The following is a 57531-nucleotide window of genomic DNA, read 5'->3' on the forward strand; positions in this document are numbered from 1 at the left end:
CCGTCCAGATCCGTCGCACACTCGCCCAAGCCAACCCCGACGCCTACCTCCCCGACCTGGCAATGTCGCTCAACAACCTCGCTGTCCAGCTCGCGGAGATCGGACGGCTAGACGAGGCCCTGAGGCTCTACGCGGAGGTCATCGACTCGTGGCACGGAGAGCCGTGGGCCGCCGCTGAGCTCTCCTACCGGCGAGCCGTGTTCGTCCTGGAATACAGCGGGGCAGTCGAAGGGGCCAAGGCGTTGTGCGTACTGTTGGCTTCGCCCGCCGGGCTCGATGGGCAGACCGTCTTCCGCGTCCGCCAGCTCCTGCGACGCGTGGTCGAGTCCGACCCCGCGCAGCGCGGGACAGTGCTGCGCCTGTGCGGGGAAGGGAGCGGGTCCGCTGAAGCATCGACGTGGCTGAATGTCAGCGAAGCGGCCCTCAAACTGACAGCGGACTGGATCGACACGAAGACCTGGGCCGACTCCCGCGACTTCTTGACGGGCCACACCGCTCTGCTCGATGCCACGTCCGTCCTGGCCTTGCGGGAGTGGGCGCTGTTGGGCGGTGCCGCGGCCTGGCACGCGAAGCTGCTGAATCAGATGGTGGCCGGAGTGCCGGTTGACGTGGTGTATCGGCCGCTGCTGCTGACCGAGACCCTGACCGCGTGGATCCAGGCGAGCTCCGGGGACGGAGGTTGGGCGGGTTCGGCCGCGTTCCTGGCCGCGCGTGCCGACGACCTCCTCGCTCCCGACGCGGACGGGGCGCTGGCCGGCATGGGCGAGGGGCCCCAGGGTGAGAGCCGAGTCATCACCGTGCACCGCGCGATCCTGGCGATGGCCGCCGGCGACGGCATCGAGGCCGTCTACGGCCTGTTGGAGGACCGGCAGGCACTGCACGCCCGTGTACAGCAGGCCCTGGAGGCTGCGGACGGGCAAGCGCTCGGATGGCTCGCGCTGATCGAGGAGGGCGTCTTCGACGCCTCCTGGACGGCAACGGTGCACTGGCTGGCCGCCCGCGCCCTGGACGAGGCCCCGACCGGGGCAGTGGTGCGTGCGGCCCGGCGGGCAGCGGCACCACATCCAGCAGACGTCCTGGCCGCCGCGGCGCAGGAGGCCGCACCCACCCAGGAGGAGCGCAATAGGGCCGTGGCCGAACTAGCGTCCCTGTTGTCCGCCCGGCCCTCACGGGCCGCCGCACTGAGCGCCGTCCTGCAGGCGGTCCTGGCCGCCACTGTCCCGGCGCCCGAAGGGTGAACGGCCCCCCGCCGGCGAACGTGCTGATGTTGTCCGCGGTCGGCACCCGACTCGGTGGCCCCGACACCGGTGAGGAGCAGCGCCAGGTCGCTCAGGTCGTGCGCTCGGCCCGCTACCGCGACGGGCTGGCGGTGCACACCGCCCAGGCGGTGCGCGGCGAGGACATCCTGGAGCATCTGCTGGAGCGGGCCCCGACGGTGGTCCATTTCTCCGGCCACGCGACCGACGATGGTCTACGGGTCCTGACCACGGACGGCGGTGACGCCCCACTGGTCACCGCAGGGCTCGGCGACTTGTTGGCGGCGGCCGGCAAGGGCGTGCGGCTCGTGCTGCTCAATGCCTGCGCCACCAACGGCGCGGCCGAGGAGTTGGCGCGGACCGCCGGGTGTGCGATCGGCTATCCCGGGCGGGTGCAGGACGTGATGGCCATCACCTTCGCCCGCGAGTTCTACCGGTGCGTCGGTGCGGGTCTGGCGGTGGGACCCGCCCATAGCGCGGCGGTGGCGGTGACCGTGATGTACGGGGCGGGGGCGGGAGAGCGCGCGGTCCTGCACCACGCGCCGGGGGTCGATCCCGAGACCTGGCACCTCTTGCACCCCGCCCACATGGTCCCGCTGCCCGGCGCGGGGAACGTGCCGGATCCGACCGCTTTCCTCGCCCAGCGCGCCGGAGCGAAGCCCTTCATCGCCCTGGTGACCGGCACGACGAACTCCGAGGCCCGCCTGCGCTCCACCCTCGCCTCCACCGGCGACCTGGAGGTCCAGTGGATTCGGATCGACGACGACACGAGCACGGACCGGCGGGACTGACCCGGCCGCCCGGCCCCGCACCTCATCCGTGGAACCGCTCCCCAACCGGCCGCGGCGTGCGGCAGGATGAGCCCGCCGGTAGGCCAGGGACGGGAGGGGGCCCGGGGTGTGGGAGAAGATCGTGGGGGACGGCCGCTGGGCGCTGGAGCTGGTCTGCGCCTGTTACCTGGGGATCGTGTACATCACCAGTAGGGGGCTCATCGCGGCCCCCCGCTACCGGCTGCTCCAAGGCCGCATCCGGGACTGCCGGGCCCGGGCGTCGGTCCTGGCCGCCGCGGACACCGTCGACCCCGTCACGACGGCGGCCCTGGCTGCCGTGACCGGGCGGCTGGACGACCTGGAGAAGAGCGGCCTGGTGGTGTGGCGGCTGCTGCCCACCTCATGGGTGATCGCGATCCCGCTGTCCAAACTGGCCGCTGCCTGGCGGATGCTGCACAGCGCCGAGCGCCAGCTCCTGCGCCTGGAGACGCCCGAGGAGATCACCGCGCAGGTCCGGTCGGTACGCCTTCGGCTCGCGGCCTCCCCTCATCCCGGTGACCCGGAGCTCGCCGCCGAACTGGCCGCGCAGCCCGCCACCGGGCCCGAGGCCGGCGCCCTCCTGTTCGCCACCGTCGAGCACCTCCACGACCGGGAGGACACCGAAGCCGAACGGGAGTACGAGCAGCAGCGCATCGCCCTGTGGCTGGCCACGACCGGGATCGGCGCGGTGCTGCTGATCGGCGCCGTCATGGACCACCGGCTGACGATGGTCTTCGGGGCACTGGGCGGCTTCCTGTCCCCGCTCGTCGGGGTCATGCGCGCTCAGCGCCCCTCCTCCTGGGGGGTGCTGGTCCTGGCCCCGGTCGGCGGCGCCCTCGCCTCGGTCGGCGGCCTGCTGCTGGTCCGCATGCTCGCCGACCCGGAGCTCAACCTCCTGGGTCACGTGTTCCTCGACAACTCGTGGAACGCGCCCGCGGCGCCGATCGCCCTGGCCATCTCCCTGCTGTTCGGGTTCTCCGGCACCCTGTTCTCCCGGCTCGCCCTGACCGCCACCGGACAGCTCGTGGCCGCCCCGGGCGCCGGCACGCAGAGCGGCACCGGCGGGCGCCCCCTGTAGGGAGTGTCTGACGGATGTGCGTGGCGTCGCGGCGCCCGGCACGCACTCTCGCCGCACCGACCGAAAGCCCGAGTACGTCCAGTACACGGACTTCCGGTCGCCGCGCCGAGAGCACGCACCGGACACCGCTCCTTCCCCACGCACATCCGTCAGACACCCCCTAGCCGGCATCCGCCACGGGTCCTGGACAATGGCACCGACGATCGCCCTACGGAACGAACGAAGGATCCATGACGCTCCACGAAGGCCAGCGGGTGAAACTCGCGGCGGACACCAGACTCACCGACTGGGTCGCGGTGACGGGCGAGTCCCCGGAATCGCCCGGGACCGTCATCGGATCGCTGTCCCTGGCGGCGGGCGTCGAGGGGACCGTCGAGCAGGTGGTCGTCCACGACCGGCAGGGCCCGGAGGCGGCCGAGTACCTGCGGCTCTCCTCGCTCCTGGAGGACTTCGGCCCGCAGATGCCCCCGGCGAGCCGGCAGCAGTTGGTGGAGAAGGTCGCCGCCCTGGAGCCCCATTGGGTCGCCTATCAGGAGCAGCGGCTGCGCGCGACGGTCCGCGTCCGTCTCGACAACGGCTTCGTCCTCGACGACTCGCCCGAGGACGCCTTCATTCCTGCCTAGGCGGTCCCCCCGGTGCGCCGCAGGTAGAGGTGGGCGAGGAGCGCGAGCCACGCGGTGGCGAAGAGCCAGCCGCCGAGCACGTCGGTGAACCAATGCACCCCGAGGTAGACGCGGCTGAGGCCGACCCCCGCGCCCCACAGGCCGATGAGCACCACGGCGGTGCGGGGCACCCGGGAGCCGCGCAGGAACAGCGCGGCGACCAGCAGCCCGGCGGTCATCGCGGCCGTGCTGGTGTGGCCGGAGGGGAAGGACCACCCCGAGGCGTGCGCGGCCCAGTCACCGACCGCGGGGCGCGGGCGGGCGACCAGCGCCATGACCGCGTAGCGCACCACCTGCCCCGCACCGAGGCACAGCAGCAGCGCCGCGGCAGTGCGGGCCCCGCGCCGGGTGGTGCGCCCCGCGTACCAGCCGGCCACGAGCAGCAGGACGTACGGGACGAACCCGGTGCCGGTGTCGGTGAGCACGCGGGCCAGGGTCGCCGCGGAGGCCGGGCGGTGCGTCACGGACCAGCGGTGCAGGCCCGCGTCGGCGGGCAACAGGTGGTCCGGGGCGCGCACGACCCACAGCGCCAGCAGCGCGAGGAGCGACGCGGCGACCAGGGCCAGCCACCCGGCGCGGCGGGCGGCGATGGTACGGGTCATGCGGCGGCCAGCAGTGGACGCAGCGGGCCGCGCTTCAGCCGGTCGGCCAGTGCGCCCTGGTGGCGTCGCACCGTACGGGCCGCCGCGGCGGCGACCGCGGCGCCGACGAGGCAGCCGGCCAGCACGTCGTGCGGGTAGTGCACGCCCACCCACACCCGGGAGGCGGCCATCAGCGCCGCCGCGACCAGGGCCACGGCGCCGAGCCGGCGCGAGACGAAGAGCAGGGCGACGGCGGCCGCCGCCGCGAGGGCGGCGTGGTTGCTGGGGAAGGACCAGTCGCCGGGGGCGGGACACGCCTCCAGCGTCACGGCGGCGAGGGTCCGGCAGGGCCGGTCCTCGCGCACGGCGAGTTTCAGCAGGGCATCGACGCCGAAGGCCAGGAGGGTGATCGGCGCGGCCGCGAGGGCGGTGACCGCCGCGGGGGCGCCCGCGCGACGGGCCCGCCACCAGCCGACGACCATCAGCACCGCGAACAGCGCCAGCCCGTAGGCCGACCAGGCCGAGACGAGGGTGTCGAGCCAGCCGGGGGCCCGGTGGGCGAGCCCGGTCACGTCGACGTACGCGGGGCCGTCGACGCCCGAACCGTCGTACGCCAGGGCGTGCGCGGGGACGTACGGGGGCAGTTGGGCGAAGGCAGGGAGGTGCGCGGTGGTCATCCAGTGGATCCGTTCCGGTGCTTGACGGCCCGCCGGGAGCGGAGCAGTTCGATCGCCAGGGGAAGCAGGGACAGGGCGACGATGGCGGCGACGATCGGCAACAGGTACCGGTCGACGTCGGGGACGGAGGAGCCGAGCCCGTAGCCGGCGAGCACCAGGCCCAGCGTCCACACCAGCCCGCCGGCGACCTGCCAGAGGGTGAAGCGCGGGCCGGGACCATCAGGGCTCCGGCGAGCGGGTTCAGGACGGTGCGCACCACGGGTACGAAACGGGCCAGCACGATCGCCTTGGCGTGGCCGTACCGCTCCAGCAACCGCTCGGCCCGTTCGGCCCCCTCGTGCAGCCGCGGGGACCGGCTGCGGGCGAGGAGGGTCGCGCCCGCCCGGCGCCCGATCAGGTAGCCGCACTGGGCGCCGGCCAGCGCGCCGGCCACGGCGGCTACCAGGACCAGCGGGAGCGAGAGCGTCGTGACCGCTCCGGCCGGACCCGCGCACAGCAGGCCGGCGGTGAAGAGCAGGGAGTCCCCGGGCAGGAAGAAGCCGATCAGCAGCCCGGTCTCGGCGAACATCACGACCCCGATGCCCACCACGCCGAAGGCGGCCAGGAGCGCGTGCGCGTCGAGCAGGTTGACCGCCAGGTCGGTCGCGGCGGTCACGGAAGCAGCCATGGGCGGGCCTCTCGGGTGGTCGGGCGGCGGTCAGCGACATGGCGGTGGTGGTGCTGGTGCGGCGCCCCACCGACGAGCCGATCGACTACAATCGCGTAGACGGTCTACTGCACTGTAGACGATGGTCGGGCCGAGAACCGTGCAACGGCGCGCCGGGCGCCCGCGCGGCGCGGCCGCCCGCAGCCGCACAATGGGCCCGACGACCGGAACGGCCGGCAGGAGGCGCGCGGAACGTGAACGACCCCGCACTGGAGGCAGCGGCCCGGCCCGAGGGCTGGGCGGAGCGCGTGGTGGCCCGGCTGGCGGCCGTGGACGCGCTGGAACAGGACCTGATCGGCGCGGTCCACGGACAGCCGGACCTGATCGCGGAGACCGGTGCGCGCCGCGCCCGGGCCCTGCACGCGGCCGCCATGGGTCTGGGCCCCGCGGGGTGCGCCGCCGCCGCGGGCGTTTCGGAGGCCCTGCTGATCCGCTGGAGGCGGGACCCCGCCTTCGACGCGGCCCTGGTGGCGGCCACCGCCCTGGCCGCCTCCCTGCCGGTGGCACCGCACGGACGACTCAACGGCTTCGCCCTCGGCATCCTGCTGCGGTCCCTCGCCCGGGAGGCGCACCTCGGCACCGCCGCCCGCGCCGCGGGCCTCACCCGGGACCAGCTCACCCGGATCCGGCGGAGCAACGCCGCCGTCAACGACCTCGTCGAGGCCGCGCTCCGCGGGGCGCGGGTCCGTTACACCGAGAAGCGGGGCCGCAAGCGCCCGTACGGCTACCGCCTGGTCCACCGCGCCGGGACCGCACCGCCCGAAGGGCCGGGCACCGGCGGCGGGACCGGGACCGACGGAGGCTGAGGGCCGGACGGGCCGACCGGCCGGGCGCCACCCCAAGTGGCCCGCACACACGCGCTAGTGTGCGTCCGTGAGCCATTACGTCGTCGTAGGATTCGGGCCCGCCGGGGCCGCCACCGCCCGACTGCTGGCCGAGCGGGGGCACTCGGTGCGCGTCGTCACCCGCTCGGGCCGCAGCCCCGAACCCGGCATCGAGCACGTCGCGTTGGACGCGGCGGACGGCGAGCAACTGATCGCGGCGGCGCGGGGCGCGGCCGCGGTCTTCAGCTGCGCCGCCCCGCCCTACCACCGCTGGACGAGCGCGTGGCCCCCGCTGGCCGCAGCCCTGTGCGCGACCGCCGAGGCGACCGGGGCCGTCCTGGTCATGCTGGGCAACCTCTACGGCTACGGTCCGGTCGACGGCCCCCTCACCGAGGAGCTGCCGCTCGCGGCGACCGGCCCCAAGGGCCGCGTGCGGGTGGCCGTTTGGGAGCGGGCGCTGGCGCTCCACGAGCAGGGTCGGATCAAGGCGGTCGAGGTCCGGGCCTCGGACTTCTTCGGCCCCGGCGTGACCGACGGCGGGCACCTGGCCGCCCGGGTCGTGCCGCGCGTGCTGCGCGGCAAGCCGGTCTCCGCCCTCGGGGACCCGGACGCCCCGCACAGCTGGAGCTACCTCCCGGACGTGGCCGGGGCCCTGGTCGAGGTCGCGGGCGACGAGCGGGCGTGGGGACGCGCCTGGCACGTCCCCACGGAGCCGCCGCGGTCCACCCGCGAGATGGTCGACCTCCTCGCCGCCCGGGCGGCGACGGGACCGGTCGCCGTGCGCCCGCTCCCGTCCGCCGTACTCGGCGTCGCCTCGCTCCTCTCGCCGCTGATCCGCGAACTGAAGGAGGTCCGCTACCAGTTCGACCGGCCGTTCGTCATCGACGCGCGGGCCTACGAAGCGCGCTTCGCGCAGCGCGCCACCCCCCTCGACGAGCAGGTCGGGGCGACGCTGGACTGGTGGCGCGCACGCCTGGAGGCGTGAGCGCCCACCCGTGTCCCCGCGCTCAGGGGCGGATCCCGTCGCAGCCGATCCTCAGGTGCCGGGGACCGCGGAGCACCGCGTTCTGCCGGTACGGCGGCGGGTCCTCCAGGAGCCGGGGGTTCTCCAACCGCCGGGCCAGCTCGCTCAGCGCGAGCTGCGCCTCCAGGCGCGCCAGCGGGGCGCCGAAGCAGCTGTGGATGCCACTGCCGAGGCCCAGGTGCTGGATGTCCTTGCGGTACGGGTCGAAGCGGTCCGGGTGCTCGAAGCGGGCCGGGTCCCGGTTGCCGGAGGCCAGGATGAGCCACATCGAGGAGCCCTTGGGGATGGTGACCCCGCGGACCTCGATGTCGACGAGGGGCGTGCGTTGGGGCAGCAACTGCACGGGCGGTTCGAACCGCAGCAGCTCCTCGACGAGCGGCACCGCCAGCCCCGGCTCCTTGCGGAGCTGCGCCAGGACGTCCGGATTGCGCAGCAGCGTCAGCATCCCGTTGGTGATCAGGTTGACCGTGGTCTCGTGCCCGGCGATGAGCAGCAGGGCGGCCGTGCTGAGCAGCTCCATGGTGGACAGGGTCTCGTCCGGGCCGTTTCCGACGGCCAGTTGGGAGAGCATGTCGTCGCCCGGGTTCTTGCGCCGCTCCTCGATCAACCCGGCGAGGTACATGCCGAGTTCCATCCGGGAGTCGTGGGTGCTGCGCTGGCGCTCCACCGGGTCGGAGTCCGGGTCGGGGTCCAGGCTCGCCGCCAGGGTGTCGGCCCACACGTGGAAGCGGGCCTCGTCCTCGCGGGGCACGCCCAGCAGTTGGCAGATCATCGTGACGGGGAACGGGTAGGCGAACTGGTCGACCAGGTCGATCTCCCCGGGGTCGCCGAGGTTGTCGATGAGCCCGGTGACGATCCCCCGCAGCCCGTCGCGCATCCCGTCGACGCGGTGCGGGGAGTGCGGCGGCCCGAAGGGCCTGTTGGTCATCCGGCGCAGCCGGTCGTGTTCCGGCGGGTCCAGTTTCAGGAAGCTCGGTGGCAGCGCGGTCTCCTCCTCTCCCCCGCCCTCGGCCAGCGGGTCGCCGGCCATGGCGGTCAGGTTGCGGGAGTCGGAGCTGAGCCGCGGGTCGTGCAGCAGGCTCTGGATGTCGTGGTAGGTGCTGATGACGTACGGCCCGGTCCCGTCGTGGAACACGGGAGTCTTGCGCAGCTCCTCGTACAGCGGGTACGGGTTGGCGCGGTTGGCGTAGTCCAGGATCTGGCTCAGGATGCCGTCGTTCATGGCGGGTCCTCCGTGGGCGTGCGGGTCAGTGCCCGGCGGGGGTGAAGGTGATCCGGCGGTCGGCCGGGGAGTACCCGCTGAGGGTGATGGTCGGGCCGTGCGTGGGCACGGAGGGGTCGGGGAAGTCCGCGGGGATCGGCTTCTGGCCCTCCGGGCGGCGGTCCACGGTGGTGAACGGGAGCGGGAAGGGGGCGGTCGCCTCGATCTGCTGCTCGTAGAACTGGAGCCAGCGCGAGTTGTCGAAGGTGACCGCTCCGATCACCCGGCCCTGGTAGCCGTAGACGCCGGTGAAGCGGCGCTCGGCGCGCGAGCCCTGGGCGATCATGATCTCGGTGCCCATGGAGGGCACCCCGACGGATTTGATGTTCACCCCGAACTGGGAGGACCAGAACGCGGGCACCCACAGGTGCGGGCGGCGCTCGGTGCTCTCGCTCAGCATGTTGTGGGCGGCGGTCTCGGCCTGGGCCACGGCGTTGCCCCAGTGCTCCAGGGACAGGAACTGGTAGCCGAAGAGCGCGTGCGGGGAGCGGGCCACGTCGCCCGCCACGTAGATGTCGTCGGTGACGATGCCCCGGATGTCGAAGGCCCGGCAGCCCGCGTCGCAGGCGATGCCGCGCGGGCCCGCCCCGAGCCCGGAGCCGGTCAGCCACTCGGTGTTGCGCTGGGCGCCGAGCGAGACGACCACGACGTCGCACTCCAGGGTGGTGCCGTCGGAGAAGTGCGCCGCCCGGACGCGGCCGGTCGAGTCGCCCTCCAGGCCCGTGACCATGACGCCGGTGCGCAGGTCCACGCCGTTCTCGCGCTGCATTTCGGCGGCGACGGCGCCGATCACGCCGCCCAGGGCGCCGACCAGGGGGCCGTTCCCGCGTTCGGCGACGGTCACCTCCAGGCCGCGTTCGCGGCAGGCGGAGGCGATCTCGGAGCCGGTGAACCCGGCGCCGATGACCAGGACCCGGCTCGGTCCGGCGGCGAGCGCCCGGGCCAGGGCCGCTCCGTCATCGCGGGTGCGCAGGGTGAAGACGCCGCCCAGTTCGCGCTCGGCCTCGTTCGGCCAGGGCCGGGCGCGCACCCCGGTGGCGATCAGCAGGCGGTCGTAGGGCACCTCGTCGCCGTCCGCCAGTCTGACCGTACGGGCGGCCATGTCGAGGCCGTCGGCCGGTACGCCCAGGCGCCACTCGGCGCCGAGGTCGCGGCGCCGGGGCAGCAGGGTGCGGTCCGCGTCGGCCCGGCCCAGCAGCACCCCCTTGGACAGGGGCGGGCGGTCGTACGGCTCGTGGGGCTCGTCGCCGATCAGGGTCAGCGAACCGGCGAAGCCCTTCTCCCGCATGGTTTCCGCGGCCCGCAGGCCGGCCAGCGAGGCACCGACGATGACGATCCGGCCGGACCGCTTGAGCTGTTCGAGGGCGCTGTCAGCCATCGGAGACCTCCCCGGATCCGGTGGCCGCGCCGGCGCCGGTCGCGGCCAGGTCGAGTTCGTCCACGAGGATCGCTTGTACGGGGCACGCGGCGGCGGCCTGGAGCACGCGCTCGCGCTGGGCCGCCCGGGCCTGTGGGTCGTAGAGCAGCCCTTCGTCCCCGTGCATCGCGAAGACGTCGGGGGCTAGGAAGGCGCACTGCGCGTATCCCTGGCACCGGTTGAGATCGACGACGAGCCTCAGCAAGGTGTGGTCCTTTCGGTGACCCCCGCGGCTTCCCCGGACCAGCCTGCGGGCCGGTTCGGGGCGGGGCCCGTCCAACGCCTCCGTCGGAGTGAATCGCCGCGGGTGACGCCGGGCGGGGGCGGGACGCGCCACGGGTCAGGCCGCGGGGTCGGAGGCGAGGTCGGGCGCGGGGCCGGGCGCCCGCGGGCCCGCCAGGCCCGACTTCAGGACGTACAGGCTGATCGTCAGGGCCCAGGCCGGGAACACCAGCTCGGACCACGGAACCGAGGAACCGACCACCAGCAGCACCAGACCGGCGAGGGTCCCGAGGAGGACCAGCGGTCGCGGGAAGACCCCGAGCCTGCGTCCGATGGTCGAGGTCGCGAGGACGAAGACGGCGGCCATCCGCATCGCGTAGGTGGTGAGCAGGGTGTAGGAGAAGTGGCGGCCGAAATCCTGGGGCTGGTCGGCGTCGAGCACCGTGCCGGCGGCCGCGGCGGCGCCGAAGAGGCAGGCGACGAAGACCAGGCCGCTGCCGAGGAAGACGGTGGAGACGAAGCGGTCCTCGGCGTCACCGCCGTGCGCCCGCAGCGCCCCCATGAACCAGAGGAAGGCGATGCCCGCGAAAGGTACGAGTTCCACGGCGGCCGTCACCGCGTCCCGCTGGCCGGAGGTGATCGCGATGCGGGCCGCGCCGCCCCCTTCGGGCAGGGCGATCCGGGCCAGCACGATGGCTCCCGCGAGCAGGATCGCGAAGAGCACCCCCGCCAGTCCGGCCATCCGCGGGGTGCTCAGGCTCTGCCCCGAGGGCGTCGTCGGTCGTCCTGCCGGTCTGCCTGCCGGTCGTCCTTGTCTCATGCCTCCAGCAAGCCGGGGGCCGTGCGGGGCCGCCAGCGGGGCCGGCCCACCCGGGTGACGCGGCGTCACGCCGTCCGGGTGGGCCGGCGCGGCCCGCCGTCAGGTGCCGACGTAGGCCGCGAGGTGCTCGCCGGTGAGGGTACTGCGGGCAGCGACGAGGTCGGCGGGGGTGCCCTCGAAGACGATCCGGCCGCCGTCGTGGCCGGCGCCCGGACCGAGGTCGATGATCCAGTCGGCGTGCGCCATGACGGCCTGGTGGTGCTCGACGACGATGACCGACTTGCCGGAGTCCACCAGCCGGTCCAGCAGGCCGAGCAGTTGCTCGACGTCGGCGAGATGGAGGCCCGCGGTCGGCTCGTCGAGGACGTAGACCCCGCCCTTCTCCGCCATGTGCGTCGCCAGCTTGAGCCGCTGACGCTCACCGCCGGACAGCGTGGTCAGCGGCTGACCGAGGCTGAGGTAACCGAGCCCGACGTCGGCGAGCCGGACCAGGACGGCGTGCGCGGCCGGTGTGCGCGCCTCGCCGTCGCCGAAGAACTCCCGCGCCTCGGTCACCGACATCGCGAGCACCTCGCTGATGTCGCGGCCGCCGAGGTGGTAGTCGAGGACGGACGCGTCGAACCGCTTGCCCTCGCAGTCCTCGCAGACGCTGGCGACCCCGGCCATCATCGCCAGGTCGGTGTAGATCACTCCGGCGCCGTTGCAGGCGGGGCACGCGCCCTCGGAGTTGGCGCTGAACAACGCCGGCTTCACCCCGTTGGCCTTGGCGAAGGCCTTGCGGATCGGGTCGAGCAGGCCCGTGTACGTCGCCGGGTTGCTGCGCCGCGAGCCGCGGATCGCGCCCTGGTCGACGTGGACCACCGCGGCGCCGCGCGGGATCGAACCGTGGACGAGGGAGCTCTTGCCGGAACCCGCCACGCCGGTGACGACGGTCAGCACCCCGAGCGGGACGTCGACGTCGACGCCCTTGAGGTTGTGCGTGCGCGCGCCGCGGATCTCCAGGGTCCCGGTGCGCTCGCGCACCGCGGCCTTGACCGCGGCCCGGTCGTCGAAGTGGCGGCCGGTGACGGTAGTGCCCGCCCGCAGGCCCTCGACGGTGCCCTCGAAGCAGACGGTGCCGCCGCCCGCACCGGCGCCGGGGCCGAGGTCGACGACGTGGTCGGCGATCGCGATGGTCTCCGGCTTGTGCTCCACGACGAGCACGGTGTTGCCCTTGTCCCGCAGCCGCAGGAGCAGGTCGTTCATCCGCTGGATGTCGTGGGGGTGCAGGCCCGTGGTGGGCTCGTCGAAGACGTAGGTGACGTCGGTGAGGGGGGACCCGAGGTGGCGGACCATCTTGACGCGCTGCGCCTCGCCCCCCGAGAGCGTGCCCGACGGCCGGTCGAGGGAGAGGTAGCCCAGCCCGATCTCCGTGAAGGAGTCCAGGGTCTGGCGCAGCGTGGCGAGCAGCGGCGCCACCGAGGGTTCGTCGAGGCCGTGCACCCATGCGGCGAGGTCGCTGATCTGGAGGGCGCAGGCGTCGGCGATGCTGATCTTCTTGATCTTCGACGAGCGGGCCTCGGCGCTGAGCCGGGTGCCGTCGCACTCGGGACAGGTGGTGAAGGTGACCGCGCGGTCCACGAACTCGCGGATGTGCGGCTGCATCGCCTCGCGGTCCTTGGACAGCATCGACTTCTGGATCTTGGGGATCAGTCCCTCGTAGGTGAGGTTGACGCCCTCGACCTTCACCTTGGTCGGCTCCCGGTAGAGGAAGTCCTGCATCTCCTTCTTCGTGAACTTCGCGATCGGCTTGTGCGGGTCGAGGAGGCCCGACTCGGCGTAGACGCGCACGGTCCAGAAGCTGTCCGACTTCCAGCCGGGGATGGTGAACGCCCCTTCGGCGAGGGACTTCGAGTCGTCGTAGAGCTGGGTCAGGTCGATGTCGGAGACCGCGCCCCGGCCCTCGCAGCGCACGCACATGCCGCCCGTGCGCTGGAAGGTGGCCTTCACCGTCTTCTTCGCGCCGCGCTCGACGGTGATGGCGCCGCTGGCCCGGACGGAGGGGACGTTGAAGGCGTACGCGCCGGGCGGGCCGATGTGCGGCGTGCCGAGGCGGCTGAAGAGGATGCGCAGCATGGCGTTCGCGTCGGTGGCGGTGCCGACCGTGGAGCGGGGGTCGGCGCCCATCCGCTGCTGGTCGACGATGATCGCGGTCGTCAGCCCGTGCAGGACGTCGACCTCCGGGCGGGCCGTCGTGGGCATGAAGCCCTGGACGAAGGCGCTGTAGGTCTCGTTGATCAGCCGCTGCGACTCCGCGGCGATCGTGCCGAAGACCAGCGAGCTCTTGCCCGAGCCGGAGACCCCCGTGAAGACCGTCAGGCGGCGCTTGGGGATCTCGACGCTGATGTCCTTGAGGTTGTTCACGCGCGCGCCGTGCACGCGGATCAGGTCGTGGCTGTCGGCGCCGTGCGGCGCAGGCGACTGCGCGTCCGTCCTCGTGCGCTTGCTCATCGTCTCTCCATGTCTGCTGCTCTGCTGCTCTGCTGCTCTGCTGCGTCGGCGCGGTCGCGGCGCCGGTCCGCTCCCCCTGCCGTACCCGGTTCCCCCTGTCTACCCGATCGGCCGCCCGCCCGCCCCGATCGGCGGGCGCCGGCCGGGGCGGGGGCGCCCGTTCACGGGGCCCGGGTCAGCGCCCCCGCGCCTGGCTGAAGCGCAGCATGTTCCCGGCCGGGTCGCGGAAGGCGCAATCGCGGACGCCGTACGGTTGGTCGATCGGCTCCTGCACCACCTCGCCGCCGGCGGCGCGGATCCGCTCGAAGACGGCGTCGCAGTCGTCGGTGCGGAAGACGACCCCGCGCAGCAGGCCCTTGGCCAGCAGGTCGGCCACCGCCTCGCGGTCGGCGGCCGAGGCGTTCGGGTGCGCGAGCGGCGGTTCGAGGACGATGTCCACGTCGGGCTGTGACGGCGCGCCGACCGTCACCCACCGCATCCCGTGCGCCGCGACGTCGCCCCGCACCTCCAGGCCGAGCACGTCCCGGTAGAAGGCGATCGCCGCGTCGTGGTCGTCGACGGCGATGAAGGCTTGCGAAAGGTTGATGTCCATGGCCTCCACGCTAGGTACTCGGGATCCGCTCCGGCTTCTCCGTTCCTGACCGATCGGAACGCCTCGCGGCGAAGAGGGCGTGGAGCAGGACGGCCGCCAGCGTGCCCGCGACCACGCCGGAGCCGAGGACGGTACGGACCCAGCCCGGGAAGGCCCCGTACAGGTTCGGGGCGAGCACCGGGAGGAGGCCCACGGCGAGGGCGAGGGCGGCGACCATCGACCGGCTCCCCTCGGCCAGGTCGGCGCGCGCGAGCATCTGGACGCCCATGACGGCGATCACCGCGTAGACGACGAGGGCGGAACCTCCCACCACCGCCGGCGGCAGGCCCGCGACCGCGCGGGAGAGCGGGGAGAGCAGGCCCAGGGCGACGAGGAGGCCGCCGGCCGCGGCGGTGACGAACCGGCTGCGGACGCCGGTCAGCCGGCCGATGCCGATGTTCTCCGAGCTGGTCACCATCAGGGATGTACCGAGCACGCCGGCGAAGAGCGAGGTCAGTGCGTCGGCGCGGGCGATCTTCGGGACGTCGCGGCCCGGGTCGGCCGCGCGGCCGACCGTCTCGCTGTTGAGGACGCTCTGGCCGGTGATCTCGGCCAGGGTGGTGAGGCTGAACAGGAGCAGGGGCAGGGCCGCGAGGAGGTCGAACCGTGGCGTCCCGTAGGGGAAGGGGTGGGGCAGGGCGAAGCCGCTGCCCGCGGCCGGGGCGAAGGTCCCGAGTCCCGTCGCCACCGCGATCAGGGTCCCGGCGGCCATGCCGATGAGGACCGCGCTCTGGCGCCAGACGCCGCGCAGGAGGAGGTACGCGGCCAGGGTCGCCGCCACCGTGACGCCCGCCAGGACCACGGCCCGCGGCGGCGGGTTCCCGGTCGGCCCGGTGATGAGCTGGGCGGCGACGCGGATCATGGCGATCCCGATCAGCAGCACGGTGACCCCCATGACCAGGGGCGGGAAGAGCCGCACGATGCGGGCGTACAGCGGGACCACCGCCAGGAGCAGCGCGGCGGCCAGGAGCACCGAGCCGGAGGCGACGGCCGGGCCGTGGTCCTTGGCGGTCTGGATGAACAGCGCGGTGGCGGCGCCGCCGGGGAGCATGACGAACGGCAGCCGCGCCCCGAACTTCCAGATGCCGAGGGACTGGAGCAGCGATCCGGCGCCGGACAGCACGAGCACCGCGCTGAGCAGGGCGGCGCTCTGCGCGCCGGTCAGCCGCAGGGCGCCCGCGGTGAGGAAGACGGTGGAGACGGGCGCGGCGGCCATGGCGAGGACGTGCTGGACGGCGAGCGGGGCGAGGCGCCGCAGGGGTATCCGCTCGTCGACGGGGTCGGGCGTCGTCGCGGAGGCCGGTGGGGCCGCCGGGGGCGCGCCGTGGTTCGCCGTGGGCACGGTGGGGGACGCGGCGGGCGTGGGCGTCGTACTCATGATCCGGACTCCAGCCAGGGCAGTTCGTCGGCCGCGTAGCGGTAGGCGCGGAAGACCGCGTTCGGCTCGGCGGGGAAGAGGGCGCGGACCTCGGACTCCTCGTATCCGCCGAACTGCGGGACGACGAACTCCCAGACCAGCACGCCCTCGGCGGTGACCTCGAAGAGGCGCCCGGCCGGCGAGTCGGTGATCAGCGTGTTGCCGTTGGGGAGGCGTTGCGCGGCGCCCATGAAGGGGGCGAAGAAGGACTCCTTGGCGGGGTCGTGGTACTCCCACACCACCTTCCCGGAGCCGCGGTCGATCTCGATCACCCGCGAGTAGGGGACGTCGTGCCCCGGGCGGAACACCCCGTTGTCGAAGACCAGCAGGTTGCCGTCGGCCAGTTCGGTGGGTTGGTGCTGCTGGGATACGGTGCCCGGCTCGGTGCGCCACAGGACCTCGCCGGTCTCCTGGCTGATGATCACGACGGCGGACGCGCTGCGGAGGCTGGCGAGGACGTTGCCGTCCGCGAGCGGGACCACGGAGTTGATCAGCGGCCAGTGCTCCCTGGCGTAGTCGGGGTGCAGCGGGTACGCGTCGCGGTCCAGGTGTTCGGCCGCGCGCCAGGACCACACCTCGTTGCCCGCGGCGTCGACCTGCTTGATCGTGTCGGCCCACACGGTGCCGTCCGCTTCGGAACCGGCGGCGCCGCCGCGGACGGCGGCCGCCTCGCGGCCGGTCAGGGGTTCGAGGGCGGTGTAGAGGATCCCGCCGTCGTCCAGGTGGTGGGCGTCGTGGTGCTGGAGCGGGTCGCGGTGTTCGCGCAGCACCGTCCCGTCGGGTGCGTGGACGCCCATGACGCCGCCGCGGTACTTGTGCCACATCGGGAAGAGGGCGTCCTCGTCGGGCAGGACCCCGTTGTAGGCGAGGAGACCGCCGGGCAGGATCCGGGCGTGGCGGCCGGGGCGGTGCGGCAGTTTCCAGGTGTGCACGGTCTCGCCGCGCAGGTTCACCAGGTACACCTCGCCGCCGCCGGTCAGCGGTGCGTAGAGGGTGTGGCCCTCGAACGCCGCGTCGGGATCCAGGGCGATGAGACCGGTGCCGCGGCGGCGGCGCTGGTTCTGGTCGACGGTGGGCACGACTACCCCTCCTCAAACTTTCTTTGATGAACTCGAACGAGTTCGAAGGTAGGGGCCCGTTGTGTCAGCTGTGTGACGGGCGTACGAAACATCGCCCGGCCGCACGTAAGGTGACCCGGGGAGGACGCGATCATGACGGAGAAACCCGCCGCGGGCGGTGCGGCGAGCCCTGGACTCGGTGGCGCCGTGCGCCGCCGCCGGCGGGCCCTCGACCTCACGCTGGCCGCGGTCGCGGAGCGCAGCGGCCTGTCCGTGCCCTTCCTCAGCCAGATCGAGAACGAGCGCGCCCGGCCCAGCATGCGCTCGCTCCAGCGGATCGCGGACGGCCTGCGCACCACCGCCGTGGAGCTCCTCGCCGCCGCCGACGCCGCGGACCGCTCCGTGGACGTGGTCCGGGCCCGGGAGGACGCGGGCCTGGCCTCCGACGGCGGGGTCCGCCCCCTGGTCCGCGGTCACCACCAGATGCACGCCCTGGAGTTCACGGGCGCACAGCGGGCCGACCGCGAATTCACGCACCGGGGCGACGAGTTGATGTACGTCGCGGACGGCGCGGCCGAGGTCGAGGCCGAGGGGCGCACGTACCGCCTCGGCCGGGGCGACACCCTCTACCTCACCGGCGGGGTGCGTCACCGCTGGCGCGCGACCAGCGCGGACACCCGCGTCCTGCTGGTCTCCGTCTCGGACCGCTCCCCCACCGACTGAGCCGCCGGGACCGCCGGGACCGACGACGTACGGTCCCGGCGGCGGCGCCCTCAGGTGGCCGGGGTCGCAGGGGTGGTCGGGGTCGCCGGGGTCACCGGGGTCGCCGGGGTCGCCCCCGCGGCGCGCCACAGCGTCGTACCGCCCTGGAGCAGGACCACGTCGCCCGTGGGGCGGACGAGGAGGCGGGCGCCCGGGTGACCGGCGGTCTTGGAGGACCAGCTCACCGCCCCGGCCTCGGTGCGCACGCTCAGCTCCCCGTCGGCGGAGAAGTGCGCCTCGGCGCCCGCTCCGGAGGTGCCCGCGCTCCACAGGGTCCGGTCGTCGCCGCCCCGCAGGACGAGGTCCCCGTTGGACTCCAGGGCCAGCCGGGCGGCGCCCGCGTCCAGGACGTCGCCGGGGCGCAGCACGGTGCCGGGGTGGACCTCGATGGCGGTGTCGAGCCGGCCCGCGGCGAGGGCGCGCAGGGTGGGCAGTGACGGGGTGAAGGCGTACACCGTGCCCTCGGTGCGGACGTACCGGCGGAAGGTGAGGGTGGTGGCGCGGCCACCGCTCGCCGAGGGGCACTCGAAGGTCGCCGCGGAGCCGGATCCGATGACCGGGTCGGCGCCGGGGAGCGGATGGCGGGCCGGGGGGAAGTCCGCGTTGTTGACCCAGCGCTTCGCGATGAACTCGAACTGCTCGACGAGGTCGGCCTGGTGGCTGATGAAGAGCAGTCCGCGCGGGGCGTCGTCGGGGGATCCGGCCCCGGCGACGGAGCCCCCAGGACCGACTCCGGGGCCGAGCGGCGGGCCGAAGGGGATGCCGCGCCGGATGATGCGGCGGTTGTCCAGGACGGAGGCGGCCAGCGGCGGCCGGCCGGGGGCCGTGGTGAGGCCGGCGCGGGGGTTGCTCTTGCGGATGTGGGAGAACAGGGGCGTGGTCCAGCCCTGCGGGTCCTCGCGGAAGTCGAGCATTCCGTCGATGTCCTCGCCGGGCAGCGGCACGCGTTCGGCGGCCGGGCAGGTGGCGACCGGCGCGCCGCCGGGCCAACGGCCGACCATCCGGGAAGCGAGCCAGGCCGTGGTCGCGTCGGCGGGCGCCGCTCCGGACCGCTTCAGCTCCGCCAGGCACTCCGCGGCCTGCTCCCACCAGCCCGCGACGTCCTGCGCGAGGCGCCGCACGACGGTGAACGAGCCACCGGTGGCCCATGCGGGCAGCCCGGCGGGGCGGGCGCCGACGCGTTCCTGCCCGACCACGAACTCGCCGGCCGGGACCAGTCGGGAGCCGGGCTTGCCGCGCACGCCCGTGCCGTTGACGGGGTCGGGCGCGTCGAAGCCGCGTACTCCGGGCTGGCTGATGGCGTCGAGGAAGCCGAAGTGCTCGTGTCCGCGCAGCGCGCCGGGCAGGGTGGCGCCGTCCTGGCGGAAGACGACCTCGGCGTCGGCGCGGTCGAGCGCGCGGCCGTGCCGGCCGACGGCGTCGGCCAGGCTCTTGGGATCGTCCGCGGCCAGGGTGAGGACGGCGTGCACCTCCTCGCCCCCGGCCCCGAAGAGCCACGCTTCGGGGGCGCTGTCCCCGGTGTCCCCCAGCTCCTCCGCGCGGCCGGCGGCGCCCTCGCGGAAGGCCTCGGCGGTGCTGCCCGCGAGGACGGCGGGGAAGGGGTCCTTCTCCGCGAGCGCGCTCAGGCCGGGGTACGTGAGGCTCACGCCGACCCAGGAGGCCGACATCGCGGCCGGGTCGACCCCGTTGCGCAGGTGGCGCGCGGCGCTGAAGTCGCTGTTGAAGCGGGTGACCTTGTCCGTGGTGGACAGCTGGGGAACGAGCTTGCCGAGCCAGTTCCGGCCCTTGGCGGGCGCGTGGAAGTGGATGAGCAGCAGGCAGACGTGGTCCTTGCGGAAGCCCGCGAGGACGTCGCCCTGGGTGGTGGTGTCGGCCCGCAGGGGCAGGTCGGGCGCCGCGGCCCGGGGGGCCGCCGGGATGCCCGGCGCGGCCGGGGGCGCGGCCGTCGCCGGTGCGGGACAGACGCCCACGGCGAGCACGGCCGCGGCACCGGCCCCGGCCCGTACGACGTGGCGGCGGGAGGGGTGGTGCGGGGAGGGCGGGCTCTGCAAGGTGTCCTCCGGGCGGGAAGGGTGGGTGCACCGCCGGATGACGCCGGGGAGGCGGGCCGGGCGGCCGATGATCATCACCCTGGCGGATCGGAGGGGCGCGCGCGAGGCGGGCACACCGATGGGGTGACGGAGTGTCGGCTGACGGTCCGCCAGTCGGGGGAGGCGCGGGCCCGCGGCCCACGCGAACGGCCCCCGGTACGGGACCGGGGGCCGCTCCGCTCGATCGGGCGGGCGGGCGGGCGGGCGGGGGTCGCCGTACGGGGACCCCCGCCCGCGCCCGGCTCAGCGCCGGTGCATGGTGTGCAGCGCTTCCAGCAGCACCTTGGGGTCGTGGCCGCCCTTGTACACCGGCGGCGGCCGCCGGTCGAGGTGCAGCAGCTCCGCCACCGCGGTCCAGGCGGTGCGCACCGAGTACTCGACGGTGAACACCACGTCGTCGGGGACCTCGGCGTACTGCCCGATGAAGGCCAGGTTGGTGGAGCCCTCGGGGACGACCTGCGGCCGGTCACCGGCCTTGCGGACCAGGAACTGGCTGGTGATGTAGGGCATCAGCGCGGGCCGCACGACCGAGGATTCGAGGATCTGCTCGCTCTGCGCGAGGCGCAGGTGCCCGAGCACCTCGGACAGGATCTCCCGGCCCGTGCAGGCGGCCATCGTCTTGTGCACGTGGTCGCCGGGCTTGTCCGGGAAGAGGGCGTAGCCCCACCAGACGTAGGTGTCGTCGGGCTGCTCGTGGAAGTGCGGCTGGTGGTTGAGCACGATGGTCAGCAGCCAGCCCGAGTCCTTGAAGGTGATCAGCCCGCCCTTGCCGGCCTCGCTGCCGGAGAACTCCTCCATGGCCTTGAAGAACGTCGGGTCCTTGGTGGTGACGGTGAACGACCCCCAGGTGGAGTCCGCGACGGAGGTGTCGAAGACCGAGGGGTCGCCCAGGTGGGGACGTTTGGCCGCGAGGGTGTGCCACAGCCGCCACGAGGCGTCCGGCGCGGAGGTGTCCAGCACGGCGGGGGTGTCGGTGGTGCCCAGGGTCGAGTTCGCGGTCATCGAGCCGTTGGTGACCAGGACGAGGTCCTCGGGCGCGAGCGCGATCCGCTCGACGGCGCCGCCGGCCGGCGCGAGGACCAGGGCGGTGGCGGTGATGCCGTCGCCGTCGGCCAGCTCGACGTCGGTGACGGTGGTGTCCATGGTGAAGCGGACGCCCTTGGTCCGCAGCCAGGCCTGGAGCGGGCGCACGATCGAGTCGTACTGGTTGAAGCGGGTGCGGTAGATGCCCGACATGGTGTCGAAGGTCTTGAAGAGGTGGACGAATCGGTTGAGGTAGCGCCGGAACTCGATCGCCGAGTGCCAGGGCTCGAAGGCGAAGGTCGTGCACCACATGTACCAGAAGTTCGTGGTGAAGAACTCCGGTGCGAAGCAGTCGGAGATGCGCTTGCCGTCGAGGCGCGACTCGGGGGTGCCCACGCAGGCGACCAGGTCGAGCCGGTCGCGCTCGGAGAAGCCCATGGAACGGGTGGCGACCGGTCGACCGGTGGCGTCGACCAGGCGCGCCTTGTCGTTCCACGCGAAGTCCTCGTGGAAGGCGAAGGTGTCCTCGGTGACGGAGGTGTCGGGTGCGTCGAGCGAGGGGATGGAGGCGAGCAGGTCGTAGGTGCACTCGAAGTGCAGCTCGAACATCCGTCCGCCGCGCATGGTGTAGCCGGTGTCCGGGTCGCCCGCCGCGTCGAGGCTCCCGCCGGTACGTCCCTGGGCCTCCAGGATCGTGATGTCCGCGCCCTCGAAGCCGCCCTCCCTGATCAGCAGCGCCGCCGCTGACAGGGAAGCGATCCCCGCACCCACCAGATAGGCCTTGGCCACGACGTGTCTCCGCTCGCCCGGCCGCGCGGGCCCCGGTCGGCCGCGCGGTCTCCCTGCCAACCCAACAGTCCCCGGGGCGCCCCGCAACCCGGGTGGGCCGTTGGGCAGGCCCGCCCGACCCACGCGGCCGACCGGCGGCGCGCACCCCCGCGGTGCGCCGCCCCGCGTCGTCAGCGGGAGCCCGGGCCGTCGTCCGCGGGAGCCCGCCCCGTCAGCAGGAGCCCGAGTCGGCCGGGGGCTTGAAGACGGCGTCCAGCACCCGGTCCGCGGAGACGTCGGCCAGCGTCCAGTCCAGCGTGGAGTCCGTCTTCGGGAACTGCAGCTGGGACGGCAACTCCCGGGCCGTCACCTCGTCCCCCAGGTACGAGACCGACAGCGTGCCGCCGCACTTCTCGGTGCCCGGGGGCTTGCTGCCCTCGGCGAAGCCGTCGCCCGGGCCGGCCGAGACGGTGAGGGTTGCGAGGGGCGTGTAGGTGAAGGCGAAGCCCCCCGTCGAGGATCCCGGCGTCGCCTTGGCGAGGTGCACCCGGAAGTGGCTGAGCCGCACCCGGATCGGCTCGCACGGGCGCTGGGCGTCCTTCAGCCGCAGGTACACCCCGGTGTCGACCATGAAGAGCGCCGAGTACGAGGAGGTCGTGCGGTCGCTGGCCCGCAGGGCCTTGATGTAGGCGCCCAGGCCCGCCGCGTCCAGGGAGGCGATGGGCGTGCACGGTCGGGACGCCACGCCGGTGGGCACCGGCAGGGTGCCGGGGGCGGGACCGGAGGGAGAGGGCGAGGGAGTGGGCGGAGCGGACGCGGAGGGCGACGCCGAGGCCGACGCGGAGGCGGACGGGGTGGCACGGTCCGGTCCCAGGCCCAGGCCCAGTCCCGCGCCCGAATCGGAGCCCGAGCCGGAGCACGCCGTGAGGGCGAGCAGCGGAGCGGTCAGGAGCGGAACGGCGAACGCGCGTAATCGGGGCATGCGGACTCCTCGTCGGGCGCGGTGTCGGGTCGGGGCACCGGTGCGTCATCGGGACCGCACGCGGTACGACACCGGGTGGGTCACCAGGTACGTCGTCGAATGGCGGCCGGGACCGTCCGGCCCCCACTCCGGCGTTCCCGGCCCCCTCGATGCTGACAGCGGCGCCCGCGTCGCGGCATCCGTAGGACCGCCTACGTATCCCCGGCCCCGAATGCGGGTAGCGGACAGCGGTGCGGGTAACGGACACCGGGGGGTGGGGCCATGACGCACGGGACCGTGTTGCTCGGCCGGGGGGCCGAGCTGGACCGGCTGGACCGGGTGCTCGACGGGCGCGCCGGCGTGCCGACCGTCGTCGACCTCGTCGGCGCGGCCGGGATCGGCAAGAGCCGGCTGCTCACCGAGGTCTGCGCGCGGGCCCGCGACCGCGGCCTGACCGTGCTGCGCGGCCGGGCCACCGAATACGAACAGCACATTCCCTTCCGCCTGTTCACCGACGCCTTCGCCGATCTGGATCCGGAGTCGCTGCGCGCGGTGGCGGCCGAGGCCGAGCCGGTGGGGCCCGTCCTGTACGGGGTCTCCGCGACCGCGGAACACGGGCCGGACGCGGGCGTGGGCGTGGGCTCAGGCCCCGGTACGGGCTGGGGCAGTGACCACGAGCCGGGACCGGGTTCCGGCCCGAGCGCGCTCGCGGCGGCGGGAGCGACGGCGGAGGGGGGCGCGGAACGTACGGGTCCGGGTGCTCGGGCCCGGGACCGGCGGGACACCTCGGCCCCGGCGGACCGGTTCTCCCTGCACCGCGCGGTGGCCCGGCTGCTCGGCGCCCTCGGCGGCGAGCACGGCGGCGGACGCGGCCTCCTCATCGCCCTCGACGACCTCCACTGGGCCGACCCGGCCTCCCTGGAGCTGCTGGACCACCTCGTGCGGCACCCGCTGCGCGCCCCCGTCACGATCGTCGTGGCCCGGCGCGACCGCCAGACCTCGCCCTCCCTCGCCGCCGCGCTCACCCGGGGCGCCGACACCGGCGCCGTACTGCGGCTGGACCTCGGCCCCCTCGACGAGCGCGTCTGCGTGGAGCACCTCGCACCGGGGCTGCCGCCGGCCCGCGCCGCCCGGCTGTACGCCGCGAGCGAGGGCAACCCGCTCTACTTCCTGGCCCTGCTCCAGCAGCAGCCCGGCCCGGCGCTGCCCACCGGCGACCTCAGCGCGCTGCTCCTCGACGAACTCACCCCGCTCACCGCCGCCCAGCGCCGCACGGCCGAGGCCGTCGCCGTGCTCGGGGACCGCGCCACGCCCGCGCTGCTGGCGGTCGTCGCCGAAGCTCCGGACGCCGCCGTGCTCGACGCGGACCTGGCCGTACTGGCCCGGCGGGACCTGCTGCGCCCCGCGCCCGGCGGCAGCTGGTCGCTGCGCCACCCGGTGCTGCGGACCGTGGTCCACGAGCACACCGAGCACCGGCGGCGCACGGGGATGCACCGGCGGGCCGCCGCCGCCCTGGCCCGGGCCGGCACCTCGGCCGCCGCGCGGGCCCCGCACGTCGAGCGGGCCCTGACCGGGTGGGACCCGGAGCTGGCCGCGGTCCTGCTGGAGGCGGCGGGGCAGTCGGAGACCACCGCCCCGGCCAGCTGCGCCCACTGGCTGGAGGTGGTGCTGCGGGTGCTGCCGGACGCCCCCGGCCACACGGAGCGCCGGCTGGACCTGCTGTTGCGGCGGGCGCGGGCGCTGAGCGTCTGCGGCGAACTGCGCGAGAGCCGCGACCTGTTGCGGGAGCTGATCGCGCAGACGTCCGCCGGCGAGGACGACCGGGTGCGGGCCGATGCCGTGACCCTGTGCGCCTCGATGGAGCGACACCTCGGCCACTACGGGGCCGCGGTCGCACTGCTGCGGCGCGAGCTGGACCGGCGGCCCGCGCCGCGGCCGGCCGCGATGCTCGCCCTCGGACTCGAACTCAGTTCGTCGACGCCGCACTCCCTGGACTACGCGGAGGTGCGGGGCACCGTGGAGCGGACCTTCCACCTGGCGGAGCGGCTCGGTGACGCCCCGGCCGCCGCGGGCGCGCTGGCGATCTCGGCGCTGGGCGAGGCGTACGGCGGGAACGTGAGCACCGCTTTGGGCTTCATCGACCGCGCCGCCGCCCGCGTGGACGCGCTGGCCGACCACGAACTCGCCGACATGTGCGAGCCGTTGTCCCGGCTGAGCCTGGCGGAGTACTACCTGGAGCGGTTCGAGGACGCGGAGCGGCACGCCGATCGCGGACTGACCGTCGCCCGCCGCAGCGGCCCCCTGCACATCATGGCGCACCTGCTGCTGTGCAAGGCGGCCGTCCACATGAACACCTGCCGGCTCGGCACCGCCCTGGACCAGGCGGACGAGGCGGAGAGCATCGCCCGCGGCATCGGCAGCGACCAACTCCTCGCCCTGGCCCTGGCGAGCAAGGCACAGGTGCTGATCGCGTCCCTGCCGCCGGGCGACCGCACCTCCCTCACCGTCGCCGAGGAGGCGGTCGCCCTCGCCGGACCGTCGACCAGCTGGTGGAGCTCGCTGGTGTGGTACGTGATGAGCTACGCCGCCCTGCACAGCGGTGACCCGGTCCGGGCCCGCGCCGCGATGCTGCGGGTGGGCGGCGGGCCGGAACTGGCGGGCCTCCAACCCTCGATGCGCCCCCTGCTGCTGGAGGCCCTGGTCACCGCCGCGGTCACCACCGGGGACCTGGCCGCCGCCACCGGGTGGGCCGCGCTGGCCGGGCGGGACGCGGAACGCCTCGGGCTGCCCGGCCAGCGGGCCTCGGCCCTGCGCAGCGCCGGCCAGGTACTGGCCGGCCGCGGAGAGCCCGCCGCCGCGGCGCGGCAGTACGCCCGGGCGGCCGAGGAGGCCGCGCGCGCGGGCGCGACCCTCTGGGAGGCCCAGGCGCTGCTGATCGGCGCGTCGTTGACGGCGCAGGCCGGCGATCCCGGCGCGGCGGCGGGCCCGTGGGAGCGGGGCCGCGGGATGGCCGAGGCGGGGGGCTCCCGCCTGCTGACGGGACTCGCGGACCTGTTCCCCCCGGCGCCCGCGGTCCCGCGGCCGCTCGCGACGCTCGCCCCGTCCGCCGCTCCCCCGCCCCGGCCCGCCGACGCCTCCGGCCCCGGACCCCACGCCCACACCGCCTCCCTCTCCGCCCGCCCCGCGCCCGCACCCCCCGCTCCCGCCCTGCCCGGGCTGACCCCGCGCGAGCGGGAGATCGCGGCCCTGGTGACGGAGGGCCTCACCACCCCGGCGATCGCGGCCCGGCTCTACCTGAGCCCGCGCACGGTCGACACCCACCTCTCGCACATCTTCCGCAAGACGGGCGTCGCCAGCCGTTCGGCGCTGGCCGCCCTCGCGGCCCGCACCACCACCTGAGCTGCCAACACCCCTCCCGCCGCCTGGACTTCACTCCCGGGCGGGGAGGTGGGGAACAGCTGGCAACACCTTTACCAATCCCGGATGGCATGTCCCGGTCACGTCTGCCAGGCTTCCGCCTGCGTCCCCCGACCCAAGGGGACGGGCCAGACATCTCACCCCAGCGATCGCGCGAGCGATGCGCGCAGCCCGCGGCTGCCCGCCGGCCCACCCGAGCCGGTCGGGCCGCCACCGAGCAGGCCGTCATCCCGGCCGTCTCAAAGGAGTTCCGAGTGAGAACGACCCCCCACAAGACCCTCGCCGCGACGGCACTCGCCGTCGCGGCGCTGACCGCCGCCACGCTCTCCGGCGGCCCGGCGACGGCCGCACCCCGGCCCGCCCCGGTCGCCGCCGCCTGCACCCCGACCCAGGTCGTCGCCAACGGCGGTTTCGAGAGTGGCACTTCGCCCTGGACCCAGTCGCAGACCGGCATCATCACCAACCGCACCGGGCAGAGCGCCCACGGCGGCACCTCGTTCGCCTGGCTGAACGGCGTCGGCAGCACCCACACCGACACCCTCTCCCAGAGCGTCACGATCCCCTCCGGGTGCAGCACCGCCACCCTCACCTTCTGGCTGCACATCGACACGGCCGAGACGACCACGTCCACGAAGTACGACAAGCTGACGGCGAAGATCGGCACCACGACGCTGGCGACGTACTCCAACCTCGACAAGAACACCGGCTACGTGCAGAAGTCGCTGGACGTGTCGGCCTTCGCGGGCCAGACCGTGAGCCTCGCCTTCACCGGCACCGAGGACTCCAGCCTCAAGACCAGCTTCGTGGTCGACGACGTCGCCCTCGACACCTCCGGCGGCACCACCCCGCCCGGGGACTCCACGCGCACCCCGTCCGCGCCCGCCTACACGGTGAACCTCACCAGCAACGCGAGCGGCACCGGCTGGACCGGTCACGAGAGCGCGACCTTCACCAACGCCTCGGCCACCGCGCTCGGCGAGGTGTACCTGCGGCTGTGGGACAACTACCACGGCACCTGCGCCGCCATGCCGATCTCGGTCACCAACGTCACCGGCGGCACCGCGGGCGCCCTCTCGGTCGGCTGCACGGCCCTCCAGATCACCCTGCCCGCCCCGCTGGCCCAGGGCCAGAGCGCCACGATCGGCTTCGACCTGGGCATCACGGTCCCCAGCGGTGCGGACCGGTTCGGCTACGACGGCGCCTTCAGCATGGTCGGCAACGCCCTGCCCGTGCTCGCGGTCAAGGACGGGGTCGGCTGGCACCTGGACCCCTACACCAACAACGGCGAGTCCTTCTACGCGCTGGCCTCCGACTTCAAGGTGACCCTCGACCACCCGAGCAGCCTGCTCGTACCGGCCACGGGCGGCTCCGTCGACACGCCCGGGACCAGCGGCCGGACGGTCACCACCGCGACCGCCACCAAGGTCCGCGAGTTCGCCTGGGCGGCCGGCCCCTTCAGCAAGATCTCCGGCACCTCGGCGGCCGGCACCCCGGTCAACATCTACTCCGTCTCGGGCATCAGCTCGGCCGACGCGCAGTCGATGCTCAGCACCGCCAAGTCCGCCGTGGACGCGCACTCGGCGCGGTTCGGCGCCTACCCGTACGGCGAGTTGGACGCGGTGATCGACAACAACTACTGGTTCGGCGGCATGGAGTACCCCGGCTTCGTCCTCGACCTGGTCAGCACCACGGCGCTGACCCACGAGATCGCCCACCAGTGGTGGTACGGCATCGTCGGCGACGACGAGTACACCAGCCCGTGGCTCGACGAGTCGTTCACCGACTACGCCACCGACCTGGCGCAGAACAAGACCGGCGCGAGCTGCTGGAACAGCGTCTCGTGGTCCGGGACGGCCGAGAAGATCACCAACAACATGGGCTACTGGGACGCCCACTCGTCCCGGTACTCCACCGTGGTCTACGGCTACGGCAAGTGCGCCCTGCACGACCTGCGCCGCGTCCTGGGCGACACCGTCATGGCCAAGCTGCTCAAGGACTACGCCGCGGCCCACTGGTACGGCGTCTCGACCACGGCCGAGTTCAAGGCGGCCGCCCAGGCCGCCACGACCACGGACCTGACCTCCTTCTGGACCCAGCACCGCATCGAAGGCTGATGCCGACCCGCTAGCGGACCACCCGTGCCCCGCCTACCACCAGTAGGCGGGGTACTTCGGTGCCTTGGGTCGTACGCGCGAGGCGGCGTACCCCGCGCCGACCACGAGCACGCTCGCACCCAGCAGCAGGGGCACGAACCGGGTGGGAGCGGGGCTCTGGAGCACGACGATGACGGCGGTCGCACAGGCCGGCGAGTGCGGGGTCCGGGCCACCATCAGCACCGCGAGGGTGATGCCGGCCGCCACCGCGGCGGCCCACGCACTGCCGCCGGCCGCGGCGAGCACCCCGTACCCCACGACGGCGCCCAGCAGGTGTCCGACGACCACGCTGCGCGGCTGGGCCAGCGGGAGGGTCGGCACGCTGTTCACCAGCGCCGCACTCGCGGCCAGCGGCGGTATCAGCACCGGTTCGTGGATCATCGCGCCGATCGCGACCAGCCCGAGCAGCACGGCGGTCGCCGCGCTGGTGATGTGCAGTGCGGCGAGCGGCCCGGGCCGGGCCGGGGGCCGCGCCGCCAGCGGGTGCGGCTGGGCGTGGGGGTGGGGCAGTGCGGTGGGCACGGCGGTGGGGGCGTCGGCACGCATCTGAACGATCTCCGGGAAAACGGCTGGCAGGCCGGGGACGGGCGGGCACGGGGTGGAAACGGTCTGTGCCGCGAGGGCGAGCCTGTGATCGACAGCTGCTGTGACCCGGCACGCTCCCCGGTCGGGGCGGGTGCCGTCCGCCGGCGACTCTATCCGGCGGCCCGCGCGGGGCGGCGCGGAGGGTGTATGACATCCCCTGACCACGTTTCCGACGCACCCCGTTTCCGACGCACCGTTTCCGACGCACCGGGAGACAGACCGCCATGGCGATGCAGCCGCCGCCCCCGACACCACGGCCCGATCCGGCGCCCGTCCCGCCCGGCGGGCCCGCGCGGGTGCTCGCCGAGCTGGCGGCCGTGGTGGCCGCCGCGGGCCCGGAGGCGGGCGGCGTGCTGTGGCGCATGACGCAGACCCCCCGCGGCCTGGACGCCAACATCGTCCGGCTCCGGCCGGGCGCGGTCATCGCGGAGCACACCGATCCGGCGCTCGACGTCCTGCTGATCGTCTTCGAGGGCGACGGCTTCCTCGGCACGCCCGGGGGCCGCACCGCGCTGGGCGCCCGTACGGTGCTCTGGCTCCCCCGGCACGCCCGGCGCTCGCTCGGAGCGGGCCCGGCGGGGATGCTCTACGTGACCGTGCACGTCCGCCGTCCCGGCCTCGCCATCACCTCCGCGCCCGGCCCGGGGGTCTCGGGGAGCACGCGGGGCCTCGGGAGGACCGAAGAAGGCGGAGAAGCGGCTTGTCTGCTGGACCGGGTCTGTGCGGACTGCGGCCGCCTCGCCGGCGAACGGGACGCTCTGTACTGCTCACGTTGCGGAGCGCGCCTGCCCCACTGACCCCGGGCACCCCGGGAGCGCGCCCGCGGCCGGTCAATTCCCGTCCTTCGCGGAGGGAGATGGAGATCTGCCCTCCCACCCGACTAAGGTGGTCGTGAGAGCCCGGATACCGCACCCCCGTCGGTATCCGGGCTTTCGTCGTGCCCGGACCCGGCTCCCGTCGCACCGAACCGTGCGGTCCGGCGGCCGGCGCGCTGCGACCGAAGCCTACCGAGTCCTCCAACACGCCGCTTTCGGACACCTGTTGGCCTGATCCGCTGCGCCGCGCCAGCCGGGGCGTCAACTATAGTTTAGCCCGGTCGAGAGGAAGCAGCGCACCGTGGCACCAGCAGTCGAGGGTCCGGACGACGGGACCGCGGAGAGGTCCCCGACACCCGTTCCGGGTGCGGGAGCGCCGTTCAGCGATCGACTGAACTACCTGTTCGACCGCGTACGTCCGCCTGGTGCGAAGGAGTTCAGCAACGCCCACGTGGCCCGGACCATCTCGTCGTACGGCAAGGAGAGTTGCACCGGTGCCTACGTCGGCATGCTCCGCAAGGGCGAACGGACCCCGACCATCACGCTCGTGCCCCTCTTCGCCCGGTTCTTCGGCGTGGAAGCGGGCTACTTCGTCGAGGACGAGGTCACCAGGAAGGTCACCGACCAGTTCGAACTGCTGCGCAAGCTCAGCGAAGCGGGCGTCAAGGAGATCGCCCTGAGGTCGATCGGCCTGTCCGCCAAGAGCCTCGGCAAGGTACTCGAAGCGATCGAGGTGGTGCGGGAACAGGAAGGGCTGCCCCCGCCCGGTGGGAAGCACGCGCCGTGACGCGCGTCCGCTGCCGGCCGCTGCCCCACCTCCGTCCATCCGTCCGTCCGCCGATCCCGAGAGGAAGCCGCATGTGGCGACGCCGTCGCGACCGTCGATCCGACATCGGAGCCACCGACGCCTTCGCGGCCGAGCGGCGCAGCAGGGCGTACCTCGACGCGTTGCGGCTCCCCGCCGTCTCCAGCGTGTTGGACCTGGTGCCGTTCATGGAGGAGCGGTTGGAGCGTTCGATCCGGCTCGTGCCCTTCACTCCTGACGCCTCGGACCCGGACGCCCTCGACGCCTCGGCCCCCTGCGGGCTCTGGCTGGCCACCGAGTCCACGGACTACGTCTTCTACGACACCGGCATCAGCAGGCCGCACGCCGAGATCATCGTCGCCCACGAGTTCGCGCACATGCTCAGACAGCACCGCGGCAAGGCGTCCTTCTCCACGGGGACCCTGGGCGGTCTGATCACCGACATCGATCCGAGCACCGTCCAGCTCGTCCTCGGCCGCACCCGCTACGACAACCCGGAAGAGTTCGAAGCCGAGATGCTCGGTTCGCTGCTGCAGGAGCACGTGAGCACGCCCCGCCGCGGCGACCAGGACACCGACCCCATAGCCCGTACGCTGCTGCGCTGACCCGGATACGAGCCCGTGAAAGACATACTGCACCCTTTGTGCCTGCTGATCGCCGGGACGGGATTCCTCTTCCTCCTGCGCGACCTCGGCAAGAGCCGCCGCGATCCCGCGCTGGTCGCCCTGGCGTTCACCTACGGCTTCTCCGCCCTCAGTTACGCCATCTCCCTCACCTGGGTGTGGGTGCGCATCGACGGCACGCTCGGCGTCACCAACATCGCCGTACCGCTCGCGCAGAGCTGCGTGGTCCTCGTCCTCGCGCTCCAGGGCACGGTGTTGGCCCACTGGTCCAAGCCGCTCGCCGAGGCCCGGCGCCGCGGTCGCCTGCTGCTCACCGCGGCCGCCGTGGTCATCGTCTGCATGGGCGTGCTGTTCGTCCTCCTCACGCCCGCGACGCAGCGGCCCACCGACTTCTCGCTCTACTACGCCCACGACCCCTTCTTCCAGACCTACCTGACGCTGTACATCGGCACCTACACCGCCGCCGAGTTCTACCTCGCCCGGTCCTGCTGGAAGTACGCCCGTACCGCCTCCAGCCCCTCGATCGCCCGCGGCCTGCGCCTGACCAGCATCGGCGCGGTCATCACCCTGGGGTACAGCGCGATCCGGATCGGCGCCGTCCTCGGCGCGGTCTTCGACTTCAGCGTCCAGCGCCTCGACCCGTACGCCTGGCTGTGCGGCGACATCGGGGCCGCCCTCACCCAGGTCGGCTACTTCCTGCCCACCCTGACCCAGCGGACCACCGCGGTGCGCGACTGGTGCACGGCGCACCTGCGCTACCGGCGGCTGCACCACCTGTGGTCGGCCATGGACCGGGCGGACCCGGGGATCGCCCTGCGCCGCCCGGCCCGCCAGCGCGACGAGCTGCTGCGCGGCCGCAGCGCCCACTTCCCGCTGCTGCGGCGGCGCGTGGAGATCCGCGGCGGCCAGACGCTGCTGCGCCGCTACCTGGACCCCGCCGTCCGGGCCGACTCCGAGGTCCGCCGCGGCGCGGCGGGCCTGACCGGCGCGGTGCTCGCCGCGGCGGTCACCGCCGACCAGATACGCGCGGCCCTCGTCCGCCACCACGCGGGCGAACCGGTCGACGCTCCGGCCGACTACGCGGACGCCGACCTTCCGCTCGCCACCCCGGAGGACGAACTGCTGCACCTCCAGCGGGTCGCCGCCCACTTCACCCCACCGGGGCAGGGGACGCCCGCGCCCGGCGACCCGCACAGCGCCCCGTCAGGAGCCCGCACGTGATCTTCCGCCGCACCCTGCTCGTCGCCTCGACCGTCGTCGCCGCGGCGGCGGCCATGACCTCCTCGGCCGACGCCCGGCCGCGCGCCACCGGCAGACCCCCGCGCACACCGCTGCACCTGGCCCCCGCCCACGAGCAGCTCGCCGCGCTGCGCCGGGGCAAGATCACCAGCCGCGCGCTGCTCCAGCAGTACCTGGACCACCACGACGCGGTGAACCCCGGGCTCACGGCCGTGGTCACCCTCGACGTCGGCGCCGCCCGCGCCGCCGCCGACCGGGCCGACCGGCACCTCGCGGCGACCGGGAAGCCCCTCGGCGCCCTCCACGGCCTGCCCATGACGGTGAAGGACGCCCTGGAGACGCGGGGGCTGCGCACGACCTGCGGTGCGCCCGACCTCGCCGACCACGTGCCCGCCCGGGACGCCGACGCGGTGGCGCTGCTGCGGGCCGCGGGGGCCGTCGTCTTCGGCAAGACCAACGTGCCGGTGATGTGCCAGGACATCCAGACCGCCAACCCCCTCTTCGGGACCACGAGGAACCCCTTCGCCGCCGACCGTACGGCGGGGGGTTCCTCCGGCGGCCCGGCCGCGGCGGTGGCCGCCGGGCTCAGCGCCGTCGAGATCGGCTCCGACCTGGCCGGTTCGCTGCGGCTGCCCGCCGCCTACTGCGGGGTCTACGCGCTGCGCACCTCCCGCGGCGCCACGCCGATCGTGCCGACCCGCGGCCACATCCCGCGGCCCCCGGACTGGGCCACCAGCAGCGACATGCTCACCCTGGGGCCCGTCGCCCGTACGCCCGAGGACCTCGAACTGCTCCTGGACGTGCTCGCCGCACCGGCCCCGGCCGACGGCGCCGCCTGGAGGATCGACCTCCCCGCCGCGCAGAAGACCCGCCTCGGCCAGTACCGCGTCGGCATCTGGGCCGATGACGCGTACTGCCGCGTGGACGCCGACACCCGTGCGCTGCTGGGCCGGGTCACCGATCTCGTGCGCCGGGCCGGCGCGCAGGTCGACGAAGCGGCCCGCCCGGTGGACTTCGCCGAGAGCGACCGGCTGTTCCAGCGGCTGCTGTACGCGACCTCGGCCGCCAGCGCGACGGACGCGGCGTACGCCGCCGAGGTCGCGGCGGCGGAGAAGGTCCCGGCCGATGATCCCGGCGGCCTCTACCTGCACGCGCGGACCATGCGGCACCGGGACTGGTGCGTGGCCGACGAGGCCCGGCAGCGCTTGCGCGCCACGTGGGCCGCCTACTTCGCCCGGCACGACGTCCTGATCACCCCGGCCGCTCCGACGGCCGCCGTCCTCGACCAGACCGCCGTCCCCGTGCCGGGGCGGTTCATCACGGTCGACGGCGTGCGGCGGCCGTACTTCGACCAGACGAGCTGGGTCAATCTGGCCGGGCCGGTCGGACTGCCCGCGCTCGTCCTGCCCGCGGGCACGACCGCGGCCGGACTGCCCCTGGCCGTGCAGGTCATCGGGCCGTACCTGGCGGACCGGACGGTGATCTCGGTGGCGAAGCTGCTCGCGCGGGTCCTGCCCGCACCGCCACGGGCCCCGGCGCTCCGCGTCTGACGGGCCCCCAGAACCGGGGCCGTCTCGCCTGACACGGGGGTGCAGACGGGACGGCCCCGCACTACGCCCATGCTCGACCAACAGGGGGAAACGCATGCGCAAGACCATGTCCGCGGCCGGGGCCGCGGTAGTCGCGGCCGGGCTGATCGCCGCGGCGGGACCGGCCGCCGCCTCCGGAGCGGCTGCGACGGGTGCGACGGCGGGTGCCGTGTGCAAGCCCGCCGTCAAGGCACTGGAGGAACTGGGCACCACCGGTCGGACCCGGCCCTACGCGCTGGGCACCGCCGACCGGACGGTGGGCACCTCGAACGACGTGCCCGCCTTCTGGGAGGGCGCCCGCGTCTTCCGGGTGCCGCTGCCGACCGGCTGGGCGAAGGGCAGCGTCCGCGCGATCAACGCCAAGGGCCTCATGGTCGGCGTCCTCGACCGGGCGAACGACCAGGAGCACGTGCTGTTCAGCTACCGCAAGGGGGACCGGCAGGTGACCCTGCTGACCGCTCCCGCGCAGGGCCTCTACGCCGGGATCGGCGTCAACGACGCGGGGCGGGTGGCCGGCTTCGACGGCCTGACCCCTCGGGAGTGGCAGGACGGCCGGCCGGTCCGCGAACTCCCGGTGCCGCCGGGCGTCCACCCGGCCACCCGGATCCAGCAGGTCACCGGGATCAACAAGCGCGGTGACGTGCTCGGACTGGCGAACGCCTACTACAGCGACGACAGCGGCAACGAGATCTGGGAGACCTACCCGGTCGTCTGGCCCGCGGGCGGCGGACCGGCCAAGGCCCTCGCGACGAGCGGCGTGCCGTACATCAGCCGCTCCAACACGCTCGCGGGCATCGACGACCGCGGTGTGGTCGCGGCCACCGACGTCGACGGCTACCACGGCGGGTCCCACGAGCGGGGCTTCGTCTGGAAGGCTCCCTACACCGCCGCGCCGACCGCGCTGGCGAAGCTCTCGGGGCGCGACGAGCTGGAGGTGACGGGCATCAGCCCCACGACCAACAGGCTGGTGGGGACGGCCCGGACGTACCTCGACGTCAGCCAACCGCACGCCGCGGTGCCGACCTTCCAGACGGGCGGCGGACCGGTGCGGGCGCTCCCCGTGCCCCGCCGGGACATCGACGAGGGCCAGGCCTTCGCCGTGTCCGACGACGACCGGGTCGCCGGAACCGTCTCCGGGAAGCCCGTGGTGTGGACCTGCGCGAGCAAGCAGGCCTACACGCCGTAGGAGCGGGCCCGGCGCCACTGCTCGTGCCTAGCCTCCGCAGCTCATGACCCCGCAGGAGGAGCCGCCGCCCCGGTCCATGGGTTCCCTCGGCGGCCGGGTGAGCAGGCCGCTCTCCGCGGTGAACCTCGGCAGCTGCTCGCGCAGCACCGGGGTTCCGAACAGTGCCACGTTCAGCAGGAGTTCGGCGGGTGCGCGGACGGTCGCCCGCCGGACCCCGATCCGTTCACCGCGCAGTCGGGCCAGCAGCGCCGCGCCCTTGTGGGTGCGGCGGGGCAGGGCGCCCAGCACCAGGGCGAACGCGCCCGCGAGGAGGGCGAGCAGGTGCCACGGCGGGTCCGCCCCCTCGACCAGCGCCCCGACGACCGCCGCACCGAGGGCGGGCAGCAGCACGACCCGTACGGCGACCGCCCGGCGGCGGGTCAGGAGCAGTCCGGTCCGTTCCGCTTCCCGGGCCTCCGGTGCGACCGCCCGGCTCACCCGCTCGATGACCCAGAGGCGACGCGGGTGCATGTGCCCGAACAGCACGTTGTACTGGGCCCGGGCGAGCCCGGAGCCGCCCCGGGGCGGCGCGGTGTCGACGCGCTGGACCGCCGCCGGCCACGCCGTCTCCACCGCGCCCGCCAGGTGCAGCTCCACCAGCGCCGTCTGTACCGCCGCCCGGCGGCCACCGCGCAACAGGGCGATCTCGACCGGAGTCAACGGCCGCCGCCGGGCCGGGTCGGGCGCGGGCCGCGCGCCGAACCCGAACCGCATCAGGGCGGCGGTCACCAGGAGCGACCAGGCCGCCCCCACGGACACTTCGGCAATCATGGCCTGCGACCAACTCCCCCACGGTTGCGCCGACATGGCGCCCTGGCGCCGAGGCTACTCCGGGGGCGCGGGCGCCGCACCGCCGGCCGGGGCGAGGAGCCGGGGGCCGTTGTTGCGGACGCTGTTGACCTCCGTGGACACCGCGCGCACCGCCAGGAGCCCGTCGGCCGGAGTGTGCAGCAGGGCGCGCAGTTCGTGGGTGTCGTGGCGGGTGGGGTCGAGCCAGGCTCCGTAGTCGTCCCGGTGCAGGGCGAGGGGCATGCGCGGGTGCACGCGGCCCGCCGCGTCGGTGGCCTCGGTGGTGATGATCGTGCAGGTGGTGAGCCACGCGGTCGGATCGTCGGCGTCCGCGACGGCCGGATCGCGCCAGAATTCGTACAGCCCCGCCATCGCCATCGGCGCGCCGTCCTCGGGCGCGATGAAGTACGGCTGCTTGTAGGCCTTCGCCCGGTCCGTGGCGGGGACGGCCTCCCACTCGTAGAAGCCGTCGGCGGGCAGCAGGCACCGGCGTTTCGTGAACGCCTTGCGGTAGGCGGGCTTCTCGTGGACGGTCTCCACCCTCGCGTTGATCATCCGGGAGCCGACCCCCGGGTCCTTCGCCCACGAGGGCACCAGGCCCCAGCGCATCGGCCGCAGCCGCCGCTCCACCGCGCCGCCGTCGCGGTCCGCGCGTTCGAGCACGGCCCACACGGGGTCGGTGGGCGCGACGTTCCAGCTCGCGGCCAGCGCCTCACCGGGATCCCAGTGGGCGTCGAAGAGTCCGGCCAGGTCGGCCGGGGCGCGGGACGATGCATAGCGGCCACACATGGTGTCCACTGTGCCACCCGGACGCCCCGGCCGCCCGCACCGTTACGGCAGGGTCCGCGTGGAGCCGTGGGCGGCGGGCCGGGCCGAGTTCCGGAGGATCGCCAGCACCTCGTCGGCGATGGCCGTCTCGTTCTGCTCGAAGGTGGCGTCGCTCAGCCGGGCCGGGTCCGCGGGCAGCCCGGTCAGGACGGGGGTGTGCAGGTGGCCGCCGGGGAGCCGGGGGTTCAGTTCGCCACGGAGCCGGTTGGAGCGGTAGGCGACCTCGTTGGAGAGGTAGCCGCCGCCTCCGCCCGCGACGGCGCGGGAGCCGGGGGTCGGGCCGTCCTCCCGGTCCACGGGTCGCTCCTGGCCGGCGGGTATCTCGGTGACGGTGGTGTTCAGCCGGACCGGGAAGGGGCTCTGGACGGCGGCCATGGCGTCGGTGGGCAGGGTGGTGCGCAGGAACTCCGCTCCCGGGCCCATGCCCGGGGCCGTGACGGGGTGGTCGCGGGTGCCTCCCGACAGGGCTGCGGCGTTGTCCGGGTAGGGGTCCGCCGACCGGGCGCGACCGGCCCAGTCCTCCAGCGTGAAGATCCCGGGATAGCCCTGGCTGATGCTGGTGATCATGTCGGCGGCCCGGGGCCCGGCCGCGAGGCGGGGGCCGTACGCGCGCTCCACGATCCCGGCGTCGAAGTCGGCGTAGCGCACGGGCAGGACGACGGCCCGGATCTCCACGGGGGTTCCGTCGGCGAGCGTCACGCGGCGGCCGTTCAGCCGCAGGACCGCGGAGCCGGAGGGGTTGGCCCGGCGCGGTTCGGCGTCCAGGCCGAAGGGGTCGAATCCGCTGACGAACAGGCGGCGCACCCCGGGGGCGCCGCGGAAGTCGTTGGCGGTGAGTCCCCGGGAGGCGTCCTCGAAGCGGCTCCGCAGGGCCGCCCGGTCCACCGGGAACCCCGGTCGCCAATCGGCCAGTTGGACGGTCATCCGCAAGCGGGTCCAGTACAGCGGGCGGTCGTCCCCGGCGGGCAGGTCCCCGCCGGGGCGCCGCCCCTGGGCCCGGTTCACGGAGGCCTGCCACAGCGCCTCGCCCCAGGCGTCGAGGAGCCGGCCGGCCTCGGCGGCGTCGCGCGCGCCGCAGAGCGCGGCCGGGAAGCGCCGTACGAAGTCACCGAAGGCGGCCCGCTCCGTGAAGGCGGCGGTCCGCGGGTCGACGAGCCGGGCCTGCTCCGGGTCGGCGGTGGAAGCGGGGGCCGGGGCGGCGGACGCGGGGGCCACGGCGGAGGCGGAGACGGAGGAGCCGCAGCCGGACGGGGCGGCGGCGTGCGCGACGGCGGGCGGGAGGACCGCGGTCACCCCCAGCAGGGCGGCGGCGAGGGCGGCGCTACGTAAGATCATCATGCCATGTGACATTACATAGCAGGGTGGTGGCGGGGTCAGTCGAATTCGGGGCAACCGCGGGACGCGACCGCAGGGCCCCCGCCCGAAGGCGGGGGCCCTGCCCGTTCCCGAGGTCCGCGACCTTCCCGACGGGAACGTCGGCCGGCTAACCGGCCGTCAGCACCTGCTCGCGCACCGTCGCCGGTACGGGGGCGTACCCCGTCGGCCGGGACGTGAAGGTCCCCCGGCCCTGGGTCCGGCTGCGCAGGCGGGACGCGTAGCCGAACAGTTCGGCCAGCGGCACGGCCGCCGTGACGGTCGTGGTCCCGGTCCGGGTGACGGAGCCGCAGACCCGGCCGCGCCGGGCCGCCAGGTCACCGAGCACGCTGCCGACCGCGTCCTCGGGCACGGTGACGAGGACCTCGACCACCGGTTCCAGCAGCTCCATCTCGGCCGCGCGCAGCGCCTCGCGCAGCGCGAACCGCCCCGCCGCCCGGAACGCCATCTCCGAGGAGTCCTTGGAGTGCGTGGCCCCGTCGGTCAACGTGACCCGCAGCCCGGTCACCGGATGGCCGCCGAGGGGACCCTCGACGAGCGCGTCCCGGCACCCGGCCTCGACCGCGCGGACGTACTCCTGCGGTACCCGGCCGCCGACGACCGACGACCGGAAGACGAGTCCGCCGTCGCCGCCGACCGCATCGCCGCGGCCCGCTCCCTCCGGGGCCTCGACGTCCAGGGGCTCGACGTCGATCACCACGTGCGCGAACTGACCGGCGCCACCGTCCTGCTTGACGTGCCGGTAGACCAGCCCGGACACCCCGCGCGCCACCGTCTCCCGGTAGGCCACGCGGGGCCTGCCGACGTCGACGAGCAGGCCGTGGCCGCGCCGGAGCTTCTCCACCGCGACCTCCAGGTGCAGCTCTCCGAGCCCCGACAGCAGGGTCTGACCGGTCTCCCGGTCCGTCCGTACGACCAGCGAGGGGTCCTCCTCGACCAGGCGGCCCAGCGCCGTGGACAACCGTCCGGTGTCCGTGGCGCCGCGCGCCTCGACCGCCACGGACACCACGGGCGCCGCGACCGTGGGAGGTTCCAGCACCAGCGGCGCCCCCGGTGCGCACAGGGTGGCACCGGCGCGGGTGGACTTGAGCCCGACCACGGCGACGATGTCCCCGGCCACGGCCCGGTCCACCTCGGCGTGCCGGTCGGCCTGCACCCGCAGGATCCGGCCGACGCGTTCGGTGCGGCCCGCCGTCGTGTCCAGCACGGTGTCCCCCTTCCTCATCGTTCCCGAATAGACGCGCAGGCAGGTCAGCCGCCCGGTCGCCGTCGCGTTCACCTTGAAGGCCAGCGCGGCGAACGGCGCCGAGGGATCGGCGGCGCGTTCCTGCTCCGTCCCGTCCAGGGTGCCCCGGACCGGCGGCACGTCCGTCGGTGCGGGCAGGTACGCCACCACGGCGTCGAGCAGCGGCTCGACGGCCCGGTCGCGGTACGCCGATCCGCACAGCACGACCACGCCCTCGCCCGCGTGGGTCAGCTCGCGCAGGGCGGTGACCAGCGTGGCCGGGGTGAGCGCCGCGGTGGCGCAGTACTCCTCCAGGGCGGCCGGGTGCAGCTCCGCCACCTGCTCCTCCAGCAGGCGTCGTCCGCGCAGCGCCTCCTCGCGCAGCTCCTCGGGCACGGCGAGCACCTCGAAGGACTGCGGACCGCTGCCGGAGGCCGCGGCCCTGGCGGCGCTCCAGACCAGCGCGCGCATCCAGACGAGGTCGACGACGCCGGTGAAGCCGTCCTCCCGCCCGATGGGCAGCTGGACCACCAGCGGGACGACGTGGAGCCGCTCGCGCAGCGAGGTGACGGCCGCGTCGAGGTCGGCGCCCACACGGTCCATCTTGTTGACGAACGCGATGCGCGGCACCCGGTGGCGGTCGGCCTGGCGCCACACGGACTCGCTCTGCGGTTCCACGCCGGCGACGGCGTCGAAGACCGCGACGGCCCCGTCGAGCACGCGCAGGGACCGCTCCACCTCGTCGGAGAAGTCGACGTGTCCCGGTGTGTCGATCAGGTTGATCCGGTGGCCGTCCCAGGTGCAGCTGACCGCCGCCGCGAAGATGGTGATCCCCCGGTCGCGTTCCTGCGGGTCGAAATCGGTGACGGTGGTGCCGTCGTGGACCTCGCCGCGTTTGTAGGTGGCGCCGGTGGCGTAGAGGACCCGTTCCGTGAGGGTGGTCTTCCCCGCGTCGACGTGCGCCAGGATGCCGAGGTTGCGGATCGCGGCGGCGCCGTTCGCCGTGGCCGTGGTGGTCGTGGTCGTCGTCGTGGTGGGTTCGGTGCGCATGGCCCGAGGCCTTTCCGAGGTGTGGGGCGAGAGGGCTGCGCGATGGCGGGCGGAACCGCGGTGGCGGCCCGCGGGCACGCCGCGGGGCCGCAATTCACCGGTCGGAGGGGAGGAAACCTGCACCCGTCGCCCGGACCTCCGGTGACGGCCGCGCAGCCGTCACCGGGAAACCGAGGACACCAAGATCACGTCGTACCGCGACCGGGGAACGAGGACGGTGGTGTGCTCACACACGGCCCTGCTCCCCTCGTTCGGTGGATCGACGACATGCGCACCGCGATCTCGTGGCGGCACGCAGTAGCGACTCTAGGGAGCCCGTCCGGGCACCGCACCGGGTTTTTCCGGCCCGTCCGCGTCACCGGACCGCGTGGGAAACGCCGTCAGCCGTACCCCGAGCGCCCGGCAGTGCTACAAAGGGTTGGTGACCCATCCTTGCAACCCGTACCGGGGACGTCGGTGCGGTCACTGAGCCGGAACCGCCCGCGCAGCGTCGCCCGACAGGTCTTCATCCTCCAGGTGGCGATCGTGGTGCTGCTCGCGGCGGGTGCGGTGCTGGCCCTGCTGCTCCAGTCCCGGCACGACGTCGACCGCGAGGCCCGCAACCGGTCGGTGGCGGTCGCCCAGACCTTCGCCCACTCCCCCGGTCTGCTCGCCGCGCTGCGCGCTCCCGATCCGTCGAAGATCCTCCAGCCGCTCACCGAGGTCGCCCGTAGGGACGCGGGGGTGGACTTCATCGTCGTGATGGACACCCACGGGATCCGCTACACCCACCCGCTGCCCGACCGGATCGGGAAACGGTTCGTCGGCACGATCGAGCCCTCCCTGGCGGGCCGGGTGCAGACCGAGAGCGTCCGGGGGCCCCTGGGCAAGGAGATCCAGGCCGTGGTGCCGGTCTTCGCCGAGGGCGACAGCGGGCCCGTCGTGGCCCTGGTCTCCGCCGGGCTCACGGTGAACAACGTCACCGGCGTCTTCGACCGGCAGCTCCCCGTCATCCTCGGGGCCAGCGCGGCCGGCCTCGCTCTGGCCACGGCCGGGGCGGCACTGATCAGCAGGCGCCTGCGCCGCCAGACGCACGGGCTCGGTCCGCTCGAAATGACACGGATGTACGAGCACCACGACGCGGTGCTCCACGCCGTCCGCGAGGGCGTGCTGATCACCGACGGCACGGGACGGCTCCTGCTGGCCAACGACGAGGCCAAGCGGCTGCTGCGGCTGCCCTCCGACGCCGAGGGACAGCTCGTCGGAGAGCTGCCGCTGGACGGGCACGTGGCGGACCTGCTGCTGTCCGGCCGGGTCGCCACCGACGAGGTGCACGAGGCCGGGGAGCGCCTGCTGGTGATCAACCAGCGGCCGACCCGTCCCGGCGGCGGGCCCGAGGGCGCGGCGGTCACCATCCGGGACTCGACCGAGATGCGTGTGCTGAGCACCCGCGCCGAGGCGGTCCGGCGACGGCTCAAGCTGCTCTACGACGCCGGTGTGGGCGTCGGCACGACCCTGGACGTGGAACGGACGGCCCAGGAGCTGGCCGACGTCTCCGTGCCGCGCTTCGCCGACTTCGCGACCGTGGAGCTCGCGGAGGCGGTCCTGCACGGCGACGAGCCCACCAACGCGGCTCCGGACCTGCGCCGCACCGGGTTCAGCGGGATCCGGGACGACGTGCCGCTCTACCCGCGCGGCCGGCTGATCGTCTTCGCCCCCTCCACCCCGCAGGCCTCGGCGCTGGACACCGGGCGGGCCGAGCTCATCCCCCGGCTCGCCGACGCCGCGGGCTGGTACGCGCAGGAGCCGGCGCGGGCCCAGGCCATCCTCGACTACGGGGTGCACTCGCTCATCACGGCGCCGCTGAAGGCCGGGGGCGTGGTCCTCGGCCTGGTCAACTTCTGGCGCTCCGACAAACCCGAGCCCTTCGACGAGGAGGACCTCTCGCTCGCCGAGGAACTCGTGGCCCGGGCGGGGATCACCATCGACAACGCGCGGCGCTACACCCGGGAGCACGCCCTGGCCGTGACCCTCCAGCGCAGCCTGCTGCCGCGCGAGCTGCCCGAGCAGAGCGCGGTGGAGGTGGCGCACTTCTACCTGCCCGCCCAGTCCGGCGTGGGGGGCGACTGGTTCGACGTGATCCCGCTGCCCGGCAGCCGGGTCGCGCTGGTGGTCGGCGACGTCGTCGGCCACGGCCTGCACGCCGCGGCGGCCATGGGGCGGCTGCGCACCGCCGTGCTCAACTTCTCCTCCCTGGACCTTCCCCCCGACGAGCTGCTGTCCCGGCTGGACGACCTCGTGCAGTACATCGGCCAGGGCGGCGAGGGCGGGGCGGACACCGGCCTGCTGGGCGCGACCTGCCTCTACGCCGTGTACGACGCGGTGAACCAGAGCTGCACGGTGGCGCGGGCGGGGCACATGCCCCCCGTGCTGGTGCGGCCGGACGGCGCCGTGGAGATCCCGGAGCTGCCCGCGGGGGCGCCGCTGGGACTGGGCGGTTTCCCCTTCGAGGCCACGGAGCTCCAGCTGAGCGAGGGCACCCAGCTGGTGCTGTACACCGACGGCCTGATCGAGGACCGGACCCGTGACATCGACGAGGGGCTCGACCTGCTGCGGACGGCCCTGGCCCACACCGATCCGCAGTCGAAGCCGCAGGACACCTGCCGGACGGTCCTCGCGGCGCTGCTGCCCGCTCGGCCCCGCGACGACGTGGCCCTGCTGGTCGCGCGCACCTCGGCCCTGGACCCGGACCGCATCGCCGAGTGGGAGGTGCCGTTCCACGCGAGCGCCGTCGCGTCGATGCGGGCCCGCGCGGTGGCGAAGCTGGCGGACTGGGGCCTGTCGGAGCTCTCCTTCGCCACGGAACTGGTGCTGAGCGAGCTGATCACCAACGCCATCCGGCACGGCGCGGAACCGGTCCGCGTGCGGCTCCTCTTCGACCGCGTGCTGACCTGCGAGGTGTTCGACGCCAGCAGCAGCTCGCCCCGGCTCCACTACGCCACCACCACGGACGAGGGCGGTCGCGGGCTGTTCCTCGTCGCCCAGCTCAGCCGCCGCTGGGGTGCCCGGTACACGCCCGAGGGCAAGGTCATCTGGTCGGAGCAGCCGCTGCCGGGTCCCCCGCAGGACGGCTGAAGCCGGGTGGCGACCGGGAGGTCCCGGCCGCCACCCGGCCACGGGCCACGGCCCGTCGCATTCAGCACCACCACGCATTCGGTAATTCAATACTGGATTACCGAAGGGGGGTTATTGCGGCTTGAAGGAACGGATCTGATAACTCCCCTGGAGATTCCCGCTGCCTCCGGAGGGCGTCGAGCCGACGCGGTTGTTGTAATTGGTTCCGGTGTAGTACTGCTTGCGCTGGCCCGTGCTGTTGGCGACGGACCGGACGTTCTGGCCGTTGCGGATGAAGCTGCAGTCGTCGGCCGTGTTCGCGCGCTGGGCGCTCTGCCACTGACAGCGCGTTCCGGTGCCGTCCCAGCCGCTGTAGATGCAGAACCAGCCGGTGGAACAGTTGTAGGCGGTCGGGCCGGGCGGAGCGGCCGGGGCCGCGAAGGCGACGGGGGCCGTGCCGAGGGCGGCGACCAGGGCCAGGGAAGCCATGACGAGGGGGCGGGCGATGCGCATGATGGAATCGATCCCTCTTCCATTTCGAAGCGAATGTTCCGTGGATCGTTCGCATCATGGAGGCGTCCGCGGCGCGCGCCCAGTGCCCCTTTCGTGAAAACGATGCATTCGCGCCGCACCCGGATCCCGGCAAATATCCCCGGACCTGCCGCGCAGGCACGTCCGGGGATTGCCGTTCCGTCCGAAAAGCCATCCGCCATCCGGGTTCGCACCCTTGCGGGTGCGCCCCCGGTCAGCCGGGCGTGCGCCGGGGCGCTCCCCGCCGGGACAGCGCCTGGGCGACGACCTTGCGCACCACCGACGGGTGGAAGAGCGCCGCGGGCGAGGCCACCATGTTCACGACCCCGACGAAACGGGTCCACACCCGCGGGTCCCGGGCCGACACCGCGAAGAGGTGCTTGTTGTACCAGTGCGCGATCCGGGCCGGGAGCGGCTGGCCGTCGCGGTTCCACATCAGGTCGGAGTTGCTCGACAGGGTCCAGGGGGCGACCAGCAGCCGGGCCACCCGCCCCTGGTACCGGCGGCTGAGCCCGTCCAGTCCACGGCCCTTGACCCGCAGCTCGGTCAGCATGCCCTGGAGGAGCTCGGCCTCCATCGCGGCCACGGTGAGCCCCTGGCCGTACACCGGGTTGAACACGCAGACCGAGTCCCCCACGGCCAGCAGGCGCTCGGGCCAGTTCTTGCTCTGGTGGAAGAGGTTCCACTGGTTGTTGACGTTGACGTAGCGGTGGACGTCCTCCGGGCGCTCCCGCTGTTCGAGCTGGCCCGCGAGGTGGGGGTTGCCCAGGCTGCGGGCGAAGCCGAGGTAGCCGTCGTCGTCGGTGGGCGGCGCCTCGTCCCCGAATCCGAACAGGGAGCACATCCAACGGTTGTTCTCGACGGCCAGGATGACGCCGCCGCGGGAGACCCGGGGCGCGAACATCATCTGGTAGGCGATGTCGAAGTCCGGCGGGTTCTTCTCGGGCCGGTCGAAACTCATCGAGGTGTACGTGATCTTCGCCTTGACCACGCGCTTGTCGGGTACGGGCACCCCCAGATCGGCGAGGCGGCGGTCCAGTCCGCCGGCGCGCCCCGAGGCGTCGACGACCAGGTCGGCCGCCAGCTCGACGCACTCCCCCGCGGCCTCCGCGGCGGCCCCGGCGGCGGCGTCCGCACCGACCACCCGGTAGGTGACGCTGCCGACGCTGCCGGGGCGGCCCGTGACCAGGGCCTCGCAGCGGGCCGAGGGCACCAGCCGCACCCCGGGCAGTGCCATCACCCGCCGCCGTAGCCTGCGTTCGAGCTCGTCGCGGGTGAAGGACTGGACCCTGACCCCCGTCCGGCAGCGCGGCGCGAGTCCGGCGGGCAGCAGGAAGTCGATGCGCTCCCCGTAGTCGAAGACGGGCGCGCCCTGCTCCTCCATTTCGGCGCGCAGGCCCGGGAAGAGCGCCTCCAGGACCTGCGAGCCCTTGGCCAGTACGGCGTGGGCGTGGTAGCCCTGCGGCGCGTGCGGATGGGTGCCGGTGTCCTCGTCGACCGCGTCCCGCTCCAGGATCACCACCTCGCGGAAGTGGTCCGCCAGGACGCGGGCCGTCACCAGCCCCGCGTGCCCGCCGCCCACCACCACGGCCGTGCCCCACCGGTCGCCCCGCGTGCGCATGCGTTTCCCCATGATCCCCTCCTTCTCCGACGACTTGTTACCCGACGACTACACCGGGTAACCCGCACGGGAGGGGGACGCGGGCGCTACTCCTTCGTCACGCGCCGCTGGTGCACGCGCAGGTGCGTGGTGGCCAGTTCCAGCAGCGGGACGGGGACGGACAGGGCGCGGGCGCGCGCGATCAGGTCGCCGAAGACGTGCTCGACCTCGGTGGGGCGACCGCCCTGCAGGTCGCGGTACATCGAGGGGGTGAGGGGGGAGCCCGCGGCGGTGACCGTCGCGGCCGTCGCGGCGCGCTCGGCCTCGGGGACCGGGTAGCCGGCGGCGGCCGAGACCGCGGCGGCCTCCGCGAGGACCGCCCGGCCCAGTTCCTCGCCCCCGGGGGCCGCGTTGACCTCGCCGACGGAGCCCCGCATCAGGCAGGTGACGGCGGCGAGGGTGGTGATGAAGACCCACTTGTGCCACATCGCGGCGACGATGTCCTCGACGTCGGGGCTGGTGATCCCGGCGCCGTTCAGCGCCGCGCGGATCTCCCGGACGCGGGCGGAGGGCGCCTCGGACGCGGGACCGGTCTCCCCGACGAGCAGGGCCCGGGGCGGGGCCATGCGGAGGATGTCGCCGTCGTCGTCGAGGGTGGTGACGACCTTCGCCACGCCGCCGAGCACGGCCCGCTCCCCGAACCGCGCGCCGAGGGAGTCGAGGTGGGCCATGCCGTTGAGCAGCGGGACGATGGTCGTGCCGGGGCCGACGGCCGGGGCGAGGTCGTGCGCCGCCGCCGCGAGCGCCGTCGACTTCACCGAGAGCAGGACCAGGTCGTAACCGCCCGAGAGCGTGTCGGCCGTGACGAGCCGGGGTTCGAGGACGAACTCCTCGCCCTGGCCGCTCACCCGCAGCCCGCGCGCGGACAGCGCCGCGGCGCGGCCGGGGCGCACGAGGAAGGTGACGTCCTGTCCGGCCCGGGCGAGGAGGGCGCCGAAGTAGCCGCCCGCGGCGCCCGCGCCGACTGTCAGGATTCTCATGTGGAAGGTCCTTTCGTGAGGGGCAGCGGCCGCAGCAGGCGGTGCGGCCGGTGGAGGGCGGCGGTGACCGGGTCGTCGTCCGGGGACGGCGGCGCCAGCCCGGGGCCCGGCACCAGCACCAGGTCCGCCGCCTCGACGGGGGCTCCGCACCCGGTGCACCGGCCGTCGGGGGCGACGTACGCGTCGTCGTCGGCGTGCCGGAAGGCGCGGCGGGGGCCACCGGGCGCGGGGTGGTGTTCCTCGCCCCACAGCGTGAGGGCGCGGACGGCCGGCCAGAGCCCGATGCCCTTGTCGGTGAGCACGTAGACCTCGCGCTTGCCGCCGTCGGACACCCGGGCGAGCACCCCGGCCCGGGTCAGGCCGGTGAGGCGGTCGGTGAGGACGGCGCGCGGGACGCCGAGGTGGGCGACGAAGTCCGCGAACCGGCGCACCCCGAGGAAGGCGTCGCGCACGATCAGCAGCGTCCAGCGCTCGCCGATCACCTCCAGCGAGCGGGAGAGCGCGCAGGCCTGTCCCTGGTAGTCGCGAGGGAGCGTCATGGCGCCACCCTACCCAAAGAGTTCGGTGACCGAACTGACTTTGCGTGCCGGCATCAGGCCGTCGGCGCTCCGGGGGCCAGGTCGAGGGTGGCGACCGCGCCGCCGTCCGGAGCGTTCGCGAAGTCCAGCCGGGCGCCCAGGACTTCGGCCTGACCGGCCGCGACGGTCAGACCCAGGCCTTGGCCCCGGCCCCGGTCCGCGGCCCCGGTCCGGAAGCGCTGCGGCCCCTCGGCGAGCAGGATCGCGGGGAAGCCGGGGCCGTGGTCCCGGACGACGATCCGCGCGCCGGTGACGGTGATCTCGACGGGGGCCGCACCGTGCCGCTGCGCGTTGGTGACGAGGTTGACCACGATCCGCTCCACCCGCCGCGGGTCGGTCTGCACCACCCGCTCGTCCTGGACCAGGACCCGCTCGCCGGCTCCGCTCCGGCGCACCACGTCGACGACGAACTCACCCAGCGGCACCGCGTCGAGCCGGGCCCGCTCCGCCCCGGCGTCGAGGCGGGAGATCTCCAACAGGTCCTCGACCAGGGCGCCCAGCGTCCGCGCCCGGTCCCGGACCAGCCCGGCCGCCTCGTCGTCGTCGGGGAACAGCCCGGCGGCGGTGACCAGGCCCATCACCGGGGTGCGCAGTTCGTGCGCGACGTCGGCGGTGAACCGCCGCTCGGCCTCCAGCCTGCGTTGCAGGGCGGCGGCCATCTCGTCCATGGCGGCGGACATCTCGGCGATCTCGTCCCGGGCCCGCCCGCGGACCCCGATCCGCGCGTCGAGGTCCCCGTCGGCGATCCGTCGGGCGACCCGGGCGCCACCGCGCAGCCGCCGGTTCATCGGCTCGGTGGCGAGGGCCGCGAGCGGAACGACCACGGCGAGGGCGGCGAGCACGGACGTGACGATGCTGCGGTCGAGGAGTTGGAGGCCGCGCACCTCCATGCTCATGTCCGTCCGCAGGACGAGCACCCGGTCGCCGCCGACGGGCCGCGCCGCCCACAGCCAGTACCAGTTGGGGGCCTTCACGTCGTACCAGGTCGCGTAGAGGGCGCCCGGGTCCTTGCGCGCGAGCTCGCGTGCGAGCGGGGCGTCGACCTTCCCGGGCTCCAGCACCTCGACGTCGAGCGGCACCTTGCCCGTACGGTCGTACTCCCGCTCCGCCGCGGCCAGCCGGGTGGAGATCCGGTCGAGCCCGGCCTTCCGTCCGCGCTGCTCCATCGCGTCGTGCACGAGCACGCCGATGACGGCGGCGACCGCACAGCAGGCGGCGGCGGTCAGCGCGGCGACCTTCCAGCGCAGGGCGCGCGGGTTGAGGAACACCATGGCGGGCGGCCCTCAGCCGCGGACGAGCTTGTAGCCGAAACCGCGGACGGTCTCGATCCGCTCCGCGCCGATCTTCTTGCGCAGCCGCAGCACGCAGAGGTCGACGACGCGGGTGTCGCCCTCCCAGCCGTAGTCCCAGACGTCGCGCAGCAGTCGCCGGCGGTCGAGCACGGCGCCGGGGGAGCCCGCGAACTCCAGCAGCAGGCGCAGCTCGGTGGGGGTGAGCGGGACGGGGCGGCCCGCCCGGTGGACGGCCATCCCGAGGGTGTCCACGGTGAGGTCGCCGAAGGTCAGTACGGCGGGCGGCGGTCCGTCGGGCGGGGCCGCGGCGCCCGCCTCCGCCGGCGACCGGGTCGGGACGAACGTCGCGCGGCGCAGCAGGGTGCGGATGCGGGCGACCAGGACGGCGGTGTCCACGGGCTTGACGACGTAGTCGTCGGCGCCCGCCTCCAGTCCGGCGACCACGTCGAGCGCGTCACCGCGCGCGGACATCATCAGGACCGGTACGAGGCTCTCCTCGCGGATCCGGTGGCACAGCCCGATCCCGTCGAGCTGGGGCAACATCACGTCCAGGATCAGCAGGTCGTGCCCGCCCGCCCGGAACGCCTCCAGGCCGTCGAGGCCGTCGCCGGCAACCGCGACCCGGTATCCGTAGCGCTCCAGGGCCAGTTGGACGGCGCGCCGGATCGTGGCGTCGTCCTCGACGAGGAGGATGCTGACGGGGTCCGGGCCCCGGGTTTCCGACATGTCATCCACCTGCTGGTATACGGGGGTCGTCCCCGGCATCGTAGCCAGAGTTCCCACCGGTCAGAGCCTCAGCGCGGCCGCGACCGGCAGGTGGTCGCTGCCGGTGGCGGGCAGGGTCCAGGAGGAGACGGGGGCCAGCCCCTTCGTCATGACCTGGTCGATGCGGACCACGGGGAAGGACGCGGGCCAGGTGAAACCGAAGCCGTCGCCCGCCTCCCGCTGCGCCGACCGCAGGGGCGAGGTCAGCACGTCCAGGGCCGAATCGTCGACCGAGCCGTTGAAGTCGCCGAGGACGATCACCCGCGGCAGCGGTTCCGCGCGCAGTGCCTCGGCCAGCTTCCCGGCGGCCTCGTTGCGGAGCCTCGTGGTGAAGCCCGCGGTGGGGAAGACCCGTACCGAGGCGAGGTGCGCGGCGTAGACGGCGACCGGGCCCTTCGGGGTGTCCACGGTGGCGCGCAGGGCGCGCGTCCACGGCATGATCGGCACCGGCTCCACGTCGGTCAGGGGGCGTTTGCTCCACAGGCCGACGCCTTCGCGTACCTCGTGGTACGGGTAGGCGCCCGCCAGTTCGCGGGCGTAGGTCGGCGCGGACTTCCTGGAGAGTTCTTCCAGGGCCAGCAGGTCGGCGCCGGAGGCGGCCAGGGCGCGGGCGGTGCCCGCCGGGTCGGCGTTGCCCTCGTCGACGTTGTGGCTGACGACGGTGAAGTCGCCGCCCGGGGCGCGCTTGTCGATGAGCGCCGGGCCGTGGACGCAGGCCCAGGCGACGGCGGGGACCAGGACGGCGGCGGCCGCCGTCCGGGAGCGGCGTACGGTCGCCAGCGCAAGCAGGAGGGGCACGGCGAGCCCCGTCCAGGGCAGCAGGGTCTGGAGCAGGCTGCCGAGGTTGCCGAAACCGTTCGGCACCAGGTCGGGCAGGGCCATCAGCAGGGCGCAGAGCAGCGCGGCGACCACGATCGCCCGGCCCCGGCGGGGCAGGACGGCGCGCGGTCCGTCCGGGTCGGGGACAGACGGATCGGGGGCGGTCGGATCGGCGAGGGTCGGAGCCGCCGGTGTCGGAGCGGACGGCTCCGTCGGAGCGGACGGCTCCGTCGGAGCGGACGGCTCCGTCGGGGGGGTCGGGGAACTCGGTGGAGAACTCAGCACGGGAACAACCGCCTCACGGTGTCGTGTACACCGGCCGCCGGGTACCCCCACAGCCTGGTGGAGCATCCCTTCTGGCTGGTCAGGGGCGTGCTTCGGGCACCGCACGACCGTGTTTCAGCCGGGTATCGGCGACGGCGCGGGCGGACCGGAGATTGTGTCACTTACCGCCATTTGCTTATGTCTGACATTCTTGTTTGGATTTTGGTGGCGGGTCATAAGCGCGAGTTATGGATCCATAGGTCGCCACCGGCTACCGGGGACCCGTCGAGCGAGCTTGTCTCGAACCATCCGTCCCCGTTGCCTGGAGGAACGTCTCGCATGTCCCGCCCCATCCGTGTAGCGATCGTCGGCGCCGGTCCGGCCGGCATCTACGCCGCCGACGCCCTCCTGAAGTCCGACGCCGCCCAGGCCCCGGGGGTCTCCATCGACCTGTTCGAGCGGATGCCCGCCCCGTTCGGGCTGATCCGTTACGGCGTGGCGCCGGACCACCCGCGGATCAAGGGCATCGTGACCGCGCTCCACCAGGTGCTCGACAAGCCCCAGATACGCCTGTTCGGCAATGTGGACTACCCGGGCGACATCGCCCTGGACGAGCTGCACCGCTTCTACGACGCCGTGGTCTTCTCCACCGGCGCCACGGCCGACCGGGCCCTGGACCTGGCCGGGTCCGAGCTGGACGGGTCCTACGGCGCCGCGGACTTCGTCTCCTGGTACGACGGCCACCCGGACGTCCCGCGCACCTGGCCCCTGGAGGCCGAGAAGGTCGCCGTCCTCGGCGTGGGCAACGTGGCCCTGGACGTGGCCCGGATCCTGGCCAAGACCGCGGACGAGCTGCTGCCCACCGAGATCCCGCCGAACGTGCACGCCGGGCTGGGGCTGAACAAGGCCGTCGAGGTCCACGTCTTCGGCCGCCGCGGACCCGCGCAGGCCAAGTTCAGCCCGATGGAGCTGCGCGAGCTGGACCACTCCCCCAACATCGAGGTCATCGTCAACCCCGAGGACATCGACTACGACGAGGGCTCGATCGCCACCCGCCGCGCCAACAAGCAGGCCAACATGGTGGCCTCCACCTTGGAGAACTGGGCCATCCGCGACCCCGGCACCCGGCCCCACAAGCTGTTCCTGCACTTCTTCGAGTCCCCCGAGGAGATCCTCGGCGAGGACGGGCGCGTGGTCGCACTGCGCACCGAGCGCACGGAACTCGACGGCACCGGAAACGTCCGCGGCACCGGCCGCTTCACCGAATGGGACGTCCAGGCCGTCTACCGGGCGATCGGCTACTACTCCGACGAGCTGCCCAAGCTGCCCTTCGACCCGCTCTCGGGCACCGTCCCGCACGAGGCGGGCCGGGTGATCGGCGCCGACGGGACCCATCAGAGCGCCGTCTACGTCACCGGCTGGATCAAGCGCGGCCCGGTCGGTCTCATCGGCCACACCAAGGGCGACGCCAACGAGACCGTCGCCTGCCTCCTCGACGACCACGCCGGCGGGCGCCTGCCCGGCGCGACCGACCCGGAGCCGGACGCGGTGACGTCCTTCCTGGGCGAGCGCGGCGTGCGCTACACGACGTGGGACGGCTGGCACCTGCTCGACGCCCACGAGCGGGCCCTGGGCTCCGCGGAGGGCCGCGAGCGCGTCAAGGTCGTCGAGCGCGACGACATGCTCCGCCACAGCGGCGCCTGATCGGGCGCGCCCGATCGGGCGCGCGGCCACGGGCGCGGCCGCGCCGGTTCACGGCCGGCCGCCGCCCGCGGCGGTGGGCGCGCGCCACAGCGCGCGGTTCCCGTCCAGGAGGACCAGCTCCCCGGCGGGGCGCAACAGCAGCCGCGCGCCCGGGTGCCGGGAGGTGCCGCTGCTCCAGGCCGGGCGGCCCGCGGCGGTGCGGACGACGAGCTCGCCGTCGTGGGTGAGGACGGCGTCGTGCCCGACGCCGCCGGTACCGGCGCTCCAGAGCCGGCGCCCGCGGCGGTCGAGGAGGGCGAGGTCTCCCGAGGCGTCCATGACCAGCCGGACGGCGCCCGCGTCGAGCACGTCCGTGGGACGCAGCACGGTGCCGGGGTGGATCTCGATCGCGTCGTCGAGGGCGCCGGACGCCAGCGCGCGCAGGACGGGGATCGCGGGGCTGAAGGCGTAGACGGCTCCCTCGGTCCGCACGAAGCGGCCGAAGTAGAGCGGGGTCGCGCGGCTGCCGCTGGCCGAGGGGGTTTCGAAGGCGAGCGGCGCGTCCGGGCCGAGCACGGGGTCGGTCCCGGTGCGGGGGTGCCTGCCGGGCGGGAAGTCCGCGTCGTTGAGCCAGCGCCGGGCCACGAACTCGAACTGCTGGACCAGATCGGCCTGGTGGCTGATGAACAGCAGCCCGCGCGGGGTGTCCGGGCCGTGTCCGGTGCCCCCGTCCGGGCGGTGCACGGGCCCGTACGGGATGCCCCGCCGGATCATCCGGTGGCCGTCCAGCTCCGCGTCGGCCAGCGGCGGCCGGCCCGGGGTCAGGACGAGGCCGCCGCGCGGGTTCGCCTTGCGGATGTGAGCGAACAGCGGCATCCGCCAGCCGTGCGGGTCGGCCCCGAAGTCGAGCGCCGCGTCGGGATCCTCGTCCGGCCCGGGCAGCCGTTCCGCGGCCGGGCAGAGCGCGACCGGCATGCCGCCGGGCCAGCGACCCACCAGGCGGGCCGCCAACCACGGCGCGGTGGCGTCGGCGGGCGCCGCCCCGGACCGCTTCAACTCGGCCAGGCGCAGCCCCACCTGGGTCCACCAGGCCGGTACGTCCTGGGCCAACCGGCGGACCACCTGGAAGGAGCCGCCGGTGGCCCAGGCCGGCAGTCCGGCGGGGCGCTGCCCGACCCGCTCGGGCCCGACCAGGAACTCGCCCGCCGGGAGCATCCGGGTGCCCGGTCTGCCGAGCGCCGTACTGCCGGTGGCCGGGTCGACCGGGTCGAAGCCGCGCACCCCGGGCTGGCTGACGCAGTCGAGGAAGCCGAAGTGCTCGTGCCCGCGCAGCTCTGCGGGCAGGGTGGCGCCGTCCTGTCGGAAGAGGACCAGGACGTCGGCCCGTACGGCCGCGTCCCGGTGCCGCGCGATCGCGGCGGCCAGCCGTTCGGGGTCGTCGGCGGCGAGCGTGAGCACCGCGTGCACCGCCTGCTCGGGCGGTTCGGCGCCGAAGAGCCACGACCGCGGGGCGCTGGGGCCGGTGTCCCCGAGGGCGGACGCGCGCGCCGCGGCGCCCTGGGCGAACGCTTCGGCGCAGCTGCCGGGCGGGGTGGCGGGGAAGGGGTCCTTGCCCGCGAGGAGGCGCAACCCGGGGTGGGTGAGGCCCAGTCCGGTCCACAGGGCGGACAGGGACACCGGGTCGCTGCCGCCGCTGCCCCGGCGGGCCGCGCTGAACGCCGCGTTGAAACGGGCCACTTCAGCGGTGGTGGAGACCTCCGGCACCAGCGCGGCGAGCCAGCGACGGGCCCGGGCGACCTCCCGGAAGTGCAGGAACAGCAGGCAGACGTGGTCCTTGCGGAAGCCGGCGAGTACGTCGCCCTGGGTGCGCTCGTCCGCCCGCAGCGGCAGCTCCTCGGCGGGCACCGGCGGCGGGGCTGCCTGCGCGGACGCGGCGGGTACGGACGCGGCCGGCGCGGGGGCGGCCACCGCCCGCGCGCGCCAGGTCACGGCCCCCGCTCCGGTCCCGGCGGCGGCGCAGGCCGTGGCCCGCAGCACGGTCCGGCGGTCCGGTCCGCTACGGGGGCGGCCGGCGGAAGGCGGCACGGCGGGGGCCATCGGCGTGCTCCCGGCGGTCAGCGGAGCGGCGCGGTGGGCACCGCGGCGTCGAGGGTGACCCAGCGGGCGACGCTGGGCACGCCCTTGGCGTCCAGCAGGAAGAGCATGTAGTGCCCGGGCGGGGCGGCCGCCGCCCCGGGCGGCGCCTGGAGCGTCAGCGTGTCGCCGGCGCGCTGCTTGATCCGCAACTCGACATGCCGCTGGCTGGTGTTGACCGCGTGGGTGGCGGTGGTGGGCGCCAGCAGGACGGCCCGGCTGACCTGGTCGGGCGTGCTGGTGCTCACCTCGAAGCGGCTGTTGTAACCGAGCGGTTCGCCCGGCACCCGGTCCAGTACGGGGCGCGCGCCCCGGTGCAGGTAGGCGGGTTCGTAGATCTCGATGGTGCCGTTCATGTCGTCGTGGATGTTGGCGTCGTTGGCGAGCTGCTGGAGCTCGTCACCGGTGATCATGACGCGGCCGTCGGGCAGGACGAGGGCGTTGGAGTGGTAGCCGCGCGGCAGCCGCTGGACCGGGCCGAGCCTCCAGTCGCCTTGGGCGTCGCGGGTCTCCAACTGCCGGTACTTCAGGTCGGCGTTGGGGTTGTAGGTACCGTTGCCGTAGTCGCGGATGTCGTACGATCCGCTGGCCGTCAGGAGCGTGCCGTCGGGCATCACCAGGGTGTTGTCCTGGGTCCGACCGAAGGCGCGGGACTTCTCGATGGTCCACTTCCCCCCGGTCAGCTTGTACGTCCGTGGGTCGGTCCGGTCGCCACCGATCACGAGGGCGCTGTCGGGGCCCTCGTACCCGCCGGGCAGGGGGACGGCGCCGCCGTACAGCCGGGAGCTGCCGTCGGGCCGGGCCGGCAGGTCCTTGCGGGATTCGTCGACGGGGTCGAAGGTCCACTGTTCGTCGTGGACGCGCCCGAGCCCGTAGACGAGCCCGTCGCGGAGCGAGAAGAGCTGCGGATAGTCGCGGGTGAAGGGGGCGGTCGCCTTGAACAGGCCGGCCGGGACGTCGCGCGGGACGTCCTTCTTCGTCCGCGGCACGGGGTGTCCGAGGGCGGGGAAGCGCTCGACGACCGGCGTCGGGGTGCCCCAGCCCAGCTCGGACTGGCCGGACATGATCAGCTGGCGGCCGTCGGCGGCAGTCACCACGGAGGGGTACCACCGGCCGGTGGACATGTCCTGGTTGCGGCTCCAGGTCTCGGTCCAGGGGTCGAAGACCAGGGAGAGCTTGGCTCCGCTGCCCCCGTTGCCCCCGAGGTTCCCGCCGAAGACGCCGAGCATGCCGTTGGGCAGGAACGCGTGGCCCGAGCAGAAGAACGGTGCGGGGCGCGGGGACTGCGTGCCGTCGGGCATGTCCACGATGGGCGGGGTCACCTTGGTGAAGGCGGTGGGGCCGGTGCCCTTCGCGGGGTCCCACAGGAAGGCGCGGCCCGCGTTGGCGGCGCCGATCGTGTCGGTGGGGGCCGGCTCCTTCTGCGGGTTGGTCTCGATCCGCTCGAAGGAGAAGAGGAGCACCTTCCCCGTGGGCAGCAGCGCGATGTGCGCGGCGAAGTCGGGCGAGTCGAAGTACTCCTTGAACGCGCCGTGTTCCGCGGCCTCGAAGGCCTCGTTCTCCTTGGCCTGCGACGCGGTGAGGGCCTGGAGCCGGGCCTTGCGGGTGCTGTCCGGATAGCCCCCGATGTCGCGCAGCGCGAGCCGGGTGCGGGCGTGCTCCTCGGCGTGGTCGGGGCCCAGCGCCCGCCGTTCGGCCGGGCTGATCTCGCGCCGTACGCGCTCGGGGACGAGGAGCGGCGAGCGGAAGGCGGATCCCGGCTCGTGCGGTCCCTCGTGCGCGCCCGCCGGGAGCGCGCCGGGGCCCCACAGCAGGCCGGCGGGGAGCAGGGTGAGCAGGGCGGACGCGACCAGGGCGCGACCGGGGCGGCCGGATCGACTGGCTCCGGAACGGGGCATGGGGGATCCCTTGTGTGGGGGCGTGGGGGCGTGGGGGCATGGCGGCATGGCGGCATGGCGGCCATGTGGGGGTGGTGTACGGACGGCCCGGCCGGTCGCGCGGCGGCGGCCTCGGAGCGGGAGCTCGGGTCTCAGATGCCGTGGGCGGTCACGAACGCCATCCGGGTCAGCGCTTCCTGGAAGGCGTCGGGGTCGACGTGCACGCCCGATGCGTAGGCGTGGTTGAGCTGGAGCACCAGCCACACGCCGTAGCCGCAGATGCCGCCGAGGCCCGCGATGCCGAGCGTTCCGCGGATGCCGCGCGGCCAGCCGATCAACACGAGGAAGCCCACCGAGAGGACGGCCGCGCCGATCAGCGTGACCACCATGACCGTCGGCAGCCCGCCCTGGATCTCCGCCACCCGGGTCCGGCGCTGGGCGAACAGCCGGGTGACCGCGTCGCGCGAGTCGTCGACGGCTTTGGGGGGTGCGTCCGCGGGTGCCTTGGCGACCAGGCCGTAGAGGCCGTAGGCCATGGCCCAGGTCTCGTCGTCCGTGCGGCCGTCCAGCATCCTCGGCCATTCGCGCTCGATGACCATGTGCGCGTACCTCTCGGAGTGGCCCCGTATCTCGGCCTTGAGCGGCCCCGGCATCCGGTCGGCCGCGAGGTAGAGGTCCATCAGGGCCCCGGCCTCGGCGTAGTTGCCCTTGCGGGCGACGGTCAGGTCCTGGGCCGAACTCACCATCAGGAAGGCCAGCGTGAGGATGAAGAAGGAGAAGACCACCCCGGCCGCCGTGCCGATGGCCGGACCCACGTCCGGCACGGCGCGGTGGCGGGCCAGGTAGTGGCCCAACCGGGAGACCGCCAGGGCTACGGACGCGGCGAAGACGACGGCGAGTACGGCGGCGACAGCCATCGGGGCGAGAACTCCTCGGTGCGGGGCCGACGGCAGCACTCGCTGCCCGTGATCGACAGCTTCCGTGACGGGTGCGCCCGGCGCACGCCGGGCGCACCGATGGGGTGATCCACAGGGGCGGGAAGACGGGCCCGGCGGAGCGGGGAGCGGCACCGACTCGGGGCAGCCCCGGAAGGGCCGGGAACGGAGCCCGGCGCGACGTCAAGCGGAATCCGGGCAGTGGCCGGATCGGGCGGCTGCGCCGGGTGGCGGGCGGGGGCCGGGCCGGTCAGGCGCGTGCGCCCGCGCCCACCGCCGCGTGCGCCCCGTCCTCGCCCGTCGCCACCACCCGGCCGTCGCGCATCTCCACGACCCGGTCCGCGAGGTCCATCAGGGCCGGGTCGTGGGTGGCGACCAGAACCGTCACGCCCTCGCTGCGCACCACGGCGCGCAGCAGCTCCATGATCGCGTGGCCGGTCTCGGAGTCGAGCTGGCCGGTGGGCTCGTCGGCGATGATCAGGTCGGGGTCGTTGGCCAACGCACGCGCCACGGCAACGCGTTGCTGCTGGCCGCCGGAGAGCTCGCCCGGCCGCTGCGCCGCGTGGTCGGCGAGGCCGACGAGCGCGAGGAGGGTGCGTACCCGCTCTTCGCGCTGCGCGGCCGCGACCTTGCGCAGCCGCATCGGCACCCCGACGTTCTCCGCGGC

General features: G+C 74.2%; 46 protein-coding genes and 1 pseudogene (1 of these 47 only partly in view). 17 read left to right on the forward strand and 30 right to left on the reverse strand.

The annotated features are described in order from the left end of the window. The 4 genes from ACIQWR_RS26815 to ACIQWR_RS26830 all read left to right on the forward strand — a co-directional run. Positions 1 to 1238: hypothetical protein (locus tag ACIQWR_RS26815; RefSeq protein WP_404014380.1), on the forward strand; the 1238-nt coding region annotated here is incomplete at its 5' end. Then, the gene (locus ACIQWR_RS26820; RefSeq protein WP_404014383.1) at positions 1235 to 2047 is read left to right on the forward strand and encodes a CHAT domain-containing protein; all 813 of its coding nucleotides are present in this window, start codon (positions 1235 to 1237) and stop codon (positions 2045 to 2047) included. The genes ACIQWR_RS26815 and ACIQWR_RS26820, both read left to right, overlap by 4 nt. A gap of 106 nt (positions 2048 to 2153) precedes the next feature. Continuing rightward, positions 2154 to 3143 carry a hypothetical protein gene (locus ACIQWR_RS26825; protein ID WP_404014386.1) on the forward strand — a complete coding sequence of 330 codons (990 nt, stop codon included), beginning with the start codon at positions 2154 to 2156 and terminating at the stop codon, positions 3141 to 3143. 230 nt (positions 3144 to 3373) lie between these two features. Continuing rightward, positions 3374 to 3766 (forward strand): hypothetical protein, encoded by a 393-nt coding sequence (locus ACIQWR_RS26830; protein WP_404014389.1) that lies wholly within the window; start codon positions 3374 to 3376, stop codon positions 3764 to 3766. Here the strand turns inward: ACIQWR_RS26830 and ACIQWR_RS26835 are convergent. The 3 genes and pseudogenes from ACIQWR_RS26835 to ACIQWR_RS26845 form a co-directional block, all read right to left on the reverse strand. Further along, on the reverse strand, positions 3763 to 4407 hold the full coding sequence (locus ACIQWR_RS26835) for a phosphatase PAP2 family protein (RefSeq protein WP_404014392.1): 645 nt from the start codon (positions 4405 to 4407) through the stop codon (positions 3763 to 3765). The two genes, ACIQWR_RS26830 and ACIQWR_RS26835, sit on opposite strands and share 4 nt — an antisense overlap. Beyond that, on the reverse strand, positions 4404 to 5063 hold the full coding sequence (locus tag ACIQWR_RS26840; RefSeq protein ID WP_404014395.1) for a phosphatase PAP2 family protein: 660 nt from the start codon (positions 5061 to 5063) through the stop codon (positions 4404 to 4406). Before ACIQWR_RS26840 ends, ACIQWR_RS26835 begins: the two co-directional genes overlap by 4 nt. Beyond that, positions 5060 to 5730, reverse strand: a pseudogene (locus ACIQWR_RS26845) (DedA family protein). The gene ACIQWR_RS26840 and the pseudogene ACIQWR_RS26845 overlap by 4 nt, the downstream one beginning before the upstream one ends. A 233-nt stretch (positions 5731 to 5963) precedes the next feature. On the opposite strand from ACIQWR_RS26845, the gene ACIQWR_RS26850 reads away from it, so the two are divergent. Together ACIQWR_RS26850 and ACIQWR_RS26855 are read left to right on the forward strand one after the other, a co-directional pair. Then, on the forward strand, positions 5964 to 6575 hold the full coding sequence (locus ACIQWR_RS26850) for a hypothetical protein (RefSeq protein WP_404014398.1): 612 nt from the start codon (positions 5964 to 5966) through the stop codon (positions 6573 to 6575). A 67-nt stretch (positions 6576 to 6642) separates the two neighbouring features. Beyond that, on the forward strand, positions 6643 to 7578 hold the full coding sequence (locus tag ACIQWR_RS26855) for an NAD-dependent epimerase/dehydratase family protein (protein WP_404014401.1): 936 nt from the start codon (positions 6643 to 6645) through the stop codon (positions 7576 to 7578). A 22-nt stretch (positions 7579 to 7600) separates the two neighbouring features. Here ACIQWR_RS26855 and ACIQWR_RS26860 read toward each other — a convergent pair whose 3' ends face one another. The 8 genes from ACIQWR_RS26860 to ACIQWR_RS26895 form a co-directional block, all read right to left on the reverse strand. After that, positions 7601 to 8839, reverse strand: a complete 1239-nt coding sequence (locus ACIQWR_RS26860) for a cytochrome P450 (protein ID WP_404014403.1) — start codon at positions 8837 to 8839, stop codon at positions 7601 to 7603. Between the two features lie 25 nt (positions 8840 to 8864). Beyond that, positions 8865 to 10256, reverse strand: a complete 1392-nt coding sequence (locus ACIQWR_RS26865) for an NAD(P)/FAD-dependent oxidoreductase (RefSeq protein WP_404014406.1) — start codon at positions 10254 to 10256, stop codon at positions 8865 to 8867. After that, positions 10249 to 10497 (reverse strand): ferredoxin, encoded by a 249-nt coding sequence (locus tag ACIQWR_RS26870; RefSeq protein WP_404014548.1) that lies wholly within the window; start codon positions 10495 to 10497, stop codon positions 10249 to 10251. Before ACIQWR_RS26870 ends, ACIQWR_RS26865 begins: the two co-directional genes overlap by 8 nt. A 138-nt stretch (positions 10498 to 10635) precedes the next feature. Further along, entirely contained in the window at positions 10636 to 11259 is a 624-nt protein-coding gene (locus ACIQWR_RS26875) for a hypothetical protein (RefSeq protein ID WP_404014409.1), read from the reverse strand. 177 nt (positions 11260 to 11436) lie between these two features. Continuing rightward, positions 11437 to 13827, reverse strand: a complete 2391-nt coding sequence (locus ACIQWR_RS26880; RefSeq protein ID WP_404014412.1) for an ATP-binding cassette domain-containing protein — start codon at positions 13825 to 13827, stop codon at positions 11437 to 11439. Positions 13828 to 14002: 175 nt separating this feature from the next. Further along, positions 14003 to 14419, reverse strand: coding sequence for a VOC family protein (locus ACIQWR_RS26885; RefSeq protein WP_404014415.1), 417 nt, complete (start codon positions 14417 to 14419; stop codon positions 14003 to 14005). Between the two features lie 10 nt (positions 14420 to 14429). Beyond that, positions 14430 to 15836: a uracil-xanthine permease family protein gene (locus tag ACIQWR_RS26890; RefSeq protein ID WP_404014418.1), complete on the reverse strand. Its 1407-nt coding sequence runs from the start codon at positions 15834 to 15836 to the stop codon at positions 14430 to 14432. Then, the gene (locus tag ACIQWR_RS26895; RefSeq protein ID WP_404014421.1) at positions 15833 to 16954 is read right to left on the reverse strand and encodes an aryl-sulfate sulfotransferase; all 1122 of its coding nucleotides are present in this window, start codon (positions 16952 to 16954) and stop codon (positions 15833 to 15835) included. The genes ACIQWR_RS26890 and ACIQWR_RS26895 overlap by 4 nt, the downstream gene beginning before the upstream one ends. A gap of 132 nt (positions 16955 to 17086) precedes the next feature. On the opposite strand from ACIQWR_RS26895, the gene ACIQWR_RS26900 reads away from it, so the two are divergent. Beyond that, positions 17087 to 17656 carry a helix-turn-helix domain-containing protein gene (locus tag ACIQWR_RS26900; RefSeq protein WP_404014424.1) on the forward strand — a complete coding sequence of 190 codons (570 nt, stop codon included), beginning with the start codon at positions 17087 to 17089 and terminating at the stop codon, positions 17654 to 17656. Positions 17657 to 17706: 50 nt separating this feature from the next. On the opposite strand, the gene ACIQWR_RS26905 is transcribed toward ACIQWR_RS26900, so the two are convergent. The 3 genes from ACIQWR_RS26905 to ACIQWR_RS26915 all read right to left on the reverse strand — a co-directional run bounded on the left by ACIQWR_RS26905 (position 17707) and on the right by ACIQWR_RS26915 (position 22558). After that, positions 17707 to 19746 carry a peroxidase gene (locus ACIQWR_RS26905; RefSeq protein WP_404014427.1) on the reverse strand — a complete coding sequence of 680 codons (2040 nt, stop codon included), beginning with the start codon at positions 19744 to 19746 and terminating at the stop codon, positions 17707 to 17709. Positions 19747 to 20028: 282 nt separating this feature from the next. Beyond that, on the reverse strand, positions 20029 to 21597 hold the full coding sequence (locus tag ACIQWR_RS26910; RefSeq protein ID WP_404014430.1) for an oleate hydratase: 1569 nt from the start codon (positions 21595 to 21597) through the stop codon (positions 20029 to 20031). A gap of 211 nt (positions 21598 to 21808) precedes the next feature. Continuing rightward, positions 21809 to 22558, reverse strand: coding sequence for a hypothetical protein (locus tag ACIQWR_RS26915; RefSeq protein ID WP_404014433.1), 750 nt, complete (start codon positions 22556 to 22558; stop codon positions 21809 to 21811). Between the two features lie 261 nt (positions 22559 to 22819). Between ACIQWR_RS26915 and ACIQWR_RS26920 the strand changes: the two genes are divergently transcribed. Continuing rightward, positions 22820 to 25936, forward strand: a complete 3117-nt coding sequence (locus ACIQWR_RS26920; RefSeq protein WP_404014437.1) for an AAA family ATPase — start codon at positions 22820 to 22822, stop codon at positions 25934 to 25936. Between the two features lie 272 nt (positions 25937 to 26208). Then, positions 26209 to 28068 carry a M1 family aminopeptidase gene (locus tag ACIQWR_RS26925; RefSeq protein ID WP_404014440.1) on the forward strand — a complete coding sequence of 620 codons (1860 nt, stop codon included), beginning with the start codon at positions 26209 to 26211 and terminating at the stop codon, positions 28066 to 28068. Between the two features lie 33 nt (positions 28069 to 28101). On the opposite strand, the gene ACIQWR_RS26930 is transcribed toward ACIQWR_RS26925, so the two are convergent. Next, entirely contained in the window at positions 28102 to 28653 is a 552-nt protein-coding gene (locus tag ACIQWR_RS26930; RefSeq protein WP_404014443.1) for an HPP family protein, read from the reverse strand. Positions 28654 to 28916: 263 nt separating this feature from the next. Between ACIQWR_RS26930 and ACIQWR_RS26935 the strand changes: the two genes are divergently transcribed. The 6 genes from ACIQWR_RS26935 (at position 28917) to ACIQWR_RS26960 (ending at position 34949) form a co-directional block, all read left to right on the forward strand. Beyond that, positions 28917 to 29489, forward strand: a complete 573-nt coding sequence (locus ACIQWR_RS26935; protein WP_404014446.1) for a hypothetical protein — start codon at positions 28917 to 28919, stop codon at positions 29487 to 29489. A 319-nt stretch (positions 29490 to 29808) separates the two neighbouring features. Then, positions 29809 to 30294 carry a hypothetical protein gene (locus ACIQWR_RS26940; RefSeq protein ID WP_404014449.1) on the forward strand — a complete coding sequence of 162 codons (486 nt, stop codon included), beginning with the start codon at positions 29809 to 29811 and terminating at the stop codon, positions 30292 to 30294. A gap of 71 nt (positions 30295 to 30365) precedes the next feature. Beyond that, positions 30366 to 30917: a hypothetical protein gene (locus ACIQWR_RS26945; protein WP_404014451.1), complete on the forward strand. Its 552-nt coding sequence runs from the start codon at positions 30366 to 30368 to the stop codon at positions 30915 to 30917. A gap of 15 nt (positions 30918 to 30932) precedes the next feature. Then, entirely contained in the window at positions 30933 to 32156 is a 1224-nt protein-coding gene (locus ACIQWR_RS26950; protein ID WP_404014453.1) for an MAB_1171c family putative transporter, read from the forward strand. After that, complete coding sequence (locus ACIQWR_RS26955) at positions 32153 to 33724, forward strand: amidase family protein (RefSeq protein WP_404014456.1); 1572 nt, start codon at positions 32153 to 32155, stop codon at positions 33722 to 33724. Before ACIQWR_RS26950 ends, ACIQWR_RS26955 begins: the two co-directional genes overlap by 4 nt. 94 nt (positions 33725 to 33818) lie before the next feature. Further along, a complete protein-coding gene (locus ACIQWR_RS26960) occupies positions 33819 to 34949 on the forward strand; it encodes a hypothetical protein (RefSeq protein ID WP_404014459.1) in 1131 nt (376 codons plus the stop codon). 27 nt (positions 34950 to 34976) lie between these two features. Here the strand turns inward: ACIQWR_RS26960 and ACIQWR_RS26965 are convergent, their stop codons facing one another. The 4 genes from ACIQWR_RS26965 to fusA all read right to left on the reverse strand — a co-directional run bounded on the left by ACIQWR_RS26965 (position 34977) and on the right by fusA (position 40254). After that, entirely contained in the window at positions 34977 to 35759 is a 783-nt protein-coding gene (locus ACIQWR_RS26965) for a TIGR04222 domain-containing membrane protein (protein WP_404014462.1), read from the reverse strand. Positions 35760 to 35813: 54 nt separating this feature from the next. Next, positions 35814 to 36566: an SOS response-associated peptidase gene (locus ACIQWR_RS26970; protein WP_404014465.1), complete on the reverse strand. Its 753-nt coding sequence runs from the start codon at positions 36564 to 36566 to the stop codon at positions 35814 to 35816. Between the two features lie 42 nt (positions 36567 to 36608). Beyond that, the gene (locus ACIQWR_RS26975) at positions 36609 to 37943 is read right to left on the reverse strand and encodes a pyroglutamyl peptidase (RefSeq protein WP_404014468.1); all 1335 of its coding nucleotides are present in this window, start codon (positions 37941 to 37943) and stop codon (positions 36609 to 36611) included. Positions 37944 to 38088: 145 nt separating this feature from the next. Next, positions 38089 to 40254 carry an elongation factor G gene (fusA, locus tag ACIQWR_RS26980; RefSeq protein WP_404014471.1) on the reverse strand — a complete coding sequence of 722 codons (2166 nt, stop codon included), beginning with the start codon at positions 40252 to 40254 and terminating at the stop codon, positions 38089 to 38091. A 456-nt stretch (positions 40255 to 40710) separates the two neighbouring features. Here fusA and ACIQWR_RS26985 point away from each other — a divergent pair, with 456 nt between their 5' ends. Next, positions 40711 to 43368: a SpoIIE family protein phosphatase gene (locus ACIQWR_RS26985; RefSeq protein WP_404014474.1), complete on the forward strand. Its 2658-nt coding sequence runs from the start codon at positions 40711 to 40713 to the stop codon at positions 43366 to 43368. A 111-nt stretch (positions 43369 to 43479) separates the two neighbouring features. Here the strand turns inward: ACIQWR_RS26985 and ACIQWR_RS26990 are convergent, their stop codons facing one another. The 7 genes from ACIQWR_RS26990 to ACIQWR_RS27020 all read right to left on the reverse strand — a co-directional run bounded on the left by ACIQWR_RS26990 (position 43480) and on the right by ACIQWR_RS27020 (position 50257). Beyond that, positions 43480 to 43860: a peptidase inhibitor family I36 protein gene (locus ACIQWR_RS26990; RefSeq protein ID WP_399257520.1), complete on the reverse strand. Its 381-nt coding sequence runs from the start codon at positions 43858 to 43860 to the stop codon at positions 43480 to 43482. 232 nt (positions 43861 to 44092) lie between these two features. Next, on the reverse strand, positions 44093 to 45511 hold the full coding sequence (locus tag ACIQWR_RS26995) for a hypothetical protein (protein ID WP_404014478.1): 1419 nt from the start codon (positions 45509 to 45511) through the stop codon (positions 44093 to 44095). Positions 45512 to 45585: 74 nt separating this feature from the next. Beyond that, the gene (locus tag ACIQWR_RS27000) at positions 45586 to 46518 is read right to left on the reverse strand and encodes a 2-dehydropantoate 2-reductase (protein ID WP_404014481.1); all 933 of its coding nucleotides are present in this window, start codon (positions 46516 to 46518) and stop codon (positions 45586 to 45588) included. Continuing rightward, positions 46515 to 47057, reverse strand: a complete 543-nt coding sequence (locus ACIQWR_RS27005; protein ID WP_404014484.1) for a winged helix-turn-helix transcriptional regulator — start codon at positions 47055 to 47057, stop codon at positions 46515 to 46517. Before ACIQWR_RS27005 ends, ACIQWR_RS27000 begins: the two co-directional genes overlap by 4 nt. Positions 47058 to 47110: 53 nt before the next feature. Then, positions 47111 to 48367: an ATP-binding protein gene (locus tag ACIQWR_RS27010; RefSeq protein WP_404014486.1), complete on the reverse strand. Its 1257-nt coding sequence runs from the start codon at positions 48365 to 48367 to the stop codon at positions 47111 to 47113. Between the two features lie 12 nt (positions 48368 to 48379). Next, positions 48380 to 49114: a two-component system response regulator CseB gene (cseB, locus tag ACIQWR_RS27015; RefSeq protein WP_404014489.1), complete on the reverse strand. Its 735-nt coding sequence runs from the start codon at positions 49112 to 49114 to the stop codon at positions 48380 to 48382. Between the two features lie 60 nt (positions 49115 to 49174). Next, positions 49175 to 50257 (reverse strand): endonuclease/exonuclease/phosphatase family protein, encoded by a 1083-nt coding sequence (locus ACIQWR_RS27020; RefSeq protein ID WP_404014492.1) that lies wholly within the window; start codon positions 50255 to 50257, stop codon positions 49175 to 49177. Positions 50258 to 50575: 318 nt separating this feature from the next. Here ACIQWR_RS27020 and ACIQWR_RS27025 point away from each other — a divergent pair, with 318 nt between their 5' ends. Continuing rightward, entirely contained in the window at positions 50576 to 51940 is a 1365-nt protein-coding gene (locus ACIQWR_RS27025) for an FAD-dependent oxidoreductase (protein ID WP_404014494.1), read from the forward strand. A 48-nt stretch (positions 51941 to 51988) separates the two neighbouring features. On the opposite strand, the gene ACIQWR_RS27030 is transcribed toward ACIQWR_RS27025, so the two are convergent. From ACIQWR_RS27030 to ACIQWR_RS27045, 4 genes are all read right to left on the reverse strand, one after another. Continuing rightward, a complete protein-coding gene (locus ACIQWR_RS27030) occupies positions 51989 to 54016 on the reverse strand; it encodes a peroxidase (protein WP_404014497.1) in 2028 nt (675 codons plus the stop codon). A 17-nt stretch (positions 54017 to 54033) separates the two neighbouring features. Beyond that, entirely contained in the window at positions 54034 to 55950 is a 1917-nt protein-coding gene (locus ACIQWR_RS27035) for a galactose oxidase-like domain-containing protein (RefSeq protein WP_404014500.1), read from the reverse strand. A 131-nt stretch (positions 55951 to 56081) separates the two neighbouring features. Continuing rightward, complete coding sequence (locus ACIQWR_RS27040) at positions 56082 to 56846, reverse strand: hypothetical protein (protein ID WP_404014503.1); 765 nt, start codon at positions 56844 to 56846, stop codon at positions 56082 to 56084. Between the two features lie 268 nt (positions 56847 to 57114). Then, on the reverse strand, positions 57115 to 57531 hold the 3' portion of the coding sequence (locus tag ACIQWR_RS27045) for an ABC transporter ATP-binding protein (protein ID WP_404014506.1). 345 nt of this gene lie beyond the right edge of the window; the window shows 417 of its 762 coding nt (coding positions 346–762); its start codon lies beyond the right edge, outside the window — the gene reads right to left on this strand; the stop codon is at positions 57115 to 57117.

Source organism: Streptomyces sp. NPDC098789 (assembly GCF_044759975.1).
Classification (GTDB): Bacteria; Actinomycetota; Actinomycetes; order Streptomycetales; family Streptomycetaceae; genus Streptomyces.

What these genes read in the sequence shown, in the direction of transcription:
- ACIQWR_RS27025 (WP_404014494.1), top strand. Translation starts at nt 50,576, where the DNA reads ATGTCCCGCCCCATCCGTGTAGCGATCGTCGGCGCCGGTCCGGCCGGC.
- ACIQWR_RS26840 (WP_404014395.1), bottom strand. Translation starts at nt 5,063, where the DNA reads ATGACCACCGCGCACCTCCCTGCCTTCGCCCAACTGCCCCCGTACGTC.
- ACIQWR_RS26995 (WP_404014478.1), bottom strand. Translation starts at nt 45,511, where the DNA reads ATGGGGAAACGCATGCGCACGCGGGGCGACCGGTGGGGCACGGCCGTG.
- ACIQWR_RS26970 (WP_404014465.1), bottom strand. Translation starts at nt 36,566, where the DNA reads ATGTGTGGCCGCTATGCATCGTCCCGCGCCCCGGCCGACCTGGCCGGA.
- ACIQWR_RS26960 (WP_404014459.1), top strand. Translation starts at nt 33,819, where the DNA reads ATGCGCAAGACCATGTCCGCGGCCGGGGCCGCGGTAGTCGCGGCCGGG.
- ACIQWR_RS26875 (WP_404014409.1), bottom strand. Translation starts at nt 11,259, where the DNA reads ATGGCCGGACTGGCGGGGGTGCTCTTCGCGATCCTGCTCGCGGGAGCC.
- ACIQWR_RS26990 (WP_399257520.1), bottom strand. Translation starts at nt 43,860, where the DNA reads ATGCGCATCGCCCGCCCCCTCGTCATGGCTTCCCTGGCCCTGGTCGCC.
- ACIQWR_RS26945 (WP_404014451.1), top strand. Translation starts at nt 30,366, where the DNA reads ATGTGGCGACGCCGTCGCGACCGTCGATCCGACATCGGAGCCACCGAC.
- ACIQWR_RS26830 (WP_404014389.1), top strand. Translation starts at nt 3,374, where the DNA reads ATGACGCTCCACGAAGGCCAGCGGGTGAAACTCGCGGCGGACACCAGA.
- ACIQWR_RS27005 (WP_404014484.1), bottom strand. Translation starts at nt 47,057, where the DNA reads ATGACGCTCCCTCGCGACTACCAGGGACAGGCCTGCGCGCTCTCCCGC.
- ACIQWR_RS27030 (WP_404014497.1), bottom strand. Translation starts at nt 54,016, where the DNA reads ATGGCCCCCGCCGTGCCGCCTTCCGCCGGCCGCCCCCGTAGCGGACCG.
- cseB (WP_404014489.1), bottom strand. Translation starts at nt 49,114, where the DNA reads ATGTCGGAAACCCGGGGCCCGGACCCCGTCAGCATCCTCCTCGTCGAG.
- ACIQWR_RS27040 (WP_404014503.1), bottom strand. Translation starts at nt 56,846, where the DNA reads ATGGCTGTCGCCGCCGTACTCGCCGTCGTCTTCGCCGCGTCCGTAGCC.
- ACIQWR_RS26935 (WP_404014446.1), top strand. Translation starts at nt 28,917, where the DNA reads ATGGCGATGCAGCCGCCGCCCCCGACACCACGGCCCGATCCGGCGCCC.
- ACIQWR_RS26865 (WP_404014406.1), bottom strand. Translation starts at nt 10,256, where the DNA reads ATGGCTGACAGCGCCCTCGAACAGCTCAAGCGGTCCGGCCGGATCGTC.
- ACIQWR_RS26975 (WP_404014468.1), bottom strand. Translation starts at nt 37,943, where the DNA reads ATGATGATCTTACGTAGCGCCGCCCTCGCCGCCGCCCTGCTGGGGGTG.
- ACIQWR_RS26965 (WP_404014462.1), bottom strand. Translation starts at nt 35,759, where the DNA reads ATGATTGCCGAAGTGTCCGTGGGGGCGGCCTGGTCGCTCCTGGTGACC.
- ACIQWR_RS26900 (WP_404014424.1), top strand. Translation starts at nt 17,087, where the DNA reads ATGACGGAGAAACCCGCCGCGGGCGGTGCGGCGAGCCCTGGACTCGGT.
- ACIQWR_RS26915 (WP_404014433.1), bottom strand. Translation starts at nt 22,558, where the DNA reads ATGCCCCGATTACGCGCGTTCGCCGTTCCGCTCCTGACCGCTCCGCTG.
- ACIQWR_RS26835 (WP_404014392.1), bottom strand. Translation starts at nt 4,407, where the DNA reads ATGACCCGTACCATCGCCGCCCGCCGCGCCGGGTGGCTGGCCCTGGTC.
- ACIQWR_RS26885 (WP_404014415.1), bottom strand. Translation starts at nt 14,419, where the DNA reads ATGGACATCAACCTTTCGCAAGCCTTCATCGCCGTCGACGACCACGAC.
- ACIQWR_RS26880 (WP_404014412.1), bottom strand. Translation starts at nt 13,827, where the DNA reads ATGAGCAAGCGCACGAGGACGGACGCGCAGTCGCCTGCGCCGCACGGC.
- ACIQWR_RS27035 (WP_404014500.1), bottom strand. Translation starts at nt 55,950, where the DNA reads ATGCCCCGTTCCGGAGCCAGTCGATCCGGCCGCCCCGGTCGCGCCCTG.
- ACIQWR_RS26930 (WP_404014443.1), bottom strand. Translation starts at nt 28,653, where the DNA reads ATGCGTGCCGACGCCCCCACCGCCGTGCCCACCGCACTGCCCCACCCC.
- ACIQWR_RS27010 (WP_404014486.1), bottom strand. Translation starts at nt 48,367, where the DNA reads ATGGTGTTCCTCAACCCGCGCGCCCTGCGCTGGAAGGTCGCCGCGCTG.
- ACIQWR_RS26890 (WP_404014418.1), bottom strand. Translation starts at nt 15,836, where the DNA reads ATGAGTACGACGCCCACGCCCGCCGCGTCCCCCACCGTGCCCACGGCG.
- fusA (WP_404014471.1), bottom strand. Translation starts at nt 40,254, where the DNA reads ATGCGCACCGAACCCACCACGACGACGACCACGACCACCACGGCCACG.
- ACIQWR_RS26920 (WP_404014437.1), top strand. Translation starts at nt 22,820, where the DNA reads ATGACGCACGGGACCGTGTTGCTCGGCCGGGGGGCCGAGCTGGACCGG.
- ACIQWR_RS26860 (WP_404014403.1), bottom strand. Translation starts at nt 8,839, where the DNA reads ATGAACGACGGCATCCTGAGCCAGATCCTGGACTACGCCAACCGCGCC.
- ACIQWR_RS27000 (WP_404014481.1), bottom strand. Translation starts at nt 46,518, where the DNA reads ATGAGAATCCTGACAGTCGGCGCGGGCGCCGCGGGCGGCTACTTCGGC.